The following is a 57671-nucleotide window of genomic DNA, read 5'->3' on the forward strand; positions in this document are numbered from 1 at the left end:
CGTAACCAACTCTCGGAGGACGAAACCTCCCAATCCCTCTTAAACATTGAAAATACAGGCTTTATTGAGTTTTGTCGCTGATGTAAAAAAGAGACAAAACATTATAGAGACAAAACTGTTCGGAATAAAAAAGAGACGAAATGGTTTTGTCTTTTTTTCATAAGACAGCCTACCATATAATACTCCTTTAGGCCATAGGCCGGAAAGGAGAAAAATGGAAACTGTAAGAGAAAATCAGTTGGAGGAGAGGAGGCTGAAGTATGCTGTTTTTACTGTCAGGAACTGCATAGAGAATGGTGAGAGCTTTGACAGATCATTCATTGTACTCAAGAACGAGTATGGGATAATCGAACGGTTCACCAGACTGCAGGATTATGCAGGTATTTACACATACCGGACATACAAGCCGCTTCAGTCCAACCCGGAGCCAAAGCTCTACTACATATGTAAGATGCTGAATTACATACTGGTAGAGAATGGAGGCAGATTTGGGATCAGGCATGTCTTTGACATCACAAAGGATATGATGCAGGAGTTTTTTGACTATTATGCCATGTCTGCCAATTCAGATGGTACGTATCATTCAGAGGGGACGGTGGAGAGGTGCATTTCCTGCTGTACTTTTTTCATGGATGCGATATCTCGTAGGTACGGTGGCTTTGTTAAAGTCACAAAGGAAGAGCTTTATTATGAAACAACGATAAGGCTCCACACAGGAAAACTCAAAGTAAGAAAAATCCCCAAGTTTCAGGCAACCGGGCTGTTTGATGAGAGTGACGGACCGTTCAGGGATATGCCCGCAAAAGTAATGGAACAGCTTCTGCCGATGGCATTTAAGTATGCGCCTGATATTGCTTTTGGTATTGCTCTCCAGGCCTTTGCCGGTCTCAGAGCCGGAGAGGTGTGCAATGTCAGGCAGGAATCCAGCAAGTACGGAGCAGGGCTTCTCTTTGAAGAAGCAGGTGGTGCAGTCAGGAGAATCAGGATTGATCTGAAACACGAATACAGGCTCAGAAATGATGGTGCTGAGGTTGGAAAGATCAAAAAAGAACGTTTTCAGCAGGTATACCCTGATTTCATAAAGGCTTTTATGAGAGCCTATGAACTGCATAAGGCATATCTGAAGACGGTAGATTATGAAGCGGATTTTGCACCTATGTTCGTCAATTCCAATGGTCTTGCCATGTCATATGAGACCTACAGGCGCAAGTTCAAGGTGCTTATCAATGACCATCTTCGTACATGGCTTATAAGCAGTACGGATCCTGATTTCAGACGTTACGGGCAGCTCTTATACGAGAACAGTCTTAGCACTCATTCGCTCAGACACTGGTATACTGTACAGCTGGTTCTCAGAGGATGCGAAGTTGCAGAAGTCCAGTTCTGGCGCGGAGACAAGAATCCGGAAAGTGCTTTTACATATCTTCAGAACAAGGGCGACCTCGTAAGAGAACTGGAGATAACATCGGAAAAGCTCATATCATCACTTCTGGAGATCGGAGGTGAGATGTATGGGCTCGAATAATAAGTATGCGCTTTACAGAGAAGTTATAAATACTGCAAAGGAGTGCTGTTCGCTTTACAGGGATACCATTCCCGGCAGAGATAGTCTTCTCGAATTTATGGATATGAACGGATGGTTCGGCATGACGCCTGAGTTCAGAGATGGGGATGTCTGGGTGGATTCTATGAGTCAGTTCAGACCCCAGCTAATCTTGTGGCTTAAAGCGTATAAGAAGAGCAGGGAAGAAAAAATAGGACTGATGCTTGATGCATACAAGGAGACTTATCCGGATACATGCGGACGTCTCAATGCATTTTTTGAAGCAAATCAGCTTTCGGGGACTCCTTCAGCATACAAGATGACGGATTTTATACTGTCTTCAATTACCAGGGACATGATCCTGTATTCGCAGGAAGAACTTGACGCGATTATAGAAGCCGGAAATAAAGAGATGGATCTGACTGTTATGAAACTCCTGAATTCATTCCTTGACTTTTCTTATGAAGGAAATCCAATCAGTCACTGGAGTTATACATTTGAGTCACGTCAGACAGTACCACAGAACAGGGCAGCGTATACTTTGAATCAGTTTGCGGCTATTTCATATGCTGTGTTCGACCAGCGTTATTGGGATGTGCATGATCTCATAGCAAAGGCATGTTCAAGGAGAAGATTTGCTGACTTATGGCTGTTTACAGCGATGCATTTTATGGGAGCAGTGAGGAAAGGAGATTTTTCCAGGCTTCCGATACCATCACTGCCTTACGACGGTGATGAGGTCAGACGGAAGATTCTGGCAGGTGAGTATACTGCCCAGGAAGCACAGGATGTAACAGATGACCTTATCTTCAGGATAAGAATGCGGCCGAAGAGACCGCATAAAAGCAGTAAACACAGGAGTATTGCTGATCTTAAGATCCAGATTCCATTCAGTCTTCGGGAAACACTTGGCATTATCCTGTCAGTTTCGCTTTCTTACAGAGAAGAAGGAGATCCTTTTGTGGGAACAGAAAGCGATCCAAGGGATGTAACGGATTTCTTTGGAAAAGAGCTGGCTGAAGCTGTGAATGGAAAAATACTGTCAAGAAGAGCTAATAAGTCATATCTTCAGGGAATTGATGCAGAAGGGAACAATGAACCGGGAAGACCAAAGGGATATATGCTTGCATCCCTGGCAAGGAGCCATAAGTGCAGTATCGGAGGCTTATCTGATGTCACACAGGTATATCTGAAAGATGCTGCATTTACAGGATATACTCCGGAATTCATATTGATGGAGATGTATGAAAGGGGCATTTTTGGCTTTATTCCTGTACTCCTTTTGAAAATGTATGCAGGAGAGGACTTTAAGAGGATCGGTGTTACAGATCAGACAAGGCTTATAAAAGAGATTGGGCTTTCTGCGTTTCAGCTTGAAGAGATAACAGAGACGGTTACACGGTCTTATAGCAGGGCAGGAGAGGTTGTTGCGGCAGTCATGGAAGGAAAGGACAGGAATCATATCGGGAAAGTGATCCAGCGTATCGCTGCAGGCGCAGCTCCTGCGAAAAGCGATAAATTCCTGTGCCTGATGACAGCTGCCGACCTTGGATGCCCGGAGCGCTCCAGAAGCGGATGTTTTGGGTGCAGATATGAAATATATACCAAAACATCCATGCAGATGCTTATGAATAACTATGCGAAGCTGTGTGAAAGAATGAAATCCGCAGCGCCTGAGGAAAAGAACCGCATCAGAAACATCTTAAAAGAAGGTGTGCTTTCGGGGATATCTGAAATGATGTCAAGCGTTCAGATGCTTTATCCCGATGCGGATATGGAGCCTATATATCAGATAGCAGAAAGGGGACTGAAAAATGCAGATAGCGATAACGGAAGAAAATAGGGATGGATTTTCCAAAACCCTGAAGCTGGTAAGCCTTGATAAGAAGACCATCAAAGCGGCAAGGGCGAACTTTGGGCGCTTCAGGATAAATGGGGTGATACGTGGGGGCATCTATGACTCGGATGTATGGACATTGTCAGATGATCTCCATGTCAGTGAACTGGCATTTTCCATGGATGAAGACGTGTATGATCGGCATGCCGGAGCATGGCTCGGATGCAGCTTTGAGGTATACAGGGAATCAGTAAAGGCATATATAGCATTGAATCTTGGGGTTCTGGCAAGATCCACACTTTTGACAATGACAACACTTTACAGGCGGCTTACAGAAATGGACTATGGGGACGTTCTGGAACTGCCTGCTGAGGACATACCATATGTGCTGGAACTGATAAAAATGATGCCAGGCGGAAGCCCGCTTCGTGATGAAGTGATTGAAAGTCTTGAAAGAGAGCGCTTGCGTATTGCATCGACAGAAAGGCGGACGCTTGCTGAATTTAAGTATTATCTCCGTTTTGACAGAGAGCTTGGGAAATATTGGAGGGGCTGTCCGGAGGAGAGAAAAATATATTTCTTTCCGATGTATCTGTGGTGGGAGGTTACTGCAATTCTGCCGCTTCGGGTAACCGAATTCCTTCTGACACCGTATGACTGCATAGAAGAAAAGAACGGAAGATTCTATCTTACGATACGCAGGACAAAGATGAAAAAGGGCAGACACAGAGTTTCATACAAGGTTCCCTCGGATTATGAAAAAATGCAGTATGAGATCCCGGAGAGAATCTATAACGATATCAGATGGTATCAGGGGATTCATGATGATGCAGAGGCACATGGCTATAGGAGACCTGAACTTGATACGCTGTTTCTTACGTCTGCAAATCCCTTAAGCGGATATTTCTGCTATGGTATGGCCAGACTCAGGCTCAGAAGCCTGTGCGCAGAGGTCATGAATGATGAGGACTATCCGATCCATCTTGGAGATACGAGACATCTTGCCATGATCAACCTGATCCTTTCAGGCGGTTCACCGGTGATCTGCAAAGAACTGGCAGGGCATGAAAGCATAGATATGAGTTCTCATTACTACGGAAATCTATCGGGAATTGTAGAAAGCATTATATACGAGAAATATAACGGATGGGGTGATGACACAGAGTTCTCCGGGTCTGAGAAGTATTATGCGACGCTCCCGGATAAGACGATACCCGTAGAGGGAGGATGGTGCGATTCGGAAAGCATGATTTCGGGCAGCGTCAGGGATTGCTTTAAAGACTTCGATGGAGAGGACGTTATAGGAAGCTGTATGGGCTGCAGACATTTTTATCCCGAGAAGCAGGGAATTAAGCTCAGGATCATAAATGAGCGGAAAAAGGCAGTTGATGCAGACTGTGAATATCTGATGCAGATGATAGAGCTTGTCAGAAAGGGACAGGGCTATCAGGAAGATATTGCTTCTGCTATGTTGAAGCTCCATGCAGATGCAGAACTTTATGGAGATCTTCTTAAACGCAAATACAAGGGAGGATACAGGTAATGGGCAGACCCAGGAAAACAGAGACAGCTGAACTTATCAGGATAGTTGAGGAATACTTTGAAAATGAGGTTAATGGAAATCCCAGGAAACTCATGTATAACAAGATTGCGGATTACGCATCAGGGAAAGGGATTGATGCAGAGGGTTATCATTTTCGCAGAGATCCGGATGTCAAAAGAAGGATCGAGGAATTAAAGGAAAGCCTTTCGAATTCACTGGAAGATAAAGGGATCGTCTATTATAAGAGCCTTGATGTTGATGGAATTATAAGACAGTGCACAACTCTTGGAGAGCTGAAGCAGCATCTGAGAGATATAGATGCCTACTGGAAGAAGTCGTATCTCGAACTTGCGGATATGTCGAAATCATACAGCAGGATGGTCAAGGAAAGGCAGAGCGAACGCGATGAAGTGGCAAGGTGCAGGGATGAGCTTAAGGAGGCAAGAGACCAGCTTGCCGATATCAAAAAAGAGCTTGGAAGAGAGAAGCAGCAGAATGTCTGGCTCAGGCGCTTCATAAGAGAGAATGTATATCCGGAAGTGGTAAATAAGCTCCTTAGAGATCATAACATCAAGGTTGATGAAAAGGAAGATAAGATCATCAGACCCGAAGCATTTAAGAAGCTCCTTGAGTCTGCAAGACCGCAGGCATTCGATGGGGTGCAGGAAGAGATAAAAAAGCCTGCAACAAGGCTTACGAATATCATGAAAGAGCTGGAAGGGCAGGTGGACTCCATTGAGTAAGCTGATACAGGGAGTAAATGACCTGAAAACGCTTGACCCCGTTCTCGCATCGGAGTGGGATTATGAAAAGAATGATGGACTGACACCTGACATGGTGATGCCGGGATCCGGCAAAAGAGCGTGGTGGAAATGCAGTCTTGGCCACAGCTGGCAGGTCGTTATTAATACAAGGGCTGTCAGAGGGTATGGGTGCCCGTATTGCGAAGGAAGAAAGGCATGGCCGGGCTTTAATGACCTTGCAACGACAATGCCGGAGGTTGCGGCTGAATGGGACTTCGAAAGAAATGGTGACCTGAAGCCGGATGACGTATTGAGCGGAAGCGATAAACGAGTCTGGTGGATCTGCAAACGGGGGCATCATTGGAAAACTGCTGTATATCAGAGAAAGGAAGGACATGGATGTCCTGAGTGTGCAAATCTGACAATGCTTGTCCGTAAGGGAGTAAATGACCTTGCATCTGTCAGACCGGATCTTGCACAGGAATGGGATCATGATAAGAATACGTTTGAACCGGATGAGCTTTCATACGCCTCCGGTCAGGTGGTATGGTGGAAATGCAGTCTTGGTCATACATGGCAAAGGTCGATAAATGCCAGAATGTTCAGAGGTCAGGGATGCCCGTATTGTGCAGGACAGAAGGTCTGGCAGGGTTTTAATGATCTGGCAACTACAATGCCGGAAGTAGCAGCTGAATGGGACTATGACAGAAATGATGATCTTACACCAAAGGATGTGACTGCAGGCAGAGATCTTAAGGTCTGGTGGAGGTGCAGTAAGGGCCACAGCTGGAATGCATATGTATATGCCAGAAAAGCCGGAAGCGGATGCCCTGTATGCGCAGGTAATATCCTGATTCCCGGTGTCAATGACCTTGCAGGTGTAAGACCCGATCTTCTTGCTGAGTGGGATTATGAGCAAAATAGTGATAAGTCTCCTGAACAGGTCGCAGCCGGAAGCTCAAAGGTTGCATGGTGGAAATGCAGTAGAGGTCATTCATGGAAGGCTGCGATATCAAGCCGTGTGAGAGGAAATGGATGCCCTGTATGTGCAGGGAAAAAGGTTGTTATTGGAGTAAACGACCTTGTAACAGTAAATCCCTCACTGGCAGATGAGTGGGACATACAAAAGAATGAATTCAGTCCTGTGCAGATAACGTCAGGCTCATCAAGGCGTGTCTGGTGGAGATGTTCTAAGGGCCACAGCTGGAAGGCTTCAGTTGCAGCAAGGGATAGAAGCAAGACAGGCTGCCCCTATTGTGCAGGAAAAGAGATACTTCCGGGATTTAATGACTTGAAGACTTTGTATCCTGAAGTTATACAGGAAAGATGGGATTATGACAGGAATAAAGATATAATGCCGTCTCAGATAGCTTCGAATTCAGGATTAAAGGTATGGTGGCATTGTGAAAAAGGTCATGTCTGGGATTCAAGACCCGGAGATGTCATAAGAAACGGCTGCCCTGTATGCAGCAATAGACGTGCAATGGCAGGCTGCAACGATCTTCTGAGCATACATCCTGATATCGCAGAGGAATGGGACTATGAGGCAAATGAAGGTCTCAGACCTGAAGATGTCACATATATGACAGGCAGAGTATGTAACTGGAAATGCAGAAAAGGGCACTCATATAAGCTGAGCGTCTACAGCAGGCATAAAGGGGTAGGATGTCCTTATTGCGGTGGAAGGAAGGCGCTGGGCGGCTTTAATGATCTTGCTACTGTGTCGCCGGAACTTGTAAAAGAATGGGATTTTGAAAGAAATCAGGATATAAGCCCCAAGGAGATCCTGCCATTCAGCAATCGCAAGATATGGTGGAAGTGCAGTAACGGCCATCATTACAGGAGCAACCTTAACGCCAGGAATAAAGGGCATGGATGTCCGTATTGCTACGGACTGTTGCCTTCAAGGACGAGACTCGTTCCATGAAACACAAAAAGTATTGCAAATTGTCTTACATTATAGGATAATTGAATCAGAGGTAGACATATGGATTTTGAGTGGGACGAGGAAAAAGAACAGAAAAACATAATCAAGCATGGAATTGATTTTTCAACAGCAGCACTTGTATTTGGTGATGATGACAGGATCGAATTCTATGACGAAGAACACAGCCTTTATGAAGACAGATATATTACCATTGGGTTGGTCGATGATGTGCTGACAGTCGTATACACCATGAGGACTGATACATATCGCATCATATCTGCCAGATTAGCCACAAGGGCGGAACAGGAGGAATACTATGGCAATTAAGAAGGTCAACATTGATGTTAAAAAGAAACCAACAAAAAAACAGACGGAGATGATAAAGGCAGCAAAAAATCTGCCGGTGACCTTTGATGAGGATTCTCCGGAACTGACGCCTGACCAGCTTAAGCGTTTTCGCAGGATTTCCGAGGAAAAGAATGAGGATCGCAGAAAAGGAACGGTCACGTTAAGACTTACACCCAGAGCGCTTCGTAAGGCAAAATCTCTTGGCAAAGGGTATACCAGTGTCCTTTCCAGAATACTGGAGGATGCGTTGGATGATCCCCAGGTCATAGAGAGTCATTTGTAATCAATGAGCGGATTGTCAGGAAGAACATTCCTGGTGATCCGCTTTAATAAACACTGAAGATACATGATAAGTAAATATAGTTTTTGTTAATGAAGGACTGCAAAATATAGCAGTCCTTTTTGTATGGAGGTAAATATGAAGAGGATAAGAGCACCTACCGGCGAATCCCGCTGCATACGAATGGAATCTATGAGATTTCAATGTTAAGGGGAATGTGGCATGACAACTGAATACTGGAATGAGTTCCATAAAAGCGCACCCGGCGCAGATGGTCGGCAAACTATGAGCACCGGATGCAGGGAGTCCAAAGACTCGTACAAATTATAACACGGGAAAGGGACAGATATGGAAACTCAAAGAAACTGCGAGACCCAAATAATTCATTTGAGAATAAGGAGGATGGCCAAAAACGCAGTTAGAAAGGGTGGAATTTTGAGACAAAATTCGGCTCTTTTTATATTTGGGTTTCGTACAAAAATACAAAAAACGACAAAAAAACAGCAATCTGCGTTTTTGGTTTCTAATAACATGGATTTTTTCAATACAGCAATAACACAGCTTTCAACCGTAGTTTCCGCACTGGGCGCCGGTCTCGGGGCATGGGGAGTCATAAACCTGCTTGAAGGCTATGGAAACGACAATCCTGGTGCAAAATCACAGGGAATGAAGCAGCTTATGGCCGGAGGAGGTGTCGTACTCCTTGGAATTAAGCTGATTCCGGAGCTTGCGAAGGTGCTCATTGTCTGATGTACCGGATTTCAGAACGGTTACATTATACCATGGAAAAGGGCTGGGCGACCGGCCCTTTTCCAGAATAATGAATAAACAGGAAAGGAAGATGAAATGAATCCATTAGACTGGATAGAAGATTTCTTCATAAACATGTTCAATGGCGCAAGTGAATCGAATCTGTCATCGCTGATGACTACGATGAATGACCGCGTACAGAACGTGACAACAGATGTATCAACTTCTCCGGACGCGTGGAACACTTCAATCTTTACCATTATCCAGACCATCTCGGATGATGTCATGGTGCCTATTGCAGCAATCATAGTAACGCTTGTCATGTGCTATGAGATCATCCAGATGATCATAGATAAGAACAACTTCTCTGACGGCGATGAGACTGCCATGTTCTTCAAGTGGATATTCAAGGCTGTTGTATCCATATATTTCGTAACGCACTGCTTTGACATCACAATGGCTATATTCGATGTGGGATGTCATGTGGTGGAGGAAGCGGGTAACCTGCTGACCGGAACCATTGACCTGACTACCACACAGGATTCATTGCTGTCCATATTTGATTCAGAAAAAGACAACCTGACAGTATCACAGGCTTTTACCATCATGATAGAAACGACCATTATACGGCTGCTGTTCAATGTAATGGCGATCATAGTGACATGCGTATGTTATTACAGGATGATCACGATTTACCTGTATGTGTCCGTATCACCGGTAACCTTTGCAACACTTGGTAACAGAGAGATGGGGCAGCTAGGAAAACACTACATTAAGTCGCTTCTGGGACTGGCATTCCAGGGATTTTTCATCATCGTATGTTTTGCTATATACGTCTCTATGATGGGAAGTTTCTCACCAAGTACAGACCTGTCCACAGCATTATGGGGAGCAGTTGGAATCACGGTGGTTCTGTGTGCAACGCTTCTTAGTTCAGGACGTATTTCAGAATCAATATTTGGAGCATAAGGGGAAGGAGGAAAAGAGATTGAACAACACACATTTCAGTATCCCTGTGCCGAAAGACCTTCGTGCAGTTAAGACTACAGTCTTCGCAAATCTGACACTCAGACAACTCATCTGTATCGGTATAGGAGCAGGCTTTGGAATACCGACATATTTTCTTTCAAGGGACTATATCGGCTATGACAATGCTGCGCTTGCTATGGTTGCTGTCATGCTGCCGATGTTCTTTTTCGGAGTATATGAAAAGAACGGATGCACCCTGGAAGAGATATGGAGGAGGAAGCTCAGGCACAGATACTGGACACCGAAGATAAGGAAAATGGCAAGGGCAACGGAGCCCGTAATTCAGAATACAAAGGAGCAGAAACTTGAAAGATATAAAGCAGAAGAGAGGAGAAGCAGGAAAGAAGAACGTCCGGAACATTCCAAAGAAGACGAAGCTGTCTTTCGCAGAGCAGTTAAAGCTGTCCATCATGAAAATGAACAGGATACCAAGGACAGCGCAGGACACAGTTCCGTACAGGAAGATGTTCGAAGACGGTATCTGTCAGGTTACCAGGAACTATTACACAAAAACAGTCAGGTTCGAGGATACCAACTATGAGATGGTTTCTGATGGCGTTAAAAAGTCGATATTTGATGGGCTTTGTGATTTCTATAATTACTTTGATCCGTCTGCCACAGTGCAGATGTCATATGTGAATCAGCAGAGTACATTTGCTGATACTATGAAGGCTATCGAGGTAGATGATCAGGATGACCAGTTCAACGACATCCGAGATGAATACAGGCAGATGCTGAGAAAGCAACTGACCAAGGGCAATAACGGACTTGAGAAATTCAAGTATGTGACATTCGGCATTGAATCTGACAACATCCGCACAGCTCGTATCAAACTGAACCGTATGGAAACCGGTATTATGCAAAACCTCCGCCTGATGGGAGTGGAGTCACATTCCCTTGATGGAAAAGAGAGACTGAAGGTAATGCATGGCATTATGAATCCGGGGACAGATGGCAGACCATTTACTTTCTCATATGACAATATTAGGGAGAGTGGAGGCAGTACCAAGGACTATATCGTGCCGATGCGCTTTGACTTTTCTGAGAACGACAGCTTCAGGATGGATAAGACCTGGTGCAGTGTGTCTGTGATAGATATCACCTGCGCAGAGATGTTGGATGACTTCATGAGTAAGTTCCTGCATCTGGATAGGAATCTTATATTCACCATGTTTGTGCATCCGGTCAATCAGAAGGAGGCTATAAAATCCATAAAAGGTTCGCTTTCTGATATCCAGAAAAAGAAGATCGATGAGCAGAAAAAAGCAGTACGAGCCGGGTATGATATGGATCTGATTCCTTCCGATATCAATACATACGGAGAATCAGCCCAGAGCACGCTTAATGACCTGATGCGCCAGAATGAAAAAATGTTCAGGCTCACTCTGATCGTCATGAATTTTGAGGACAGTAAGGATAAGCTGGATTCTTCCATAGAAGCAACCAATGGTGTGATACAGCTAGGCAACTGCACTATGAGAAGGCTTGAAGATATGCAGGAACAGGGCTTTGTATCGAGTCTGCCGCTGGGACTTAATCTGACCGAAGAGTACAGGCAGCTCCCTACAGTCAATACAGCAATCCTGATTCCGTTTACTACCAGAGAGCTTTTCATAAAGGGAAGCTCTTCTTTGTATTACGGACTTAACAGTATCAGTAACAACATGATTCTGGCAGACAGGAAGAGGCTGATCAATCCTAACGGTCTGATACTCGGTGTCCCTGGTGCAGGTAAGTCTTTTTCTGCGAAAAGGGAGATACTTGGAGTGTTTCTACAGACGGATGACGATATCGTAGTTACAGATCCTGAAGGAGAGTATTATCCTCTGATCAACGCACTGGATGGTCAGGTCATACATATATCATCCAGTTCTAACGACTATATCAATCCTATGGATGTGAACCTGGATGTCGTGCGGAATCCTGAGAAATACAAGACCGGTGACGCAGATACAGAAGAAGACATAGGGACGATCGTAAAAGATAAGTCCGCATTTATCATGTCCTTCTGTGAGATCATCATGAACAAGCCTGGCGGCATGGAACTGGACGGCGGTGAACGAAACTTCATAGACCGCTGTGTTAAGCAGATATATGAAAAGTTCCTGTATAACAATCCTACGGAAGAGACTATGCCGACATTGGAAGATCTGTATAACGTAATGATGCAGGAGAGCGAGCATAACGAAAAAGGCAGGAACATAGCAGAATGTCTGGAGATGTATGTACATGGTTCTCAGAATATTTTCAACCACAGGACCAACATCAACCTGAATAACCGTACAGTCTGCTTTGATATCAAGAAGCTCAATACTACGCTTCGTAAGCTTGGTATGTTCATCATTCAGAACATGGTCTGGACGAGAGTATCTCAGAACCGTAATGCCAAGCGCTTCACCAGGTATTATATTGATGAGTTCCATCTCCTTTTGAATCAGCCACAGACGGCCAGCTATTCACTTGAGATCTGGAAGCGTTTCAGAAAGTGGGGAGGCATACCGACAGGCATAACCCAGAATATATCCGACCTTCTGTCATCACCGCAGACCAAGAATATCTTCAATAACAGCCCGTTCATCTACCTACTGAAGCAGTCAGAGCAGGATGTGGAGCTGCTTGCGGAGTATATCGGTTTGTCAGATACAGAGAAGGATTATCTTGTAGCAGCTGACATGGGCTGCGGTATTGTGAAGTTCGGAGATACGATCATCAGCTTTGCAGACCACTATCCGACAGATACCATTACCTATAAACTGCTGACAACCAAGCCTACAGAATAAAAAGAAATATACACCACTGGTGTAGGAGGAGGGAACTTGCGAAATGTGAGTAAAAGTTCGGTAAGTCAGAACAGAATAAAATCATTCAGTTCAGAAGGTGGAGCAGGTAACAGTGCTTCGCCTTCTTCCGTTCAGAGCTTTGGACAGGGTGGGTATTCTGGGAGACTCAAAAAGGTGAGTGAGACTGATAACAATCAGCCTTCTATCAGTGAGAGCACATCCAATGGCTCAAAAAGTTCTCACCTGACAAGAGTGCAGGATAACATCAATGAGTCGAGAACAAGTAGCAACAGCAGTTCAAGGCAGAGCAGTTATTATACACCGCAGCAGTCTGATAGCAAGGTGCAGAAAACAGCTCAACAGAATTCTGGTGGTAAGCACTCCTCCAGACTGAGAGTGGTGAATGAGAATGTAATGTCTGAAAGAAAGCAGATGTTGCATGAAAGCAGCACTGATGTAAGTACAATTGATATCAGTACTAGAGTTGCGAATAATAATGATCGTTCTGTAAAAGGCTTTGAAAAAGTCAGGTCTGTCCGTGGTTATGACAATAAGCTTCAGAAGGTGACAGTCGATGGTAATGGCAAGATCATACATGAAACTGTAGCTGGCAGTAAGGAAAAACTGATAGGCGAGCAGAGCAATATCATTAAAGCAACTCAACCGGCTGCAGAACGGATGAATAAAGTTAAGATCGACCATTATATGAGAGATGCAACCGGAGCACTTATAACTATTGCGGGCAAAGTAAACAGCCAGATAGCTCAGAACCAACAGTCAGGAGAATCGATTCAAAGTGACGAGATAAAGCAGGAAACAGCCATTGTCAAAAGCACTGCCGAGAAGGTCCTATCCAGAGAACCAAAGGTAAATGATAAGAAATTAAAATCTATTATAGAAGCCAATGCAAAATCTGGTGATAAAGCGGAAGGGAAGCTTAGTAAGCTTCTGAAACACAAAGACAGGTTGAAGAACCAGGAAGATCTTACCGTTAAGGCAAAAGGCAATACGAAGTTTCAGAAGGTGACAGGGTTTGATAAGAAGAATCCTAAGTCATCAAAGGACTTTCAGAAGCAGCTCTATCGTAAGAAATATGCCAGAAGCTTTATGAAAAAGCGTTATGGCAAGGCAGCAAGTGCAGCGAATAAAAAGGCAGCTTCCAATACAAGTTCCATGATGAAATCAATGAAGGAAGCTATTCTGAAAGCTCTGAAGAAATCCGGTACTTTGAAATGGTTTCTGGCAGCCGGTCTTGTAGCCATGATTGGAATTATCCTTATCATGGGACTTGTCATGCAGATGGCTATGATCGGTTCAGACTCTGAGGAAGAGATTGTTACATGGCAGTCAGAACCTACGGAGATAGACAAAGCTGCAAGCAATTATTCCAGGATGGAATGTGACCTTCAGGATCAGATTGATAGTGTCCCAACCGATTTCCATGGGTTCGACGAATACAACTATGACATCGGCGAGATACAGCATGATCCGTTCGTCCTGTTATGTTATCTGTCTGCGAAATACGGTAGTTTCACAGCAGATGCAGTACAGCCGGAGCTTGAATCACTGTTTGCGGAATGCTATCAGTTTTCTGCTGTTTCAAGGACTGAGACAAGATACCGTGATAAGACGGATGCTGATGGAAATGTCATCTACGATGAGGATGGTAATGTAGAGCAGGAGTCTTATGAAGTAAAAATCCTTGATGTCACAGTAACAAGTACTCCTCTGACAGAAGTTGTTGAGGGACGTATGAATGCTGAGGAAAAAGGCTTTTATGACGTGTATATGGCTACAAAGGGCAACCTGCAGCAATTCTCATCGCCGCTTGAACTCGATTGGTATTCTACAATCCTTTATAACTACGGATATCAGAAGAATCCAGTAACAGGTGTCGTTGAATTTCATAATGGCATTGATATATCCGTGGCTGAAGGAACTAAAGTACAGTCTGTCCGTAATGGAACCGTAGTTGAGACCGGATATGCAGAGGGCTTTGGTAATTATATCTCAATATCAAGCTCTGATGGATACGTTCACAAGTATGGACATCTTAGTGAAATCAAGGTAAGTGCTGGTCAGTCGGTAGCTACAGGACAGACTATAGGAAAGACCGGAAGCACTTCCAGTATCTTCGGAAGTGAGCTGTATGTGGAGCTAATGTATAACGGCAAGTACATGAACCCGCTTTTTTATATGCAGAACGGAACTGATTATACCGCAAGGGATAATACAGGAAAGGGAAGCGGAGTGAATGTCGGGGATGGTACACCGCCTGAGTCATACAGCGATGCTACAGTACAGAGACTCATGGATGAAGCTGAGAAATATCTTGGAACAGACTATCATCTTCCTGGAGAGCCGCCGGATTCTTTTGACTGCGGATGCTTTGTTACATGGGTATTTACCAAGAGCGGTGTTAAGAGTATGGCTTCAACATCTGCGCAGGGTATCTATAATCAGTGCACGCCGATATCACCTGATGAAGCCAAGGCAGGAGACCTGATATTTTTCCAAGGGACGTATAACAACGGCAGGACTGTCACCCATGTGGGAATATACTGCGGTAACGGAGTAATGATTCATGCAGGTGATCCGGTAAAGTATTCAAACATTAACACGACGTACTGGCAGCAACATTTCTATTCGTTTGGCAGGTTATCATGAATCTGCCGTATCAGAAATTTAAAAACAGTAACCAGCGCAGCTAAGGAGCAAAACCATAGCTGCGCTTATTTTTTTACAAGGGAGGAATTGAAAATGAACAAGGTAGTAAGAACAGCAGCAATCGTTGAGGGAGGTGGATTTGTGTGAAACTTGACAGGCTTATTGAACGCCGGGATAAGAACCGGGCAGAGATTGCAAGATTGCGTGAATTGGACAGGAAGTATTCGGAAAGCGTAGAAAATGCACAGGATGCAGAAATGGTCAAGGTGATCCATCAGCATAAGATTTCCATGCAGGAACTAAAGAATCTGATAAGTGGAAAAATGACTGCTGAAGAAAAGGCAGAGGAAATAAGGTCACAGGAACAAACTACACCACTGGTGCAGGACAAAAAGAATAAGAATTTCTGGGAGGATACAGATGAAGATAACTGAAACACTTAAGAAGGTAAAAGAGAAAGTAGGTAAGAAGCAGGCAGCTATGGCAGTTGCGGCACTTGTTACGGTGAGCGTAGTAGCTGTTTCTGTCGTGACTGGAAAAGGCAATACAAAAACCGTTGATGATGTTGCGGGAAGCATTAGCACAGAAGCGAATTCAAATGTATCACAAAACATTACTCATGACGTGCTGACCAAGACAGATACAGATGAGGCAAAAGATAGCGACACCGGCGCAGAAACGGAGGCAGTAACAGATGATGAAAAGAATAATACTGATAACACTCAGGCTGATGATGCCGATAGTGCTTCATCCGATTCTTCTGTCGGGCGTGATGTGGTACTGAATATCGTATCACCTGATGGCTGGTATTCAGACAGTGCGGAAGTGAAGTTTGAAGTAAAGAACTACACAGGAGATGAGGCGTTCCGCATTATGAATGCCAGAGCCAGAATAGGCTCGGAAGGCACATATGTTGATGTGCTTGAACCTATGGCAATCGAGATTACTGAGAATTGCAGTGTATATCTGGAGATCACAGATGAACAGGGAAATCTCTATACCAAGAGCAAGTCTATTATCTGCTTTGATAAGACTCTGCCTACACTCAGAGCCGGTGTTAGCAATGGCGTATTATCCGTAAAGGCATCGGACACAGAATCAGGTGTGAAGGCTATCTATGTGAATAACACAATCTATGACGAATTGTCAGGCGGCGGAGTTGATATCCAGCTACAGCAGTTCGACTCATATTATAAAAAGTTTGTCATTACAGCAGAGGATTATGCCGGCAATATCTCTTCAGAGTATTCCGTGAACAATCCATATTATGATGACCCGGATAACTCAAATGATGATGACATGAAGAACTCACTTCCTGTATCTGCAGAGACTTCCGGTCCGACATATGCTAGAGGAACGGTGACGCAGCATTCAAGCGAGTACGTTGACGTAGATGGAGCACACAGTATTCCGGGTACAGATTCCGTAGATCCTGATAAGGATGATGACAGCACACCTGATGCTTCAAGCTCATCATCGGACTTAAATGCTCAGAAGAAAGAGTCTATGGCAAAGGCAGATGCAGTTGAAGCTGCTGAGACAGGAAAGACTACAGATGGTACACCATCAACTGGCGATGGTTCAGGAAGCAGTTCATATAATGCGTCAAATAGTAATACCAGCGGAGAAGAGGGAAAAGAGTTCTATACCATCGAGACCAGATCAGGCAAGACTTTTTACATGGTCATTGATAAGAGCAAGACAGATGACAATGCATATCTGCTTACAGAAGCCAGCGAAGATGATCTTATGAACTTTACCGGTCAGGATGCGCAGACACTGAATCAGGACAGCGCAGTTGTTTCCACAGCTCTTCCAAGTGAAACAAAGCTGCCAGAGACAACAGAGGTGGAAAAGACAGAAACAGAGGAAGAGGAACCGGAGGCTGAACCTGAGAAAAAGAACAGCACTGGCAACTATATCATGATCCTACTGGTATTCATAGGCATTATCGGTGGCGGTTTCTACTTCAAGGTATGGAAGCCTCAGCATGATAACCCGGAGTTCGGGGATGATGGTGATGAAGATGGCTCTGAAGCAGACGATGATTTCGGGGACGACAACACATAAATAAAGGGGGATGGATTGATGGATTCAGAAAACAGAAATAACACAGCCGCAGATAACGGTGAAGGGGGCATCGGAAGATGCCCTCACTGTGGAGGCGAAGTACTCTACGGCAAGTATGGTGCATACTGCGATAACAAATGTGGTCTTGCACTTGGAAAGTATTACGGTCAGACCTTTACTGAAGATCAGATAAGAGACCTGCTTGCAGGAAAACAGGTTCTCATGTCTAACCAGAAAGGAAAGAACGGAAAGACCTTTGATGTCCTTATCAGTATCGAGGGCGAAGAGGAGTTTTCCTACGAAAAGGACGGACAGACCTTTGTGGGGTATGGGCTTACCTATACCAAGGAATTTGTTAAGAAGCCCAAAGGTCAGGGAAGTATAAGCAGCAGTAACAGTACAGGAACTGCTGCGGACAGTAATGCCGCAGATAATGATGGCTTTGAGCCTGTGGGAGACGAAGAGCTCCCGTTCAGGTAATTAGCCATAATTGGCAGGGGAAGCCAATAGGATTTCTTGAAACAAGTGAACAGAATTATTAACCATGAGCCAGGTATAAGAGCGGAAACAGCATTATACCTGTTTTTTTACAATGAAAAGGAGAATACACAATATGGAATTAAAAGAATTTGCACAGGATATGAAAACTGCTATTCAGGAGAGACTTGGCGAGGGATACGATGTCAAGGTAACAGAAGTAATGAAGAACAATGATACGATGCTTACAGGTATCACAATTCAGAGGGAAGGAGAAAACGTTGCTCCGTCCATGTATATCAACGATACTTTCGAGCGTGTTGAGAGGGGAGAGGTCAGTTTTGATGATGCTGTGAACAGACTTGTTGATATGTATGATTCACATAAGCGTCCTGAGATCAACGTGGATTTCTTCAAGGACTATGACAATGTGAAGGATCATCTGAAGATCTGCATGATCAATACTGATGCTAACAGCAAGCTCCTGGAGGATACACCTCATCTTGACTATGGCGATCTGTCCGGAATAGTCCGTTTTGAGTTTCCAAACGATGAATTAAGAGGCGGAACCATTATGATCAAGGAGCAGCACCTTGAGGCATGGGGGATTGATGCGAATACTCTTCTTCAGGATGCAATGGTATGTGAGAGCAACAGAGATTACCGTGCAATCTCAATGAATGCGATGCTTGAGGAGATGATGGGAGAAGCCGCACCGGAAGAGACTGCGGGCGGCATGTTTGTCATTACCAATGAAGAAAAGATGAACGGTGCATCCGCTATCATGAACGATCAGCTTCTTGGTGACCTTGCGGAAAAGAATCACAGTCAGTACCTGGCAGTGCTCCCATCATCTGTGCATGAAATTATCGCAGTTCCTGTCCCGACAAAGGATGAGGCAATTGCCATGAAGGATATAGTGCAGTCGGTTAATTCCACGGAACTTGCGCAGGAGGATATACTCTCTGGGAATGTTTATATCTATGATGCGGAATCCAGAGAGATGACTATCGCAGGCGAGCAGGAGCCTATGAAGGTGGTAATGCCTGAGAAGAAGGAAGCAGAGAGAACCCAGGTGGCTGATAAGGCAGATAAAGCCAAGGATTCCAACATCCGTAAGTTCTCTTTTGCCAATAAAATTCAGGAGAACAAGGGTGTTGCTGATAAAGCCAATGAAGCCAGACAGGCTGAGAAGGCGATTGATGCCGTTAAAAAGACTGAACCGGCACTTGGATAAGTATAAAAATAGAACGCCATATCCATCTAATTATTCGGGTAAATGCACACACAAACCTAAATTGTGTGTGCATTTACATAAAAACAACCATGGAATTTTTGAGTTTTATTTATAGAAAAAAACTGCTATATTAGAGATATACAGAAGGTGTAGAGGAAATAATTGTGCAGGACAATATATCACTATTTTCGAAAAACAGAGATAAAAAGGTTTTTATTACAGATGTCGCGCTAACCAAGATACCACATATTGAATACAAAAGCTTTGATGACGATAAAAATGAGCTGATGTATAAAATGGCATATACAGTTTTACGTACTGCAAAAGAAGAAAATGATAGTAATGAAGTTGCAATGATCACAAGCTTGAATGCAGATGATCCATTTTATGAAGCTGCGATTGTAAAGGGAGATGAGCATTCAGTCGATATAGCAAGTGATACACTTGCTAATCATATCGTTGTTTCAGGCAATCACCTTGCAGTTGTGATAATGCACAATCATCCGTCAACTCAAACGTTGTCACTGGATGACATTGCATATTGTATATATCATGATTCGGTATCGTTGATAGCTGTTGTTACAAATCAGGGAAGAGTACACTATCTCTATAAAGATGTAAAATATGATTTCAATGAAGCAGATAATCTGTATGTTGAATGTATGAAAGCAGCAAGGATAAGTGAAATTCAGAAGGATGGCAGTTTCAAAGTGGATGTTCGTATGGCAGGATCTATTTATTTGAATAGATGCAGCGAAGCTGGTCTACATTATTCATGAAAGGAGCACGCTACTATGTATGAAGATAAAAGTCTTGGTATTATAGATGACAGAGTTGTATATACAGGACCGAGAGTTCTGATTAAAGCTAATCAGGAAGACAATGTAGATCCGAAAGAGCTTGAAAAATCCAGGCAAAAATCGCTAGAGTTAATTAGGAAGTATGCTCCTGTTAGTGAAGATGAGCGAATGCGTATGTAATAAAATACAACAATATCATCAAATACTATAAAATCAAATAAGAACAGAATCTGAGGGCGGAACAGGCAGCCGCCACCCCTCGAAAGAGGTTAGGAGATGCGAGAACGGTCACCTCGTCTATTCTGTTTCTTGAAACGCCGATAACTGTCAAAGGTTGTTGGCGTTTTATTTTATAGTTTTTGCCGGCAGCGTTTATTATTATGACGTTGCCGGCTTTTTTTGATTAATGAAAGGGGAGGTTACATTGAACAAATATGATTACTACGGTCTTGTTGCTGCCAAGGCAACGGCAGACTTAATTACAAGTCAGGAAAAGTGGGAAGCATTTCTGACTACATCCGGGCGGCTCTATAAGTATTCCTGGGAAGATCAGGTCATGATACATGCACAGAGACCGGATGCATCTGCCTGTGCAACTATAGATATCTGGAACAAGCGCATGAAATGCATGGTGAAAAGGGGGTCCCATGGTATAGCGCTCTTCGACCAGACATCAGACAGGAGAGCACTTCGATACGTCTTTGATGTAAAGGATGTCTTTGCTACAAGAGAAGGTCATCTTCCAGAACTATGGAAGATAACTGATGATAACAAAGCAACTGTCATAACCAAACTGGAACAGAGCTACGGCAAAACAGAGCGTCAGGAAGATTTCGGTGACAAGCTCATAGAGATTGCCCGCAGGATCACGGAAGCTGAAATGCCGCAGGCACTTGAGACAGTAGAAGAGCATATGTCAGGAACAGTTTTCGAGAATCTGCCCATGACAGAACGTGAGGAAAGACTGTCTGCAACGCTTCATTCCAGCATTTCATATATGATCCTGTCCAGATGCGGTCTTGACCCGCAGGATTACCTGGATAACTTCGATTTCTCTTACCTGTCATCCTTTAACAGTCAGCAGGTATTATCAGCTGTCGGTAATGAGATCAACACTCTTTCGCTTCCGGTATTCATAAATATCCGTGATGCTATCAGAGATTTTGACAGGAAAAAAGCTCTTGAAAAGAATGAAGATCTGACACATAATAGTAATAGAGAATTTCACACGTTAATTCGTGAAAGTGATAAAGCAGGAGGTGCAGAACATGGAGATAACATATCATCAGGAAGGGGATTACATGATACCGGACATCATGCTGAACCCGGTGAAGGAACACGAACCTCTGAACCGTTGGGGCAGGATGCGCAGGGATTACCTGAAGAATCACAGGAAAGCGATGTACTCGGATCTGGTACTGTCAGAGAACCTGTGGGAACACTTGGAGACCACGCAGAACGAAGCAGAGGAGATGTTCGACCTGCTGGTAACTCAGATGGCAGAGAAGCAGGAAGTGAACGAGGAGCTGAAAGCGAAAGACCAGATGCGCTGGATAGGATTGATGAACAACATCAGGAACTCAGCGGAGGAGATAGTCAGGACGGAGATTATCTACAGCTAAGCTTCCTCCCGACAACATCACAGCAGCAGGAAGCAGTTAAGAGCATATCGAAAAACAGCGAAGGAGTGGATGATACATCTGCTCCTTCTTTTATGCCCTTATATACCTACATGAATCCTAAGACAGAAGAGCCACCGGAGGAATATATCACTCAGGTTCTGCAGAGAGGAAGCGGATTTGCTAACGGTAAATACCGCATAGAGAAGCTCTATGAAAACGAAGCAATGAAGCCAGCAGACAGAAGAAAAGCAATCCGTGCTGAGTACGGACAGGGCGGTGCATCATGGCCGATGGACGGATACGGACTTCATGGATATGACAGCTTCTCTTCCAAAGGTCTTCATCTGGAATGGAGAGATGTAGAGGGAGAAAAAGACGGCTTCGTATCCTGGACTGAGGTTGAAAAGAAAATCGAAGTTCTGGTGAAAAATGGAACATATATTGAGGATGAGGTACCTGACAGGCAGAAAGAAACAAAACCTGAGAACAGTGTCAATATAATCCCAGATGACAACGGTTATGCAGGGGCAATCGAACCGGATTCAGAATTTATGGTACTTCCGGGCAATGGCATGGCTGATGCTCTTGATGACACAGCCGATAAAACTACGGCTGATTATGTGACAGAGAATGCAGCAACAAGCTCTGAGAATAATATTGATTCAGCGGATAGCACTGTGACAGAGCCTGCACAGCCTCATCAATCCATAAAAGCGCAGAACTTCCGCATCACAGATGATGCTCTGGGACAGGGAACACCTACAGAAAAGGTCAACCGCAACATAGCAGCCATTGAGACTATGGCAAGGGTAGAGGCAGAACATCGTAATGCCACACCTGAAGAACAGCAGATATTATCACAGTACATCGGCTGGGGAGGACTTCCGCAGGTATTCGATGAGACCAATACGCAGTTTGCGAAGCAGCGAGCAAAGCTCCAGAACCTGCTTACACCTGAAGAATATAGTGCAGCAAGGAGCAGCGTTCTCAACGCTCATTTCACACAGCCAATGGTCATCAGGCAGATTTATGAGACTCTTGGCAGATTGGGATTTGATGGAGGCAACATTCTGGAACCATCCTGCGGTGTAGGTAACTTCTTTGGGAGTATGCCAATAGCTATGCAGGAAAGCTCCCGCCTCTATGGCTCAGAACTTGATCCAATCACAGGACGAATAGCAAAACAGCTTTATCCAAAAGCGAATATACAGGTATCAGGATTTGAGAAGACTCAGTTCCCTGATGCCTTTTTTGATGCAGCAGTTGGTAACGTGCCGTTTGGTCAGTATGGAGTGACAGATAAGAAGTATGACAGGAATCATTTCATGATACACGACTATTTCTTTGCCAAGACTATAGATCAGGTGCGCCCCGGAGGCATCATAGCCTTTATCACAAGCAAGGGAACCATGGATAAGAAGAACAGTGCTGCCCGCAAGTATATCGCAGAGCGTTGTGACCTTCTCGGAGCAGTAAGGCTTCCCAATACGGCATTCAAGGCAAATGCAGGTACTGAAGTAACCTCCGACATTATCTTTCTTCAGAAGCGTGACCGTATGGCAGAGCAGCTCCCGGAATGGGTTGATATCGGCAAGGATACTCAGGGCATGGAGATGAACAATTATTTCATCACCCATCCTGAAATGATCGCAGGAGAAATGACCTGGCAGTCCGGTCCTCATGGCATAGAGACAACCTGTAATCCAAAAGCTGGAGAGACTTTGGAAGAGAGCCTGAAGAATGCTTTATCCCATATCGAAGGAACATATGAAGTCATATCCCGTGATGCTGCAGAGGATGAACTGGAAGCAGAACCAATCCCCGCAGATCCTAATGTGAAGAACTTTTCTTATGCCGTGATAGACGATAAGGTCTACTATCGTGAGAACTCAGTTATGACTCCTGTAGACCTGTCTGAGACAGCAGAGCAGCGTATGAAAGGCATGATAGAACTTCGTGATACTACGCAAAAGCTCATAAACATGCAGCTTGAAGAAGTGTCTGACGAAGATATCCGTGCAGTCCAGGCAGAGCTTAACAGACAGTATGATGCTTTTCAGGAGAAGTTCGGTATCATCAGCTCCCAGACCAACAAAAGAGTATTCAATCAGGATTCGTCTTATTGTCTTCTCTGTTCTCTGGAGAAGCTGGATGATGAGGGGCATTTTGCAGGCAAGGCTGATATGTTCACAACAAGGACTGTAAGTCGTGTCCTTCCGGTAACACATGTTGATACCGCAGAGGAAGCTCTGACAGTATCCATGAACGAGAAGGCTGCTGTTGACCTTGACTATATGCAGCAGCTTACAGGAAAAGACATTGATACTCTTGCTGAAGACCTTCAGGGTGTCATTTTCATGGACCCTGAAGATAATAGCTGGAAGACGGCAGATGAATATCTCTCCGGAAATGTCCGTGAGAAACTTGAAAGAGCAGAGCTTGCAGCAGAAAATCATGCAGAGTTCCGTATCAATGTGGAAGCCCTGAAAGGAGTACAGCCTGAACCTCTTGATGCATCAGATATTGATGTCAGACTTGGAGCAACATGGGTAGATGCCAGGTTCATAGATGATTTCATGAGGGACGAGTTTGGAACACCCGGATGGCGAATGGACAGAGGAGAGATCACGACACAGTTTTCTCCTGTGACCGGAACCTGGAATATCAAGGGCAAGAATGCCGATTACAATAACCCGAAGACCACAGAGACCTACGGCACAGACCGTGTAAATGGTTATAAGATTCTGGAGGATTCCCTGAACCTGAAGGATACCCGTATCTATGACGTAGTACATGAGGATGGTAAGGAAAAAAGAGTTCTGAACAGGAAGGAGACCATGCTGGCATCACAAAAACAGGAAGCACTCAAACAGGCTTTCCGTGACTGGATATTCAGAGATCCTGACCGCAGGCAGATCCTTGTGAAAAAATATAATGACATCTTCAACTCACTCCGTCCCAGAGAATATGATGGAAAGAACCTGCGATTTCCAGGAATGACACCATCCATACAGCTTAAGTCACATCAGCTCAATGCAGTTGCACGTATTCTCTATGGCGGAAACACACTGGTAGCTCATGAGGTAGGACTTGGTAAGACCTTCACATCTATAGCGGCTTGCATGGAGTCGAAGCGTCTTGGTCTTTCCCATAAGCCTCTGATAGTAGTTCCTAACCACCTGACAGAGCAGTGGGGTTCTGATTTCCTGAAGCTCTATCCCGGAGCAAATGTACTTGTGGCGACAAAGAAGGACTTTGAACCGGCAAACCGTAAGAAGTTCTGTGCACGTATTGCAACCGGCGAATATGATGCGGTAATTATCGGTCATTCTCAATTTGAGCGCATCCCTCTGTCAAAAGAGAGACAGGCTGCAGCCATGCAGGAGCAGATAGATGAGATCACAGAAGAAATAGCACAGGCAAAGGAAATGCATGGCGAGCGTTATTCCATCAAGGAAATGGAGAAGACCAGAAAGAGCCTTGAAGTACGCCTCGCAAAGTTGAACGACCCGTCAAGAAAAGATGATGTGGTCACATTTGAGCAGCTTGGCTGCGATAAGCTGGTGGTGGATGAAGCGCACCTTTATAAGAACGCATTCCTTTATACCAAGATGATGAATGTGGCAGGCATAGCATCATCAGAATCCCAGAAAGCAGCTGATATGTTCGCCAAGTGCAGGTACATGGATGAGATCACAGGTGGAAGAGGCATTACGTTCCTGACGGGAACACCGGTATCCAATAACCTCTCTGACCTCTATATCATGATGAGATACCTGCAGTTCGGGACATTACAGAAGATGGGGCTTTCCCAGTTCGATGCCTGGGCATCTACTTTCGGTGAGATGCAGACAAGTGTAGAGCTGGCACCTGAAGGGACAGGATATAGGACAAAGACACGTTTTGCCAGGTTCCATAACCTGCCTGAACTCATGCAGATGTTCAGGGAGTGCGCTGACATACAGCTTGCAGACCAGCTTGACCTGGACAGACCGGAGATTGAATATATCAATGTGAAGCTCCAGCCATCAGAACTTCAGAAGGATATGGTAAAGTCTCTGGCTGACAGAGCAGAAGCAGTCCGTAATGGAAATATCGATCCTTCCCAGGACAATATGCTTGCCATTACCAACGACGGCAGAAAGCTTGCTCTTGATCAGCGTCTTATGGACCCGGTACTTCCCGATGATCCTAATTCCAAGAGTAATGCCATAGCAGAGAATGCATTCAGGATATGGCAGGATACTAAGGAGCAGAAGGGGACTCAGCTCATTTTTTCTGACCTTTCGACACCAAAAAATGACGGCTCATTCAATGTATATGACGCTATCAGGGATAAGCTCATAGAGAGGGGAGTACCTAAAGAGGAAATCGCCTATATTCATGATGCCAATACCGATGCAAAGAAGGCCGAGCTATTCGCAAAGGTCAGAAGCGGTAAGGTTAGATTTCTAATGGGTTCAACAGCCAAGATGGGAGCAGGTACAAATGTGCAGACAAGATGCGTAGCTCTCCATGATGCAGACTGCCCATGGAGACCTTCAGATCTGGAACAGAGACATGGTCGTATCAATAGAGCAGGCAACATGAACAAAACTGCAAAGATCTTCCGTTATGTCACAGAACAGACCTTTGATGCATACTCGTATCAGGTGATTGAGAACAAGCAACGCTTTATTTCTCAGATCATGACAGATAAATCGCCTGTCCGTTCTTGTGAGGATATAGATGAGGCTGTACTGGATTATGCAGAGATCAAGGCATTGGCAACAGGCAATCCTGCGATAAAAGAGCGTATGTCTCTCAGCATTGATGTGGCAAAGCTCAAGCTCCTTGCTGCCAATCACCGCAGCTCTATCTATCGCCTGCAGGATAATATCACAAGAGAATACCCGCAGAAGATAGCAGGATTGCAGGAGGCAATCAGGGGACTGAAGGCAGATATAGAGCATTATGAAAAGGCAAGGCCTGTAGCTGAAGCAATTCAGGAAACTATGACCGGTACTGACGGCAAGACAGATGCAAAAGCACCATTCCTTATGACAGTAGATGGCCAGAACTATGATGAGAAGAAGGACGCGGGTGCAGCGATACTGGAAGTAGTACATAAGGTAAAAGAGCCTGGTGTAAAAATTCCGGTTGGCGATTACCTTGGCTACAAGCTATCAGCACAGTTCAATTCCTTTGACCACTGCTATATCCTGACAATCAGCGGAGCTGCTGCACATCGCATCACCATGAGCAATGACCCTAACGGCATCATAACCCGTATCAATAATGCTCTGGAAGCAATGCCTGTAGAACTTGCCAAGGCAGAGGAAGCGCTTGCCAATACTGAGAAGCAGCTTGAAAGTGCCAAGGAAGAGGTGGTAAAGCCCTTCCCACAGGAAGCAGAGCTTCAGCAGAAGATGGCACGTCTTACAGAACTGGATGCCATGCTCAATATGGATGCACCGCAGGATGAGCAGTCTAAGGGAGAGAATACAGCTGAACAGGTGCAGTCGGTAGAAGCAGCTAAGGATAAGAACCTCGAAGCATCCGCAGTAAAAGAACCGGTAAGGACTGCAGAATTATCTGCTATAACAGAGCCTGTTAAGGAATCTATAAAAGATTCCCAGACTGAACGCATGGCACAGATAGCAGAGATGCTTCAGAAGCGTAAGGAATATCTGATGAATGCAGAATCCCTGGAGGAGGCCAACTACAATCAGGTAGGGAACGGCATCATTGATAACGAGCCTACTCCCAACAACTATGAGAAGGACACCAACGAAAGCAAGGAAGCTCAGAGGTTCTCATTCAAAGAGAAGATTAGCAGCCTGAAGCATACCGTTGAAGACAGAGAAGCTGAACGTAAGGCGCATCAGCAGGAACATCCTCCGCAGGAGAGTCAACATAACAATCATCAGAGCGATGATATGGACAGAAAAATTTCATAAATTATATGGGCAGGTGGCTTTCGGGCTACCTGTCCTTTTTTCTTTGCAAAATATGAATTCGCAAGAATACACGAAAAAGCATTGAGAAGATACTTGGCTGATGGTACAATTGAAACAGGCGTTTTATTAGTATTTACCTGCATTGCAAGCGTTTTGCAATATACATGGAGGTCACATGGCTATATCTTATAATAAGCTCTGGAAATTACTAATAGATAAGGGTATGTCAAAGGTTGAGCTAAGAAAAAGTATTGATTTAGCACCCAATACTCTTACAAAACTGAACAAAAACGAAGAGGTCGCTATGACAGTTCTGGAAAGGATATGCAAAGAGCTTCATGCAGACTTTGGAGATATTGTCGAATATATAGATGATCAGGAGGAATAATAATGGCGGCAGCAAAAAAGGCAAAAGAAGTTTCAATGGAAGAAGCTTTATGGAAATCAGCAGACAAGCTTAGAGGTTCCGTTGAACCGTCAGAATATAAGCATGTGGTGTTGAGTTTGTTCTTTCTAAAATTTGCAAGCGACAAATTTGAAGAGCAGCGTAAAAAAATCATTGAGGCTGGCAATGAGAAGTTTGTAGACAACATAGCATTCTATACCAAGGATAATGTTTTCTATTTACCTCCTGAGAGCAGATGGTCATATATCCTTGAGAATGCAAAGCAGGATGATATCGCGCTGAAAATTGATACTGCGTTATATACAATTGAGAAGACCAATCCTCAGTTGAAGGGCGCACTTCCGGATAACTATTATTCCAGACTACAGATTGATACTACAAAACTTGCATCCCTTCTGGATGAAATCAATAAGATAGATACCACATCCGATAAGGAAAACGATATCATCGGCAGAATATATGAATATTTCCTTAGTAAATTTGCTATTGCAGAAGGTAAAGGAAAAGGAGAATTCTATACTCCCAAGAGTATAGTAAATCTTATAGCCGAAGCAATTGAGCCTTATGATGGTACGCTGTATGATCCTTGTTGCGGTTCTGGTGGTATGTTTGTTCAGTCAATTAAGTTCGTGGAGGCACATCACGGAAATAAGAAGAAAGTTTCTATATATGGTCAGGAATATACCAATACCACATTTAAGCTTGCAAAGATGAACCTTGCTATAAGAGGCATATCCGCAAATTTGGGAGAACAGGCTGCAAATACATTTTCAAATGACCAACATAAGGATTTGAAGGCTGACTATATAATGGCTAATCCCCCTTTCAACCAGAAAGAATGGAGGGCTGATGACGAACTTCTTGAAGATCCGAGGTGGAAAGGATATGAAGTTCCGCCTACCAGTAATGCAAACTATGGGTGGATATTGAATATTGCATCCAAATTGTCGCAGAACGGGGTCGCAGGTTTTCTTCTTGCTAATGGTGCTCTTTCTGACGATGGTACGGAGTTGAAAATCAGACAGCAGCTTATTGAGAATGACTTGGTAGAAGCCATACTTATTTTGCCAAGGAATCTTTTCTACACAACAGATATCAGTGTGACGCTATGGATTCTGAACAAAAACAAGAAGGCACGTGTTGTTGATCAGAATGGAGAAGAAAAGAGATATAGGGATCGCAGTGGCGAAATACTGTTCATGGATCTCAGGCAGATGGGTTCTCCATATGAAAAGAAATATATCGAACTGACTCAAGAGGACAGGGATAAGGTAACAACTGTATATCATAACTGGCAGACAGAAGGTTATGAAGAAACATATGAGAATGTTCCTGAATTCTGTTATAGCGCATCATTTGACGAAGTAAAAGAAAAAGGTTTCACCCTCGTACCAAGCAGATATATTGAATTTGTAAACCGTGATGAGAACATTGATTTTAATGCTAAGATGACTCAGCTGCAGACGGAGCTTACTGATCTTCTGAAACAGGAGGAAAAGTCCAAGCAGGATTTACTTGGTGTTTTTAAGGAGCTGGGATATGAAATCAAATTATAAGCAACTTGGACAGTTTATCAGACAAGTCGATGTTAGAAATACTGATGGTAAAGAGGATAATCTTCTGGGAGTATCGGTTCAGAAAACGTTTATTCCTTCTATCGCAAATACGGTGGGAACCGACTTTAGTAAATACAAGATCGTTAAAAGCAGGCAGTTTACTTACATTCCAGACACTTCTCGAAGAGGAGATAAGATTGGTATAGCTTTATTAGAGGGCTATGATGAAGGCCTCGTTAGCAATGTATATACGATTTTTGAAATCATTGATACACATCAGTTAATTCCCGAATACTTGATGCTATGGTTTAAACGACCGGAATTTGACAGATATGCAAGATATAAGTCTCATGGAAGTGTAAGAGAAATCTTTGACTGGGACGAGATGTGTAAAGTTGAGCTTCCAGTTCCGTCATATGAGGAGCAACTTAAGATTGTAAATAATTACAAAGCTATTTCAGATAGAATTGAGATAAAGCAAAAGATAAATGATAATTTAGCGGCTTGATATCATTGAAAGCATATATTCAAGTATATGCCGCAATCTAACAATTTCACTATTATTATCAGTGCGCATGGACTCAATTGGCTCAATGAATCTTCGTAGTTTGTTCATAGTTTCAACATTTGGAAGATCGATCGGCAATTCCATTTGCTTGGTTATTCCGATGTAGGCTCTGGTACTTCCCGCACCCGACCATGCCGAAAGAATTGATTGAAATTTGTTTGATTCAAAATAATATCTCAAGTAACCGTTATATAAATTCTTTTTTGTACGATAGTATGTTACTTGCGGCGTAAGGATCGCTAACGGATAATTATTTGGCAAAATAGCAGTACGGCCTATAGTAGCTTTATGTGTTAAAAGAACATCTCCTGGATGCGAAAAACCTTTGCGTAAGCTGTTTGCTTGAGTTTCAGAAATAAAAGCGCAGTTTTCATAATCAACAGTTCCATCCACCAAGTTGTTCGCCATTAAAAATGGTACACCCTCAGATACATAATCAGAGGCTTTGGGATGTATTTCGCCATGATTACCATCCATGGGCGGGTCCAGTAATCCTTGATTTACCAATTCTGAAACCGTTACACTTTGCCATTGTTCAGGATTTTTTAAAAACTCTGTTTGAATAAAACTAACCGCCTGTTGTTCTAAATTATCATTTAGCATAACCCTCTGCAGTGGCGAGGGTAAACAATAGAACCGCCGCTGGGTGTCGTTCTCTTGAATATAAAAAAGGAGAGAAACGGCATGAAAGAAGAATTGATTACTGAAATTGAGCAACAAATGCTAGGAGTGCTGGATAACAGCCAAATGATGCAACTGAGAATAGTTCTCAACACATGTCTTCAAGGATATGAGGTAATGGAGACAGGCGAGATATCGGAGGAGGCGGTAGACTACATAGAGCTGTTCCTATCGGCTAAACGTATAGAAGGACGATCCGATAAGACCTTGGCTTATTATCGGAGCACCGTTGAGAAACTTGTAGTAAAAATTGGCAAGGCAGTAAACCGTATAACAACCGATGATCTTCGGAAATACCTTGCAGATTATCAGGAGGAAAAGAAGTCCAGCAAGGTTACAATTGATAATATTCGGAGGATTTTATCCACATTTTTCGGCTGGTTGGAGGATGAGGATTATATTATAAAAAGTCCTGTTAGACGCATTCATAAGGTCAAAACAGGTAAAACAATAAAAGAAACATATACGGATGAAGAACTGGAACTGATGCGTGATAGTTGCGCGGAGGACAGGGATCTGGCAATCATAGATATGCTGACATCGACCGGAATGCGTATCGGTGAAATGGTTTTGCTTAATCGAGACGATGTGAATTTTACCGAGCGTGAGTGTACAGTGCTTGGCAAGGGTGATAAAGAGCGGATTGTATATTTTGATGCACGTACAAAGATGCATTTGCAGAATTATCTAAATGGTAGGGATGATAATGATCCGGCATTATTTGTTTCGTTGAATTCGCCTCATAGCAGAATGAGTATCGGCGGTATCGAGGTACGGCTTCGGAAAATTGGCAATGGGTTAGGAATACAAAAGGTACATCCGCATAAGTTCCGCAGAACACTCGCCACGATGGCGATTGATAAGGGAATGCCAATAGAACAGCTACAGCATATGCTTGGACATCAAAGAATAGATACAACGCTTCAGTATGCGATGGTTAAGGAAAGCAATGTGAAATTGGCACATAAGAAATATATAGGATAGGGTGAAGATATGGGTAATTATGAACCACTTGGAAAGCACATCCGATTAGTAGATATACGGAATACAGATTCAATAACAGATCGGGTGCTTGGTATCAACATTGATAAGTTTTTCATGCCATCCGTAGCCAATGTTATAGGTACGGACTTAAGTAAATATAAGCTCTTATGCAAAGGTGTTTTTGCGTGCAATCCTATGCATGTAGGTCGAGATGAAAGGCTTCCCGTTGCGTTATATACGGAAGATGAGCCGGCTATTGTATCTCCAGCATACTTTATGTTTGAAATTGTTGATGTTGATATTCTTGATCCGAACTATCTTATGATGTGGTTTAGACGACCGGAGTTTGACAGGTTATGCTGGCTTAAAACAGATGGAAGTGTTCGAGGTGGTATTGCTTGGGATGATATATGTCGTTTAGAGGTGCCGGTCATCCCGATTGAAGATCAGCGCCATATTGTGAATAACTATAATACTATTTCGGAAAGGATAAGGTTAAAGCAGAAGATAAATGATAATTTAGATAATCAAGCCAAAGCCATTTATTGCCAAATGCTTAATTCGGAGCATTCCGCCTGTTGGAAGTTAGGAACACTCGGGGAGCTATTGACTGTAAAATATGGCAAAGATCATAAACATCTTTCAGATGGTAATGTTCCTTTGTATGGCTCTGGTGGCATTATGCGCTATGTTGAAAAAGCCTTATACAACAAAGTATCCGTATTAATTCCAAGAAAGGGATCTCTCAATAATATTCTTTATGTCAGCGATCCCTTTTGGTCTGTAGATACTATGTTTTATACAGAGCTTAAACAACCTTTTTATGCTAAATATGTTTATTACTTTCTTCGAAGTAAAGATTTTGCTGGATTGGATACTGGTTCGGCAGTTCCAAGCACATCATCAGAAATGCTTAATAGTATGCCCATTGTAATCCCAGATGATGAACAGCTAAAGCAGTTTGATGTATATTTGCACCCCTTGTTTGATCGGATGAAACAAAATAATAAAGAGGTTGCAACATTAAAATCTTTACAAGAGATATTGCTTGAAACTATATCAAGCCGCTAAATTATCATTTACCTGACGGAGTGGAGCATGAATAATATGACTGTAAAACAGCATTATGTTCCACAGTTTTATTTGAAACATTTTGCTAATAAAGATGGCTTTCTACAGGTTTTCAATATCGAAAAAGGAAAGACTTTTAGCGCAAGACCGGAAGATATATGCTTCAAAAACAACCTGTACGAAACGAAGTGGCAAAACGAGAATGAGAGGCTTGGTAAATATGTTCTCCATAACCAAATAGAAAAATACTTTGCATCACGTGAAGCTTTATATGCTGCTCTACAGACAAAGATTATTGCACTTTGTAATGATACTTCCAATAAAGAAGCCTTGATTCTCCGAGGTGAAGAAGTGGATTTACTGCGAGAATTCTATGCTAATATGCTTCTTCGAAATCCATATACTATGGAAAAACTTGGATTTGACGGTTCTTTAGATGATGTTTATGAGAACGAAGAAATACAGATATATAGATATCTTGTTGAACAATTGGGATTAGGTGATTTTGATTCTATATTACAGGCATCTTATAAGAAGGGCGTATTAACAGATGATTTCCAGGAGTCATATGTTAATGGTGTAGCAAATGATCTAAAAGGATTGTCATTTTGCTTCCTGCATTCTCACGAGACAGGTTTTTTGACTACAGATTTTCCAGTATCTTTTGGAATGGATTTGTCTATTGAAGGAAGCAATAAGCTATCAGCATATTTCCCGATTGCGCCAAATCTTGTAGTTCTGTTCGGAAATTATACTGATTTGAGACGGAGAAAAAACAAGATAGCTGAGATTGATGCTGATATTGTTTACGATTTTAACAAAGACTTTTTAAACGCAAATAAGGGAAGATATAAGTTTGTATTCGCTCATTCTACAGAAATATTAGATAAGTGTATCGGGTAGGAGGTGGTCGCTATGGCAAAATTCAATGAACATGCGCTTGAAATGTCCATAATGAAGCTCTTTGAAGAAAAGGGTTATGAATATGTGCCTGGTGAGAATATCATACGAAATTTATCAGAGGTTCTAATCCTTGATGATTTGAAAAAATATCTTTCAGATAGGTATGATACGGAGGGTATTACTTCAAGTGAGATTGACGGAATTGTCATGTCATTAAAAGCAAACTCTGGTACTTTATATGAAGTCAATAAGACTATCTTTACTATGATTCAGGATGGCTTTGTCTTGAACAGAGAGGATAGAAGTCAAAAGGACATATATATTGAACTGCTGGATTATGATCACCCGGAAAAAAACATTTTCAAGATAGTTAATCAGTTTGAGATAGAGGGTTATAATTACCAGACTCGTATTCCGGACGGAATAGTATTTGTTAATGGAATTCCGCTTGTTGTGCTGGAATTTAAGACAGCAATACAGGAAACAACAACCATCATGGATGCCTACACGCAACTTACAGTGCGCTATCAGAGAGATATACCTGATTTATTCAGATATAATGCGTTTGTGGTAATTTGCGATGGTGCTAACAGTAAGTATGGCTCTTTGTTTAGCCCGTATGATTTCTTCTATGCATGGAGAAAAGTTAATGATGATGATCCTGAGATGGATGGAATCAATTCATTATATACAATGATTGACGGCTTATTTGAGAAGAACCGTTTGCTTGATATTGTAAAAAACTTTGTCTATTTCCCGGATTCATCGGATTCTAATCTAAAGGTTGTATGCAGGTATCCTCAGTATTTCGCAACAACCAATCTTTATAACAATATAAAAAAGCATATGAAACCACAAGGTGACGGAAAGGGTGGCACTTATTTCGGCACGACCGGCTGTGGTAAGAGTTATACTATGCTTTTTTTGTCACGTATGCTCATGAAGAGCAAATTCTTTGGAAGCCCCACTATATTGTTGATAACAGATAGGACAGACCTTGATGATCAGCTGGCTAAACAGTTTGTTTCATCAAAAAGATATATTGGCGATAACCAGGTAATAAGCATTGATTCCAGGGAGGAACTTCGAAAAGAGCTGCAAGGCAAGCCGAGTGGCGGAGTGTATCTGACAACTATTCAGAAGTTTACAGAAGACACGCAGCTGCTAACTGATAGATCGAATGTTATCTGCATATCTGATGAGGCACACCGGTCACAGGTGAATCTGGATATGAAGATGCGAGTGACAGAGAGTGGTGTTAGCAAGACATATGGTTTCGCAAAATACCTTCATGATTCATTGCCAAATGCAACTTATGTAGGTTTTACAGGAACTCCGATTGATGCAACATTGGAAGTCTTTGGAGATATAGTAGGTCATCCATATACGATGACAGAGGCAGTAAAAGATGGCATTACTGTAAACCTTGTGTATGAGGGGAGAGCGGCGAAGGTTACACTGAACGATCAGAAGATGCAAGAAATCGAAGATTATTATGACAAGTGCGCTGAATTAGGATCTTCTGAGGAGCAGATTGAGGAGAGTAAAAAGGCGGTAGCTAAGTTGGATGCCATAATCGGTGATCCAAACAGACTGGATTTAGTAGCAAAGGATTTTGTAATTCATTATGAGAACAGAGTTGAAGAAGGCGCATCGGTAGCAGGAAAAGCTTTGTTTGTATGTGCAAATAGGTTCATAGCCTATGATATGTATAGGCGCATTATTGCTTTGCGCCCGGAGTGGGCAGTAAAAAAGCAATGCGCTGATGGTGTTGAGTTGCCAGAAGATGAACTGCAAAAGCTAAAACCAATAGAAAAAATCTGCATGGTTATGACGCGGAATAAGGATGATGAGAAAGATCTTTATGACATGCTCGGGACAAAAGAGTACAGGAAGGAACTCGACAGACAGTTTAAGGATATACATTCCAATTTTAAAATAGCTATTGTCGTGGATATGTGGCTTACAGGCTTTGATGTACCTCCGCTTGATACGATTTATATTGATAAGCCAATCCAGCAGCATACTCTGATTCAGACCATATCACGTGTAAACCGTGTATATGAAGGGAAAGAGAAAGGGTTAATCGTTGACTATATCGGCATTAAAAAGAATATGAACATAGCCCTAAAGAAGTATACGAACTTTGAGAAGGAAGAGCTGGAGGGCATTGAGCAGGCTATTACGATAGTAAAAGATCAGTTGGAAGTGCTTGATCAAATGTTTTATAACTTTAAAAGTGAGCCTTTCTTTAGCGGAGATCCCCTGGAACAACTCAATTGTCTGAATAGAGCTGTTGAATATGTTCAGATGACAGAAGAACTTGAACAACGTTTCATGGCTGGTGTTAAGAGACTGAAGCAGGCTTTCAATCTGTGTAGTACCAGTGAGGAATTCTCTGAGAAAGATGTTGAAAAGGTTCATTTTTATCAAGCTGTTCGTTCTATTCTATATAAGCTGACAAAGGGTGAAGCACCTGATGCTGCAAGCATGAATGCTAAGGTCAGGAATATGCTAGAAGATGCGATACAGTCTGATGGCATAGAAGAACTGTTTGAGACAGGAACACGGGTTGATTATGAACTGTTCAGCGATGAGTATATGGCGCGTATTGAAATGATACAATTGCCAAATACCAGAATTAAGGCACTTCAGCGATTGTTGACATTTGCTATAGAAGAATTTAAGCGTGTCAATAAAATTAAGAGCTTGGAATTTTCTGAGCGCATGAAAAACGTTGTTGAACTTTATAATAACCGGAGAAGAGACGAGGCGTTCGCAAATGAGGTTCTGGACGATGTGGCGAACCAGCTTGCAGATCTGCTGCATGAACTGAAAAATGAGCAGCAATCATTCAAGGATAAAGGTATAGATTATGAGGAAAAGGCCTTTTATGACATCCTTTTGGCTGTTTCTAAGAAGTATGAGTTTGATTATCCTGAAGATAAGATGATTGCCTTATCCAAGGAGATAAAGAATGTAGTAGATGATAAGGCGAAATACAAAGATTTTGCTACCAGAGACGATATAAAGGCAGAGTTACAGGTTGATTTGATCTTGCTTCTCGACAAATATGATTATCCTCCGGTAACTATTGATGATGTCTATAAGGAAGTACTGGAACAGGCAGAGAACTTTAAGAAGTACGCACAATAAGGAGCGTGAGCTATGTCAAAGTTAAACATTGATCAGCAGACTATCAAAGAGCTGTTTTCGAACAAAAAATCGGATTTTCTGATACCTGACTATCAGAGACCGTATGCATGGGAAGAAACAGAATGTCAGACATTATGGGATGATATTTTTACTTTTGCATTTCCAGAAAATGATTACAGCCTTTTTAAGAGTGACGAGGATGAATACTTTCTTGGACCGATTGTTACGTTTAAAAATGCTGACGGAAAGCTTGAAATTATTGATGGACAGCAGAGACTTACAACTCTGATGCTGATGCTCCGCGCCTTTTATTCAAAGTTTGGCAACATGAAAGATACGAATTCCATAAGTACAAGCGATGATATTGCCAAGTGTATATGGAAGACCGATGAATTTGGTAATCCTGATAAGAACAAGCTAAAAATAGATTCTGAAGTTTCATCCGATGATGATAAAGAAGAATTCTTATCTATTCTAAAAAGCGGCGAGACTGTTGCTGAGCAGAAAAGCAGGTATGCCAAAACTTATCGCTTCTTTCAGGATAAGATAAATGAATTCCTTCAGACTTTTCCTACATATTTTGCATATCTTCCTACAAGAATACTGAACAACTGCATTTTACTTCCTATAGAGGCAGAGTCACAGGATACAGCACTCAGAATATTCTCTACTTTGAACGATAGAGGTAAGCCGCTGTCCGATACCGATATTTTCAAGGCGCAGTTTTATAAATTCTACTCAGACATGGGAAGAAAAGACGAATTCATTCAAAGGTGGAAAGATCTGGAGACAAAATGCGAGGACATTTTTGCGGCGCCGTCAGGCTCTCCTATGGATGAATTGTTTACGAGATATATGTATTTTGAAAGAGCTAAGCAGGGTAATAAGCAGACGACTACCGAAGCTCTCAGAAAATTTTATGAGAAAGACAAGTATGCAATACTCAAAAGGGAAGAGACGTTATCTGATCTTGAGGACTTAGTTGATTTCTGGAAGTGCATTGTGACACAGGATGATACAGCTTTCTCTGATAGAGTATTAAGGAGACTTGCTGTTCTGAATTATGCTCCTAATGGAATGTGGACATATCTCGTGTCAGTATATTTTATGAAAAACAAGAATTCGGAAAAACTTCTTGATGAAAATGATTTTTATGTTTTCCTTGATAGAATTACAGCGTTTATATGGACATATGCGGTCATGAGACCAGGAGTAAATGCTCTGAGAACCCCTACATATCCAGCCATGATTGATATAGTAAATGGTAGAACTGTGACTTTTTCAGATTTTTTGTTCTCTCCAGATGCAGTCAGAAAAATGCTGGAGAATTATGAATTTACAAATCAGAGACCAATTACCAAATCGATGCTGGCATGGTGGGCATACAGCGACGATAAACAATCGCTGATTTCTCTTGATACTACCCTCGAAATTGAGCATATATTCTCTAGACAACGTCAGATAAATGAAAAGACTCTTAAGGACAAAAATAATTTGGAGTCGCTCGGTAATAAGGCACTCCTTGAAAAAGGAATAAATATAAGAGCATCAGATTACAGATTTGCTGACAAGAGGAAGTATTATCTTGGATTTACCAATGATAAAGGTAAAGAAAAGGCTGGAACAAAAGTGTTTGAACTTAACAATATGGCTCAGTCCAAAGACGATTTTCAGGAGACAGATATTATATCTCGCAAAGAGGAAATCTTAAACGGATTCTTACGTTATCTGGATAAGAATCATTTGCTGACCTCGCAGGATTGATGATGTGGAGAAGCTGGAATATAAGCGTATGTAGGAAATAATGAGGATTATTATGGAAGTATCAAAGCATGATTGGAAATTGTATAGAGATAAAGTTCCTGAGTGGCAGGAAGGCTACATGGCGAGGCTAAACGCAGAATATATACAGATTCTTCAAAGAACTGACCACGATGCATCTGATAATTTCTGGGAATTGGAAGAACGGCTCAATAAGGATAAAAAGAACCCGGGAGTCACCATGGAACTTCGTAAAAGTGAAGTTTTCTGGGATATTGCAAGACTAATAAACGATGGCGTAATTACAACTGACGACCTGGAAGATTTTGGCGATGAGCTGAAGAAAGCAGTAAAGTTGATTTTAAACAGATGATAAGGCCTGGGAACGCTTTCAGATGTCATCTATAAAAAAGGAAAGTAACAAATGCAGGATAAAAACGCTTTTAGGAGAAAAGATATTGAATAACGCAGAACTTGCAGATAAAGTGCACACATCCATGCATAATCAGGTCAGTAAACGCGGATATGCTGCACCGGTGGATGTGCTGATGGATATCGGAGCACTGGATAAAAAGGAATATGAGAACTGGCGCAATGGGAAGGTGAGGTTTTTGGAAGCCGTCTGTACCATGAATCTTGGAAAGCTTTCTACTGCGCTTCATGAAATGATGTCATATGCAAGCAAAGCTCATCTTAAGCCTTCACATACTGCATATATGTTCTGGGGCAAGGGAAAGAAACACGAGCTCAGGTTCAGTAAGAGCGGAAGGTCTGAGATAGAGAAGCAGTATTCTACTCATTATGTCTTGGATAAAAGCAGCTGATAATCCGCAGCAGATGTTGGAAGAGCTGTAAAGCTGGAGGTTGTTATGGGCAGATTAAAGGAATTACGGAAATATGTGGATGGCAAACTTAATGAAATGCCGGATGCGGATAAGAGAAATAGTGCGATTGCTCACCTTTACGGGGTATCACTTGCTGCAACGATGATAGCAAAGAAGCGCGGGCTTGATCCGGAGATTGCTTCCATGGCTGCTATGCTCCATGATCTGTATGCATATGAGAGCGGCAGTTATGACGACCATGCCCATAAGGGAGCAGATCTGGCAAGAGATGTTTTGCAGGAGTTAGGGCTTACAACAGATGAGGAGACAGATATTATCTGTTCTGCCATATACCATCATGATGACAAGTTGGCAGTAGATTCCGCTATGGATGAGTGCCTGAAAGATGCAGATGTGATCCACCATTGCATGAATGATCTGTCGAAGGAAGTCAAAGACAAGGAAAAGGCAAGATTTGAGAACCTTTGCAAAGAGTTTGGGATGGATTAATGATGAAACTGTTATTAGCAGGACAGATATCGCTTATCATATGCTGTATTTTTTATCTGATATGGTGGAGAGCAGGATTCTATCCCGGAGTTACAGTAAGCAGGCTGACTGGCAAGGTGGGGATACTATTTTACCTGACAGCAGTATTTGGATTACCTGGTGTATATCTGTCTATTCGTGGAATAAACAGCATAGAGACTGAACATGACCTGATATCAGGTTTCGTGGTAGTAGGTGGTGGAGCCGCTTTGTACGTTATCCTTCTTATCGGAAGCTCGGCAATCCTGCATAGACAGGTTACTACTGAACTTTTGCTGATTGTCTGCTGGACTATGCTTGAAGTGATGGCTGTACAGAAAGTCTTTTCTGCAGGAATGATTGGGTGGATACAACTTGTTGTAATGTTTATCATCATAGCTGTGGCTGCTGTGCTAAGTCTGGTATTCTATCTGACTTATTACAATGTAGAGCCAATGCGAGGGTTCGTCTATGGGATGATTCCGCTTATCACAGAGGCACTTACCATGGCAGTATTTGTAGCTATGTTGAGAGTGAGGTAGCACAATGTTTCTGGCGGCTTATGAAAAAGCACAGATAGAAAGCATTAGTGATGTAAAGAGAAGGTTGGAAGAATGTTTCTGATAATGGGAATTGAAGATGGCAGCAAAGAACTGGGCTTTGATCAGCTGATCATATGTAAGTGTTGCGGCAGATACGGTCATATGCACGTCTATATGTATTACACCTACTTCATGCTCTTCTTCATACCCATCTTCAAGTGGAATAAGCGGTATGTTGCAGTGATGGACTGTTGTGGTGCTTCCTGCGAATTGGATTCGGAGACTGGAAAAGCCATTGCGAACGGTAGCATCACATATCTTGATCCTGACAGGATGAATTTTTCCGGAGGGGGTCATAGCAGTAGTTACGGATACGGCAGCACACATAAAGTCTGCAGGAATTGCGGATATTCGACAGATGAGGATTTTGAATTCTGCCCTAAGTGTGGCAGACGTTTTGACTGATACTGGGAGGAGCGCATAATGGAAAAGCTGACAATAGAAGAAGCCAGGAGGCTTAACGATACGATGGTCACAGAAGAACACCTGAAACTCCATGCTGCAAATGTGGCTGCATGCATGGGCGCTATGGCACAGCACTTTTGCGAGGATAAGGAACACTGGGAAGCAGTTGGATACCTTCATGATTACGATTATGAGAAATATCCTGAAGAACACTTGGCACATACCAAGGAACCACTCAAAGCAGCAGGAGTTCCTGAAGGCGATATCAGAGCAATCATGAGTCATGGATATGGTATTTGCACTGATGTAGAGCCAGTTTCTGATATGGAAAAGAGTCTTTTCACAGTTGATGAGCTGAGTGGAATCATTCAGGCTGCAGCTCGTATGAGACCAAATGGTATCACAGATATGGAAGTAAAGAGCTTTATGAAGAAGTGGAAGGATAAGCGTTTCGCAGCTAAGTGTGACCGTCCACTTATCCTCAAGGGATGTGAGATGCTTGGCATGGATATAAAGGATGTGTCAGAGATATGCATCACTGGAATGAAGGAACACGCAGAAGAACTTCAGCTGACAGGAACAGGAGAATGAGCAGGACAAGTGAATAATCTCATTTTACAAGGTTTTCAGATTAACTGGAATAAAATAGACCCAAGAAGCTACCTGCGAAATATAGAGGCAATCAATGGTCTTGATCAATTTGAATTTAATGCGCCGGTAACTTTTTTGGTTGGTGAGAACGGAACCGGGAAGTCTACGCTGATAGAAGCTATAGCAGTTGCATATGGTTTTAACCCGGAAGGTGGAACGAGGAATTACAGCTTTTCTACATATGATGATTATTCCGAACTGCATAGTGCTATTCGTTTGATGCGTGGCTTTAATAAGCCTGGATGGGGATACTTCCTTAGAGCAGAGAGCTTTTATAATGTCGCAACTAAAGAAGAGGAATATGCCAGAGAAGGTGGAGTATTAAGCGATGAGCTTCATTACAAGTCTCATGGAGAATCATTTCTGACTATTGCACAGGAACATTTTAAATCTCAGGGTTTTTATATCCTTGATGAGCCGGAGGCAGCGCTTTCACCGCAGCGACAGCTCACTCTTTTGCTGGAGATATATAATTGTGCCAGAGAGGATTCACAGTTTATTATAGTATCGCATTCGCCGATATTACTGGGACTTCCCGGAGCTGATATCTTTTCTATGGATGACGGTCTGATACATAAGTGTGAATACGAGGATACAGACAGTTATCAGATAACGAAGCTCTTCATCAATGACCGGGAGGCGTTACTGCATAGATTGTTACAGGAATAGAAAGAGTTGCATTTGACAAGTGTATGGAGAGAAGAGCACGAAGAGGCAAGCGAAGCTGCGGGCGCAGCGTATAATATGATGCTTTATAGAGAGTTTGAGGATTAGCAATGGCAATTTGGAATCCATGGCATGGATGCCACAAGATTAGTCCCGGATGCGCAAATTGCTATGTTTACAGACGGGATGAGAGCATTGGCAAAGATGCCAGTATTGTAACCAAAACAGGAGATTATAATCTGCCTCTGAAAAAGAATAGGCAGGGTGAATATAAACTGACAAGAGCAGACGGCGTTGTTTTTGCTTGCATGACTTCAGATTTTTTCCTTGATGAAGCTGATGAATGGCGGCAGTCATGCTGGGATATGATCAGGGAGAGACAGGATTTGGATTTCCATATCATAACCAAGAGGATTGATCGCTTTGATGTATGTAAACCTGCTGATTGGGGCGATGGCTGGGACAACGTGACCATTTGCTCTACCTGTGAGAACCAGGATAGGGCAGAGTATCGTCTTCCGATTTTATTGGAACTTCCGATAAAGCACCGCGAGATGATCTCTGAGCCGATGCTTGAAGAGATAAATATTGAGAAGTACCTGGAAACGGGACTTATAGAGCATGTGACCTGCGGAGGTGAGTCTGGGTCAAAGGCAAGACCTTGTGATTTCAGATGGATACAGGAAGTCAGACGGCAGTGCATCAGGCAGGGCGTTCCTTTTACCTTTAAACAGACTGGTGCTGTTTTTATAAAAGATGGCAAGACCTACCATATAGACCGTAAGGACCAGATACCTCAGGCTCATAAATCTGGCTACAGCTATTATCCCGGAATGGGAACGGCTGATGCGATAGCTTATCATTTGCCGGACAGGAAGGATTTGTTTGAAGGACTTTCACGGTCAAAGTTTAGAAGTAGATTTCATCTGAGTGATAGCGACAGGGAATACATCAAGGAAAAAGGAATAGATACAATCAGAAGCCATGCTGCAGATTTTGTTCAAAAGCGCCTGGCACCAGAGAATCCTGAAAATGATGGTAAGCAGACACCGATGAAAGGACATCCGGTATTTCTGGCACAACATGCCTGTGCTTGCTGCTGCAGGGGATGCCTTGAAAAGTGGCATCATATTCCTGCAGGTAAAGTGCTAAACGATGAGGAGCAGGCTTACATTGTAGATGTACTGATGGAGTGGATTCAAAGCGGCATTTGATTAAGGAGTACTGATGAATATACAGATTTTTGGAACAAAGAAAAGCTCTGATACCAGGAAAGCTGAGCGCTTTTTTAAGGAACGCGGTATCAAGTTTCAGAGTATTGACATGAAAGAGAAGGGGCTTTCCAAAGGGGAGTTCCAGTCAGTGATGCAGGCTGTAGGTGGTCTTGATCAGATGATTGATACGGATTCAAAAGATAAAGACCTGCTGGCGTTGATTAAGTATATTGCTGATGAAGATAAAGCTGATAAGGTATTCGAGAATCAAAGCATTCTGAAACTCCCGATTGTCAGAAACGGAAAACAGGCAACGGTTGGCTATCAGCCGGATGTCTGGAAGAAATGGGAGTGATGGATGGAATCTTTAAGACAAGATGTCTTCGACTATGTGAAGAAGAAATATAAGAGTAAAATCGAATATCTCTGGAAACGGTATCCTGATTATGCTGTCTTCAGGCATGACGACAACCAAAAATGGTATGGGATTGTCATGAATGTAAGCAGGGATAAGTTAGGGCTTAGTGGCACGGATGTTGTCGATGTCTTGAATGTGAAGCTGGATGATCTGATGTATCGGGATATACTGCTACAGCAGGAAGGCATCTTGCCAGGATATCATATCAGTCGCGGAAATTGGATTTCTATCCTTCTTGATGGGACGGTGAGCTTTGAGCAGATATGCGATCTGATCGATACCGGTTATGAAGTGACGGCTTCAGCCAAGAAAAAACAGAAAATCCGTCCTGCAAAGGATTGGATTATTCCTGCGAATCCAAAGTATTACGATATCGAGCATGCTTTTGATGATACAGATCTGATTGAGTGGAAGCAGGGAAGTGGTATAAGAGCCGGAGATACAGTTTATATGTATGTGGCTGCACCGGTTTCAGCAATCCTTTATAAGTGTAAGGTTACTGAGACGGATATCCCTTATCAGTACCAGGATAACAATCTGACCATTAAGGCTTTGATGAAGATAAAGCTCCTGAAGAGATATAAGCCTGATAAGTTCACTTTTGATGTGCTAAAAGAAAAGTACGGAATCTATGCAATACGTGGGCCAAGGAGTGCACCAAACAGCTTGGCGGCAGCATTGAAATAATGTGATGATAAAAAGAGGAGCAATGACTATGAAAATACTTATGATCAATGGTAGTCCGCATCTTAACGGATGTATTGGTACAGCACTGGGTATGGTAGCGGAGGAACTGAATAAGCAGGGCATTGAGACAGAAACTATTCATGTCGGCAATAAGGATATCAGAGGCTGTATAGGCTGTGGAACCTGTGAATCAAAAGGTCAGTGTGTCTTTGATGATCTTGTTAATGAAACATTACCAAAGCTTGCGGAGTGTGATGGTATGGTAGTCGGATCACCGGTTTATTACGCGTCTGCAAATGGAACATTGGTATCATTCCTAGACAGGCTTTTTTATGCAAATCACGCAGACCTTACCATGAAGGTAGGTGCATCAGTTGTTTCTGCAAGACGTGGCGGAACTACAGCTACCTTTGATGAGCTTAACAAGTATTTTACTATCAGCTCCATGCCTGTTGTTTCAAGCCAGTACTGGAACATGGTGCATGGCAATTCCAAAGAGGATGTCCTTGCCGACGAGGAAGGCTGCCAGATAATGAGAACTTTGGGTAAGAACATGGCATTCATGATAAAGAGCATCGCCCTGGGAAAGGAAAAGTTCGGTCTTCCTGAGAAGGAAGAGCATGTCTGGACGAATTTCATACGATGAATTACAGACAGATAAGGCGTGAGGATGATGCTGCCATAGCTGGAATAATCCGTGATAATCTAAAGCAGTACAATTTGGATGTTCCGGGGACGGTTTATTTTGACAAGAACCTTGATCATATCAGTGACTTTTATCTTGCAGATTCTGAGAAGAGATATTACTTCATAGCCATAGAAGGTGAAAAGGTGTGCGGCGGTATAGGCCTTGCAGAGGTGGACTTTTTTGAAGATTGTGCAGAGCTTCAGAAATTGTATCTTTCAGATGAAGCTAAAGGACAAGGCTTTGGTTATGAACTGATAGCCATGATTGAGGACAAGGCGAGGCAGCTCGGATATAAGAGAATGTATCTTGAGACACATACGAATCTTGAAGCTGCAATACATATCTATGAAAAAGCTGGATACAGGCAGATCCCAAGACCTGAAGCAGTAGTGCACGGAGGCATGGACAGATTTTATATAAAAGATTTGTTATAGAGTTCTGCGGGAGGATGTGCTGATGAAGTTGTTTTTTAAAAAGAAATCAGAACAGACCAGTTATGATAAGGAAAATCAAATACCTGTACTTCACTGCAGCATCTGTAATGGAGAGCAAGTTGCAGGATTCAAGGATATTCATACCGGCAAGTTTGAAGAGGTATGCTTGATCAGGAATGACGCTGAGTTGCAGGCTTTTAAAGATAAATATGGGATTACGGAGATTACTAAGGAGTATTAGGGGGCTTATGTTTGAAATTGAAGTAAAGGTCGAACAGGAATCAGATTTATACAATCACTTTGATAGCAGGGAACTTATGCCAAGTGATGATCTGATTGCATATATAAGCAATCGACTGGAAGAGCGCCCATTAGGAGAAAAGATAGCGCTTTCTTTTACTGGAGCTGAAATCGACAAAGAAAAGTTCAAAAGAGCAATGGATGATTTTCGGAAAATACAGACTCGGAAGCTTGTAAAGGAAAGACAAAGGGCACTGGCAAACAGTATACGTTTGCTAATAACTGGAATTATATTTGTCATTGCCGGAATTACACTGGCAGGAGTTATGAATGAGGTCGTGGCTGCAGTAGTTTCCACGATTGGTTCATTTTCTATATGGGAAGCAGCTAACAAATGGCTCCAGGTATTGCCAGCACTTCGCATGAAATCTCATGTTTACGAAGTGCTTAGTGATTATACATTACATTGAGAGAATTTGAGTGGGTATTTACTATGGGACAGGCGATAGGCGAAACAATATTTGAAGTTCTATATTTGATATTTGCGGTAGTTACCGGGATTCAACTTATTTACGGAGGCAAGGAGAGCAGGTTGCCGGGATATGCAGCACTTATTCTTGGTTGCGGTGATGCCTTTCATCTTGTACCAAGGATGTATGCCCTTTGGACAGACGGAACGGCAAATCATCCGGTATCGCTGGGGATAGGGACACTGATCACAAGTATCACGATGACGGTTTTCTATGTGCTTCTCTATCTGTATCTGAAGAAGGTACCTTGTAGAGAGACGGGAAAGGCATTGGATATCTGTGTTTATATCCTTGCTGCTTTGAGGATTATCCTTTGTCTGTTTCCGCAGAATAGATGGACATCGCCGGATGCGCCTCTTTCGTGGGGAATCATCCGAAATGTGCCGTTCGTGATCCTTGGAATAGTTGTGATAGTCTATGCGTTCAAATGGTGTAGGAAGGATGCGTTAAAGCTCTTGTGGCTGGCAATCATCTTAAGCTTTACATTTTATATTCCCGTGGTGCTGTTTGCTGACAGTATACCGGCAATCGGAGCACTCATGCTGCCTAAGACTGTTATGTATATATGGATTATTATTATGCTCAGAAAAGAATGTAGAAAAAAGGTTACTGATGGTGTTATTCACCGTTGAAAAAACTCATAAGCAAAATGCAGAAAGGAAGGTATTATCTATGGCAAAGAAAAACTTAGGTTCACAGGGAATTGTTTTTCCGGGTGCAGTACTGCTCATCGGAACCTACGATGCGGATGGAAATCCGGATGTCATGAACGCTGCATGGGGTGGACAGTGCGGACCAAAGCACATCGCAATGAATCTCTCTCCCCACAAGACTACAGAGAACCTTGAGCTGAAGAAGGCTTTTACTATTGCATTCGGCACAAAGGAGACGCTTGTGGCATCTGACTATGTTGGCATGGTATCTGCAAAGAATGAGCCTGACAAGGTGAAGAAAGCAGGATTTACCGTAACAAAGGGAGAAAATGTCGATGCTCCTGTCATTAATGAGATGCCGCTTAGCCTTGAGTGCAAGGTTGTGAGCATGGGAAATGATCCTGCTACCAATGAGTGCAGAGTTGTTGGAGAAATCGTGAATGTCATTGCGGATGAGTCTGTGCTTACAGATGGAAAGGTAGACTTTGGTAAGGTATCTCCGATTCTCTTTGATGGAGTTTCAGCAGGTTATTGGAGCATCGGTGAAAGAGTTGGCAATGCATTCAGTGATGGCGCTGCATTAAAGTGAAGGAGGGACTTATCATGATCAATGTCATTATTACGAAGTTCAACGTAAACAGTGAGGCATTTGAGGCTTATTCAAATGTGAAAGCAGATCCGATGACAAACAGCCTCACAATCTCGCAGTCGGCACTCATTGAGAAAACAGGAACTCACATTGAGCTGAAGGAAAGATTTGACACTGGCGTAAATACCGGAAATGACGCTTTTGCAGGCGGACTGATTGGAAGTCTCTTTGGAATCCTTACAGGACCACTCGGAGTCCTTTTCTGGGGCGGCTTTGGCGCACTCGCTGGATCAGCAATTGATGCGGACGATGCAGTGACAGAGATGTCTCTTGGTGAAGAAGTCATTGGCAAGATGAGCGAAGACGGCATGTATCTTATGACTATTGCTGATGAGAATGATCAGACAATGTATGATTCAAAGATAGGAAAGTTTGACTGCGTGACAACACGTTTTGATGCTGCTGAAGTGCAGGCTGAGATTGACCATGCACGTGAGGTAGAAGCCAGTCTGAAGAAGCAGGCAAAGAAAGAACTGCGTGATAAGCAGAAAGCAGATTTCAAGGCAAAAGCAGAAGCCAAGAGAGCGGAGATAAAAGCTAAGTTCGATGCTTTTAAGGAGAAGAATAATCTCTAAGCATGAAGAACTAATAAAACCGGAAGGATATCTTATCGTATTTGATAAGTGATCCTTCCGGTTTTTGATTGATAAGTGCTGATAGGATTTAATTTACGGACTCATAAGCTGCCTGAAACCGCTGAATACAGTCACGCAGATTTCAGACATCTCTTCCTTGCTTTCCTGCATTCCGTCCTTGAACCATTTGAGGAGTACATCCTGGAATGCGGCTTCTGCAGCTACAAGATAGTATTTTTGCTCGGTGGTCTTTGCAGGATAGAACTTCTCCAGAAAAGATTTTCCCTCAAATAAGGTATCTACAGATATATTAGCCTTTAATAGAAGATCAATCATTTTCTTTTCTTTCTCAATCAGATCAAAGCATCCCAGAAACCATTTGTGCAGATCCTCTCCGGACATTACACTGTCAAATATTACCGAGACCCTTTCTATGAGATTTTCTTTTATATCAGAGAGGATTTCTTCTTTTGATGAATAATTTCTATAAAATGCAGTTCTTGAAACACCGGAGCGGCGCACAAGATCCGTGATTGTGATCTTGTCAAAGCTTTTTTCTCCCATCAGATAGATTAAGGCCATCTGAAAGCATTCTCGCGTCATCTTTTTTGATTCTTCATTATTTAGTCTGAGAATATCACGCTTGGCAAGCTCGGAAAGTTCATTGTTTTCCATACAAAAATCCCTCGTTTTATTTCGGTGTTACACATTTGCTGAAATTTGTACAGTCCGTTGTATATTTGTTGACGCTCAAATTATACGGCGTTACACTTGTAATGTCAACACATATATTTTGACTGTTCAGTTGTAGACATGAATTTTTGCGAGGAATGAGTATGGAAGGACTATCAAGGGATTTTTATGAACTTATGATGATTGCGGCAATAGCATCCTTTACAGGGTATGTTGTTGAGAATGTTTGGCTTTTATGTACCAAACACTATATTGATAACCGCAACATGTTCTTGCCATTTCTGATAGGATACGGGATGACGTTTCTTGCTTTTTACACATTATTTGGGACACCGTCTGATCCTCATTTTCTTATGTATCGCCTTAATCTGCAAAACTCAAGCTTTTGGTATACCGTGATAGCCTTCTTTGCAGTATGTATCGGAGAGATAGCTCTGGGCGAGTCATTCTATATAGTCATGGGCTTTGATTACTGGAATTATGAGTGGGTACCGATGCACATAACAAAGTATACGTCAGTTCCCACCAGTATCGGCTTTGCCGTTCTGATAACCTGGTTTATGGATACTGTCTATCCGGTGCTTGCCACTTACACTGCAGAGATGGATTATGAGATGCTTAAAAATGTCAGTATCATCCTGACGATTGCAATGATAGTAGATTATTTTATCTCTTTCTCACTCATGGCCAGGAAGAGAACATTCAATGTAGTCTGGCGTTTCAGCACGAAGGAAGGGCTGGCATTGTCAGAACATTTAGCATAAATAAGTAACATTGAAGGTAACTGTTAAGGACAGACCGAAGCACTTGCTGCTGAGGGCGTACCAAAGCAGTAACGGAGCCAGCATTTTTCGAACTCTAATGCGAAGCTTCGCAAAATGCGTATCTGTTCAGCGAAGCGTTCTGAACAGATGATATTGGAGGAAGAGATATGGGAGAATTATTTCAGACTTTTTCACACAAGGCACAAAGAGAAGCTATAGGGATGATGATTGATTCCGTTCTTAAAAAGACACCTGAAAAAAGGCGGGAATTCTATCTGAGAATTGCGGAAATGGCGAAGTTTTTCTTTGGCAGTGAATTTACCGATGAGCAATATGAAAATGTAAAAGCGGTGATCAAGGGAGATAAAAGCCGCTGGATGCAGTATATTGACCGCGTCATCACAGAGACCGATCCGCATATCGCAAAGACAACTCTTTTGAATCTGGGTTATGAAGCCTTTCTTCGTGGAACAAAAACAATCCGTAGTAATCGTGAAAAATACGGCTGCAATATTCCATGGCTTATCCTCTTTGATCCCACCAGTGCATGCAACATGCATTGTAAGGGATGCTGGTCAGGAACCTACGGACGTAAGTACACCCTCAGCTATGAGGAGATGGACAAGATCGTTACACAGGGAAAAGAGCTGGGGGTATATCTTTATATGATGACAGGTGGAGAACCACTTGTTCGGAAAGCTGATGTCTTGAAACTTGCAAAAGAGCACAGGGATGTACAGTTTGCCCTCTATACTAACTCAACTCTTATTGATGAGGAGCTTTGCGAAGAGGTTCAAAAAGTCGGAAATATCATGTTCTTACTCTCTATTGAAGGGACACCCGAGACTAATGACAGCCGTCGCGGGGAAGGCCACTATGCTGCTGTTCTTAAGGCTATGGATCTACTCCGTGAGCATGGTATCTTATTCGGAACATCCATCTGCTATACAAGAGAGAATGTAGAGGCAGTGACAAGTGATGAGTTTTACAGCCTGCTGATGGAAAAGGGAGCAAGGTTTGGATTCTATTTCCACTATATGCCTGTTGGCAACTCAGCAGTTCCTGAGTTGATGCCGACTGTAGAACAGAGACAGTACATGATAGACAGAATCAGATATATACGAAGTGAGGAGAGCGGCATAGAATTCTTCCCTATGGACTTCCAGAATGATGGCAAATATGTTGGAGGATGCATAGCAGGAGGAAGGAATTACTTCCATATCAATTCTGCCGGGGATGCAGAACCTTGTGTCTTTATCCATTATTCAAATGCAAATATCAAGGACAGCTCTATTCTGGAGATTCTTCAGAGCCCGCTGTTCATGGCATACCACAAAGGCCAGCCTTTCAACAAAGATCATTTGAGACCATGTCCTATGCTGGAAAACCCTGACTGCCTGAGAGAAATGGTAAAGGAGAGCAAAGCCGTAAGTACAGACCTTGAATCTCCGGAAGAGGTGGAGCATCTCTGCGGGAAGTGTGATGATTACGCTGAAAGCTGGGGAAACTATCTTGAGGAAGAAAGAACTCCGGCCAGAGTCTCATAAGGATCAGGATCGGGTGGCTGAAAGTCATAACGCAATATTACCGGTATTCAGGATACATTTGAATACCGGTGTTTTTATAAATAGCTCACTTACTGTATCTTTTGATATACTTGAAAGAAAAGATATGCCTTTTCAGTCGGTGAAAAGCTGAGAGAGGCTGTCAGAAGGAGAAACCGCTCTGAGTGAAAGCTTTATGAAGGGGAAGAGCAATATGAGTAATATCATTGATTATGTTAAGGAATATGGCAAATATGACTTTGGTAAGAAGCATTTTTCAGAGACAGATGCCCTACTGTTAAGTCAGGTGGCATACATCAAATTCAAGGGATTTGTTCCGGGATCTGATGATGAAGCAGGCTCAGTAACATTGTCTGATCTTGATATTGATAATAATCTGCCTAAACTGCTGGATGAATACTGGTACAAGAAACAAAATGAAGAACTTTTAAGGGTAATGCTTTCTTCTGTCAGATTCCATGACATGAGGATCAATTATCATACCGATGTCTTGGATGAAAGCAACGAGGAACAGTTCTCTGCAACGACATTTATTTTGAATGAAGGAACTGTATATGTAGCATTCAGAGGGACTGATGCCTCGCTTGTCGGATGGAAGGAGGATTTTAATCTTGCTTATTCACATCCTATCGCCGCACAGAAATCTTCCGTTGCGTATCTGGAAAAAATAGCCGCATGCACAAAAGCGGATCTGTATGTAGGCGGACATTCAAAAGGCGGTAATCTGGCTGTTTATTCTGCCATGTATTGCAGTGATGATGTCAGAAACAGAATAAAGAAAGTATACAGCTTTGATGGACCGGGTTTCAGACCGGAGATCAAGAAGGAAAGCCATTATGCAGAAATCTCATCCAGGGTTTCAAAATATATTCCTGCTTCATCAATAGTTGGTATCATCATGGAGGACGAGAACAGCTATAATGTGGTCGATGCATCAGGAATGGGCACATTCCAGCATAATACCTACAATTGGAAGATAAATGGCGACAGGATTGCACGGAAAAAGGGAAGAAAAGCCCATTATCTCCTGATGGATGATGCACTTAATACATGGATATTAGGGCTTACGCAGGATGAACTTCATGCTTTTACCGATACGCTGTACGATGTCGTGAATGCATCAGGAGCATCGAGTCTGTATGATCTTAGAGATGACTGGACAGCAGATATGAAAAAGATTGCTCAGGCAGTAAATAATCTTGATGATGACACAAAGAAAAATATATATAAGATCGTTAGACTGCTGTTTGATACGGTTCATAACCAGATGAAAGATAAAGCCATAGCAAGCTATTTATCCGGAGTCGATGAAGTCAGGAATTATTTTACTTTGAAATCCTGATAAAGCGTCAATGCATACCATACATCATGACAGTTCATATATTTACAGCAAAGGAGTATAGATTATTATGAATGAGGTATTTCCGACTGTTCCTGAGATGATCAAAAAGGCATCTAAGGTGTGGAATCCAATTCTCAGTGCCAAGGATGAAAAGAGAGCTGAGAAGTTTCTGTCTTTTTTGCATGATCAGACAGCTCCTTTTGAGGAGATGAGAACCTACTATGAGTGTGCAATACTTGAAGTGACAACAAAATTCAGAGTTCTGGATAAGCAGCTGTCACTGAAATATGATGAAAATCCGATTGAGGAGATTAAGTCAAGGGTAAAGGATAATGAAAGCCTTGCCAGGAAAGTTATTCGAAAAGGGATTCCATGGGATCCTGCGGAGATAGAAAAGAATATAGATGACATTGCAGGAGTCCGTATAATATGCTCTTTTCAGGAAGATATCTACAGGCTCGAAGAGAGTTTTCTTAAACAGGATGATGTTACATTGATAGAGAGGAAGGACTATATAAAGGAGCCGAAAGAGTCAGGCTATCGGAGCCTTCATCTGATCGTATCTGTTCCGATATTTCTGGAAAACGAAAAGAGAGATGTTAAGGTTGAGGTACAGTTCAGGACACTTGCCATGGATTTCTGGGCTTCGCTTGAGCATAAACTTCGTTACAAGAAGAATCTTTCGGAAGAGGAACTTGAAGTCTTGTCAAATGAACTGGATGAATGCGCTGAGCAGTCTCATGCGCTGGATCTCAGGATGGAAAGAGTCAGGAAGTCGATCCGAAACGGAATAGTTGATATAAAATAAAGGAGCTTTCTAAAATGAGAAATAAGAAAGGACTGATGGTTGCGGGAGCACTTCTCGGATCATCAGCTGCATTATATTACAATTATAAGAAAAAACAGGAGCTTGAATATTCAAGACTTAGTGAAATAAAGGAATCCACTGCCAGCGATATGATTACTCCGGGGTGCCTTGTCCTTGAGGGAGGATCATTGAGGGGTCTGTATACAGCCGGAGTGTTGGATTGTCTGATTGATAATGATCTGAATTTTCAGACTACGATCGGGATTTCTGCAGGAGCCATGATGGGAGCGAATTATCATGCAGGTCATAGAGGCAGAGCAGGAAGATTTAATCTGGAATATCGTAATAATATTCATTATGTTGGCTTAGGCGCTGAGATAGAAAACCAAAGTCCTTTTAATTTTGATTTTGCCTTTGATGATAAGAATTTCAATCATCCTTTTGATAAGGACAGACTTTACAGCGAGAAAAGGAACTTTTATGCAGGTGCTACCGATGTTGAAACCGGCGAAGCGGTCTATTTTAATGCCAGAGAATGTGATGATATTTTTTCTGCCATAAGGGCATCGGCATCGCTTCCTGTAGCATCCAAAATTGTTGAAGTAGACGGGCATAAGTGCCTGGACGGAGGATGTGCAGATCCGATACCTGTCAAATGGGCAATAGATAAGGGCTTTGATAAAATAATAGTAGTGAGAACCAGAGAAAGGACTTTCCGCAAGGATGTTGATGATCAAAGGGAGAGCATTGTCGTAGAACAAAGATACAAAAAATATCCGGAATATGTCGAGAAGATGAAGAAACAGCACAGTCATTATAATGAACAGTGCGATCTTGTAGATAAGCTTGAGAATGAAGGAAGAGTATTTGTTTTGGCTCCGCAGGAACCTGTGAATGTAGGACGGTTGGAGGGAGATCTTGAAAAACTGGGAGATCTTTACTTTGAAGGCTATGACGAAACGAATGCTTTAATAGGGAAGCTGAAAGAGTATCTGGCAATTTAGGCTTGCATATTGGGCAATGCTGATTGTCGGAGCATCATGCCTGATAAGCCTTCTTGTGACTGTAATTGGTCTCAGGATCAGCAACAAGACGAACCATCCGGCAGAGGCAGCTCCCTCTGGTACTCTGAATACAGATGTACATAATCAGCCTGATCAGGGAGGGGAAAAGAATTGATACGGATAATTTCCGACAGTACCTGTGATTTGTCGAAAGAATTAAAGGATCGCTTTAATATCAGCATACTGCCATTGCATGTAATTGCGGACAAGGATCATCTGGATGGCATAGACATCAGCCCTGATGAACTATATAAGTGGGCTGATGCCAATCATACTACACCAAAGACTGCTGCACCTGCTGTTTATGATGCTACCGAAATGTTTAAACGTATCATAGATGCCGGAGATGAGATCATAGCTTTTTCGATATCATCATCCATGTCGTCTTCTTATAACAACATGCGGCTGGCAGCGTCAGAACTTGGTGCAGAGGACAAAATTTCAGTCATTGACTCTGCAAACCTTTCTACAGGAGTAGGACTTCTGGTACTGCATGCTGCAAAGCTTGCATCTGAGGGGATTTCAAGAGATCAGATAGTAGAAAAGATAAATGATATGATACCATATGTAAGGGCAAGCTTTGTGGTGGATACACTGACCTATCTGTACAGAGGCGGAAGATGCTCCGGAGTGGCAGCACTTGCCGGAGGTATGTTGAAGCTGCATCCATGTATCAAGGTGAGTAATGGGGCGATGCAAGTCGGTAAAAAGTACCGTGGCAAATATCAAAAAATCGTTCTAAACTATGTCAAAGACCTTGAACCAGCTCTTTTAAATGCCAGGGATGACTTTGTATTTATCACGCATTCCGGAATAAGTGAAGAGGTGATATTTGATGTGAAAACATATCTGCAGGAGCTTGGTGTTTTCAAAGAGATATTCATAACAAGGGCGGGGAGTGTAATTTCAAGCCATTGTGGATATGGAACACTTGGTGTTCTGTTTATTGAGAAAAAACGGTGAGCATTGATTTAATGATGGAATGAAACTGAAATAATTAAGACCGCCTGAAGGAAATGTTGATTTCTTTTGGGCGGTTTTATAGTGCAGAAATAATGGCGGCATCACGCATTGAGGAATATAATAAAAAGTAATTTGAACCATACAAAAATGAGAGGGAGGGACTTATCATGACTTACGAAGAAGTAGTAGCAGAAGCAAAGAAAATCGTTGCAAAGGGTGATGCCAGCGAGTTCAAGGAGCATCTTGCAATCCAGTACAACGTGACTGGTGAAGGCGAAGGTGCTTTCTACATGGAACTGAAGGACGGACAGATATTTGTTGAGCCCTATGATTACAACGACAGAGACATTCTGGTAACAGCAGATGCGCAGACTATTCTGGATATGATGTCCGGAAAGCTGGATGTTGTTCATGCATATCTGACACACAAGATATCAGCAGAAGGTGATCTTGGTAAGGCTGACCTTCTTAAGAAGCTTATAGCCAGTGGAAAGAAGGCTGAGAAGGCTGCAGTTAAGAGCGCAAAGAAAACAGAGAAGACAGCTGCGAAGACTGTAAAGAAAGCAACTAAGTCTACAAAGGCAGGAAAGAAATGAGTGAAATAGACGCAATTAAGAAAAGACACTCCGTCAGGAATTATGAGGACGTTAAGATAGAGCAGTCCAAAGTGGATAAGCTGAATGCTCTTATTGCGGAGTGCAATAAGGAAGGCAATCTCCATATCCAGTTCCTGGAGGATGCAGGTAAGACGTTTAATAAGCTGCTGAATAAGTTCATGGGACTGGGTAGCGCACCCAGCGTTATTGCCTGTATCGGACCGGATGATGATACGCTTGATGAGCGTATCGGTTATTACGGTGAGAGGATTGTTTTGACTGCGCAAGAGTTGGGACTTAATACCTGCTGGGCTGGTACTTACAACTCATCCAATGTGAAAGCAGAGATATCTGACGGTGAGAGACTTGCAATAGTGATTGCTATCGGCTACGGACAAGACGGTGGCAAGCCTCATAAGTCAAAGTCCATGGAAGATGTAATATCAGTCAAGGGGGACAGACCATACTGGTTCAACAGCGGTGTTGAAATGGCACTTCTTGCACCTACAGCCATCAACCAGCAGAAGTTCGAGATCAGACTGAATGAGGACAACAGTGTAGAGTTTGTAGATAAAGGCGGTATCCTCAGTAAGATTGACCTTGGCATTGTGAAGTATCACTTTGAAGTCGGTAAGAAATATGCAATGGAAAATCACTGATAGCGTAATCGGTATGGGAGGATGTTTTGCAGAAGATCCGGTGCGTGGTTGAAAGAATTACATATCAGAACCCGGAAAACGGATACTCTGTACTTAAGTGCCGGGTCAAGAATTATGATGACCTTGTTCCTGTGATAGGGAATCTGATAGATGCAAATGTTGGTTCAGTCCTCTTGTGTGAAGGGGACTGGAAAGTAGATTCTAAATATGGCAGGCAGTTCGTAGCACAGAACTGGGAAGAAACGCTCCCTGCAACTGTCTATGGAATGGAGAAGTATCTTGGCTCAGGACTGATCAAAGGCGTTGGTCCGAAATTTGCCAAGAAAATTGTTCAGAAATATGGCGTTGATACATTTTCAGTCATAGAGGATAACGTTGAAGTTCTGATAGAAATAGAGGGCATCGGCAGGAAAAGAGTCCAGATGATAGCCGAGTCCTGGGAGAGACAAAAAGAGGTCAAGAACATCATGCTCTTTTTGCAGGAGCATCAGGTAACGACCTCTTTTGCAGCCAAGATATACAAGCAGTACGGAAATGACAGTATCTCTGTCATGAAGGAAAATCCATACAGGCTGGCGGACGATATCTGGGGCATAGGCTTTAAGACTGCTGACCAGATTGCAACGAAGCTCGGCTTCGGAAAAGAGTCTTATGTCAGACTCAGAAGCGGTCTGATGTACACGCTTTCTGAGCTGTCAAACGAAGGTCATGTCTATGCTGAAAAGGAGCAGCTCATAGATACTGCGGCAAAACTCCTTGAAGCATCACCTGAGAC

At 42.7% G+C, this 57671-nt stretch carries 56 protein-coding genes and 1 pseudogene (1 of these 57 running past the window's edge); 55 read left to right on the forward strand and 2 right to left on the reverse strand.

Annotation, left to right across the window (positions count from 1 at the left end):
* The first annotated feature begins 214 nt into the window (after nt 1-214).
* The 23 genes from BLR42_RS12070 to BLR42_RS12180 all read left to right on the forward strand — a co-directional run bounded on the left by BLR42_RS12070 (nt 215) and on the right by BLR42_RS12180 (nt 30062).
* Nucleotides 215-1525 carry a site-specific integrase gene (locus BLR42_RS12070; protein ID WP_091866479.1) on the forward strand — a complete coding sequence of 437 codons (1311 nt, stop codon included), beginning with the start codon at nt 215-217 and terminating at the stop codon, nt 1523-1525.
* Nucleotides 1512-3386: a hypothetical protein gene (locus tag BLR42_RS12075; RefSeq protein ID WP_091866477.1), complete on the forward strand. Its 1875-nt coding sequence runs from the start codon at nt 1512-1514 to the stop codon at nt 3384-3386. Before BLR42_RS12070 ends, BLR42_RS12075 begins: the two co-directional genes overlap by 14 nt.
* Nucleotides 3358-4923 (forward strand): site-specific integrase, encoded by a 1566-nt coding sequence (locus BLR42_RS12080; protein ID WP_091866473.1) that lies wholly within the window; start codon nt 3358-3360, stop codon nt 4921-4923. The genes BLR42_RS12075 and BLR42_RS12080 overlap by 29 nt, the downstream gene beginning before the upstream one ends.
* Nucleotides 4923-5666: a hypothetical protein gene (locus BLR42_RS12085; RefSeq protein WP_091866471.1), complete on the forward strand. Its 744-nt coding sequence runs from the start codon at nt 4923-4925 to the stop codon at nt 5664-5666. The genes BLR42_RS12080 and BLR42_RS12085 overlap by 1 nt, the downstream gene beginning before the upstream one ends.
* On the forward strand, nt 5659-7593 hold the full coding sequence (locus tag BLR42_RS12090; RefSeq protein WP_091866469.1) for a zinc-ribbon domain-containing protein: 1935 nt from the start codon (nt 5659-5661) through the stop codon (nt 7591-7593). The genes BLR42_RS12085 and BLR42_RS12090 overlap by 8 nt, the downstream gene beginning before the upstream one ends.
* A gap of 60 nt (nt 7594-7653) precedes the next feature.
* A complete protein-coding gene (locus BLR42_RS12095) occupies nt 7654-7920 on the forward strand; it encodes a BrnT family toxin (protein ID WP_091866467.1) in 267 nt (88 codons plus the stop codon).
* Nucleotides 7910-8224 (forward strand): BrnA antitoxin family protein, encoded by a 315-nt coding sequence (locus tag BLR42_RS12100; RefSeq protein ID WP_091866464.1) that lies wholly within the window; start codon nt 7910-7912, stop codon nt 8222-8224. The genes BLR42_RS12095 and BLR42_RS12100 overlap by 11 nt, the downstream gene beginning before the upstream one ends.
* Before the next feature lie 528 nt (nt 8225-8752).
* Nucleotides 8753-8971 (forward strand): Maff2 family mobile element protein, encoded by a 219-nt coding sequence (locus BLR42_RS12105; RefSeq protein WP_091869540.1) that lies wholly within the window; start codon nt 8753-8755, stop codon nt 8969-8971.
* Nucleotides 8972-9067: 96 nt separating this feature from the next.
* Nucleotides 9068-9940, forward strand: coding sequence for a VirB6/TrbL-like conjugal transfer protein, CD1112 family (locus BLR42_RS22350; protein ID WP_139165150.1), 873 nt, complete (start codon nt 9068-9070; stop codon nt 9938-9940).
* Nucleotides 9941-9959: 19 nt separating this feature from the next.
* Nucleotides 9960-10541 carry a PrgI family protein gene (locus BLR42_RS23555; RefSeq protein ID WP_242879306.1) on the forward strand — a complete coding sequence of 194 codons (582 nt, stop codon included), beginning with the start codon at nt 9960-9962 and terminating at the stop codon, nt 10539-10541.
* Nucleotides 10426-12780: a VirB4-like conjugal transfer ATPase, CD1110 family gene (locus tag BLR42_RS12120; RefSeq protein WP_242879308.1), complete on the forward strand. Its 2355-nt coding sequence runs from the start codon at nt 10426-10428 to the stop codon at nt 12778-12780. Before BLR42_RS23555 ends, BLR42_RS12120 begins: the two co-directional genes overlap by 116 nt.
* Before the next feature lie 45 nt (nt 12781-12825).
* Nucleotides 12826-15447, forward strand: a complete 2622-nt coding sequence (locus tag BLR42_RS12125; RefSeq protein ID WP_139165151.1) for a CD1108 family mobile element protein — start codon at nt 12826-12828, stop codon at nt 15445-15447.
* A 143-nt stretch (nt 15448-15590) separates the two neighbouring features.
* On the forward strand, nt 15591-15881 hold the full coding sequence (locus tag BLR42_RS12130; protein WP_091869392.1) for a hypothetical protein: 291 nt from the start codon (nt 15591-15593) through the stop codon (nt 15879-15881).
* Nucleotides 15868-17517: a CD1107 family mobile element protein gene (locus BLR42_RS12135; protein WP_091869395.1), complete on the forward strand. Its 1650-nt coding sequence runs from the start codon at nt 15868-15870 to the stop codon at nt 17515-17517. The genes BLR42_RS12130 and BLR42_RS12135 overlap by 14 nt, the downstream gene beginning before the upstream one ends.
* An 18-nt stretch (nt 17518-17535) precedes the next feature.
* Nucleotides 17536-17997, forward strand: coding sequence for a topoisomerase C-terminal repeat-containing protein (locus BLR42_RS12140; protein ID WP_091869398.1), 462 nt, complete (start codon nt 17536-17538; stop codon nt 17995-17997).
* 133 nt (nt 17998-18130) lie between these two features.
* Nucleotides 18131-19231 carry a DUF5688 family protein gene (locus BLR42_RS12145; protein ID WP_091869401.1) on the forward strand — a complete coding sequence of 367 codons (1101 nt, stop codon included), beginning with the start codon at nt 18131-18133 and terminating at the stop codon, nt 19229-19231.
* A gap of 164 nt (nt 19232-19395) precedes the next feature.
* The gene (locus tag BLR42_RS12150) at nt 19396-20010 is read left to right on the forward strand and encodes a hypothetical protein (RefSeq protein WP_091869404.1); all 615 of its coding nucleotides are present in this window, start codon (nt 19396-19398) and stop codon (nt 20008-20010) included.
* Nucleotides 20011-20025: 15 nt separating this feature from the next.
* Nucleotides 20026-20211: a hypothetical protein gene (locus BLR42_RS12155; RefSeq protein ID WP_091869407.1), complete on the forward strand. Its 186-nt coding sequence runs from the start codon at nt 20026-20028 to the stop codon at nt 20209-20211.
* Nucleotides 20212-21347: 1136 nt separating this feature from the next.
* Entirely contained in the window at nt 21348-21653 is a 306-nt protein-coding gene (locus tag BLR42_RS24075) for a TnpV protein (RefSeq protein WP_242879309.1), read from the forward strand.
* 2996 nt (nt 21654-24649) lie between these two features.
* Nucleotides 24650-27592 carry an SNF2-related protein gene (locus BLR42_RS24080; protein ID WP_334292770.1) on the forward strand — a complete coding sequence of 981 codons (2943 nt, stop codon included), beginning with the start codon at nt 24650-24652 and terminating at the stop codon, nt 27590-27592.
* Between the two features lie 175 nt (nt 27593-27767).
* Nucleotides 27768-27980, forward strand: coding sequence for a helix-turn-helix domain-containing protein (locus BLR42_RS12170; RefSeq protein WP_091869414.1), 213 nt, complete (start codon nt 27768-27770; stop codon nt 27978-27980).
* Between the two features lie 2 nt (nt 27981-27982).
* A complete protein-coding gene (locus BLR42_RS12175; RefSeq protein WP_091869416.1) occupies nt 27983-29554 on the forward strand; it encodes a type I restriction-modification system subunit M in 1572 nt (523 codons plus the stop codon).
* A complete protein-coding gene (locus BLR42_RS12180) occupies nt 29538-30062 on the forward strand; it encodes a restriction endonuclease subunit S (protein WP_091869420.1) in 525 nt (174 codons plus the stop codon). The genes BLR42_RS12175 and BLR42_RS12180 overlap by 17 nt, the downstream gene beginning before the upstream one ends.
* Here the strand turns inward: BLR42_RS12180 and BLR42_RS12185 are convergent.
* A complete protein-coding gene (locus BLR42_RS12185) occupies nt 30051-30725 on the reverse strand; it encodes a restriction endonuclease subunit S domain-containing protein (RefSeq protein WP_091869423.1) in 675 nt (224 codons plus the stop codon). The genes BLR42_RS12180 and BLR42_RS12185 overlap by 12 nt on opposite strands.
* 81 nt (nt 30726-30806) lie before the next feature.
* Between BLR42_RS12185 and xerA the strand changes: the two genes are divergently transcribed.
* From xerA to BLR42_RS12295, 23 genes and pseudogenes are all read left to right on the forward strand, one after another.
* Nucleotides 30807-31787, forward strand: coding sequence for a site-specific tyrosine recombinase/integron integrase (xerA, locus tag BLR42_RS12190; protein WP_091869426.1), 981 nt, complete (start codon nt 30807-30809; stop codon nt 31785-31787).
* A 9-nt stretch (nt 31788-31796) separates the two neighbouring features.
* Entirely contained in the window at nt 31797-32858 is a 1062-nt protein-coding gene (locus tag BLR42_RS12195; protein ID WP_091869429.1) for a restriction endonuclease subunit S, read from the forward strand.
* 27 nt (nt 32859-32885) lie between these two features.
* Entirely contained in the window at nt 32886-33761 is an 876-nt protein-coding gene (locus tag BLR42_RS12200) for a DUF4238 domain-containing protein (protein ID WP_091869432.1), read from the forward strand.
* A gap of 12 nt (nt 33762-33773) precedes the next feature.
* Nucleotides 33774-36917 (forward strand): type I restriction endonuclease subunit R, encoded by a 3144-nt coding sequence (locus BLR42_RS12205; RefSeq protein WP_091869435.1) that lies wholly within the window; start codon nt 33774-33776, stop codon nt 36915-36917.
* Nucleotides 36918-36929: 12 nt separating this feature from the next.
* Nucleotides 36930-38681, forward strand: a complete 1752-nt coding sequence (locus BLR42_RS12210; protein ID WP_091869438.1) for a DUF262 domain-containing protein — start codon at nt 36930-36932, stop codon at nt 38679-38681.
* A gap of 52 nt (nt 38682-38733) precedes the next feature.
* Nucleotides 38734-39051, forward strand: a complete 318-nt coding sequence (locus BLR42_RS12215) for a multidrug transporter (RefSeq protein WP_091869441.1) — start codon at nt 38734-38736, stop codon at nt 39049-39051.
* A gap of 85 nt (nt 39052-39136) precedes the next feature.
* Entirely contained in the window at nt 39137-39502 is a 366-nt protein-coding gene (locus tag BLR42_RS12220) for a hypothetical protein (RefSeq protein WP_091869546.1), read from the forward strand.
* A gap of 45 nt (nt 39503-39547) precedes the next feature.
* Nucleotides 39548-40012: an HD domain-containing protein gene (locus BLR42_RS12225; protein ID WP_091869444.1), complete on the forward strand. Its 465-nt coding sequence runs from the start codon at nt 39548-39550 to the stop codon at nt 40010-40012.
* Between the two features lie 2 nt (nt 40013-40014).
* Entirely contained in the window at nt 40015-40572 is a 558-nt protein-coding gene (locus BLR42_RS12230) for a hypothetical protein (protein ID WP_139165152.1), read from the forward strand.
* 72 nt (nt 40573-40644) lie between these two features.
* On the forward strand, nt 40645-41037 hold the full coding sequence (locus BLR42_RS12235; RefSeq protein ID WP_091869450.1) for a zinc ribbon domain-containing protein: 393 nt from the start codon (nt 40645-40647) through the stop codon (nt 41035-41037).
* Nucleotides 41038-41055: 18 nt separating this feature from the next.
* Nucleotides 41056-41628: a hypothetical protein gene (locus tag BLR42_RS12240; protein ID WP_091869453.1), complete on the forward strand. Its 573-nt coding sequence runs from the start codon at nt 41056-41058 to the stop codon at nt 41626-41628.
* Between the two features lie 9 nt (nt 41629-41637).
* Nucleotides 41638-42357: an AAA family ATPase gene (locus BLR42_RS12245; protein ID WP_091869456.1), complete on the forward strand. Its 720-nt coding sequence runs from the start codon at nt 41638-41640 to the stop codon at nt 42355-42357.
* Between the two features lie 107 nt (nt 42358-42464).
* Nucleotides 42465-43178, forward strand: a pseudogene (locus BLR42_RS24085) (DUF5131 family protein); the annotation flags it as partial.
* Nucleotides 43179-43187: 9 nt separating this feature from the next.
* On the forward strand, nt 43188-43568 hold the full coding sequence (locus tag BLR42_RS24090) for a DUF4186 domain-containing protein (RefSeq protein WP_170832753.1): 381 nt from the start codon (nt 43188-43190) through the stop codon (nt 43566-43568).
* Between the two features lie 13 nt (nt 43569-43581).
* The gene (locus BLR42_RS12255) at nt 43582-43923 is read left to right on the forward strand and encodes an arsenate reductase family protein (RefSeq protein WP_091869462.1); all 342 of its coding nucleotides are present in this window, start codon (nt 43582-43584) and stop codon (nt 43921-43923) included.
* A gap of 3 nt (nt 43924-43926) precedes the next feature.
* Entirely contained in the window at nt 43927-44673 is a 747-nt protein-coding gene (locus tag BLR42_RS12260) for an MmcQ/YjbR family DNA-binding protein (protein WP_091869465.1), read from the forward strand.
* A gap of 28 nt (nt 44674-44701) precedes the next feature.
* A complete protein-coding gene (locus BLR42_RS12265) occupies nt 44702-45319 on the forward strand; it encodes a flavodoxin family protein (protein WP_091869468.1) in 618 nt (205 codons plus the stop codon).
* The gene (locus BLR42_RS12270; protein ID WP_091869471.1) at nt 45316-45795 is read left to right on the forward strand and encodes a GNAT family N-acetyltransferase; all 480 of its coding nucleotides are present in this window, start codon (nt 45316-45318) and stop codon (nt 45793-45795) included. The genes BLR42_RS12265 and BLR42_RS12270 overlap by 4 nt, the downstream gene beginning before the upstream one ends.
* A 22-nt stretch (nt 45796-45817) precedes the next feature.
* The gene (locus tag BLR42_RS12275; protein ID WP_091869474.1) at nt 45818-46036 is read left to right on the forward strand and encodes an aspartate dehydrogenase; all 219 of its coding nucleotides are present in this window, start codon (nt 45818-45820) and stop codon (nt 46034-46036) included.
* 7 nt (nt 46037-46043) lie between these two features.
* Nucleotides 46044-46505, forward strand: coding sequence for a hypothetical protein (locus BLR42_RS12280; RefSeq protein WP_091869479.1), 462 nt, complete (start codon nt 46044-46046; stop codon nt 46503-46505).
* 23 nt (nt 46506-46528) lie between these two features.
* Nucleotides 46529-47197, forward strand: a complete 669-nt coding sequence (locus BLR42_RS12285; RefSeq protein WP_091869482.1) for a hypothetical protein — start codon at nt 46529-46531, stop codon at nt 47195-47197.
* Between the two features lie 40 nt (nt 47198-47237).
* Nucleotides 47238-47807, forward strand: coding sequence for a flavin reductase family protein (locus BLR42_RS12290; RefSeq protein WP_091869486.1), 570 nt, complete (start codon nt 47238-47240; stop codon nt 47805-47807).
* 14 nt (nt 47808-47821) lie between these two features.
* On the forward strand, nt 47822-48442 hold the full coding sequence (locus tag BLR42_RS12295; RefSeq protein WP_091869488.1) for a cell envelope integrity TolA family protein: 621 nt from the start codon (nt 47822-47824) through the stop codon (nt 48440-48442).
* A gap of 93 nt (nt 48443-48535) precedes the next feature.
* Here the strand turns inward: BLR42_RS12295 and BLR42_RS12300 are convergent, their stop codons facing one another.
* Nucleotides 48536-49117: a TetR/AcrR family transcriptional regulator gene (locus tag BLR42_RS12300; RefSeq protein WP_091869490.1), complete on the reverse strand. Its 582-nt coding sequence runs from the start codon at nt 49115-49117 to the stop codon at nt 48536-48538.
* 161 nt (nt 49118-49278) lie between these two features.
* On the opposite strand from BLR42_RS12300, the gene BLR42_RS12305 reads away from it, so the two are divergent.
* The 9 genes from BLR42_RS12305 to BLR42_RS12345 form a co-directional block, all read left to right on the forward strand.
* On the forward strand, nt 49279-49899 hold the full coding sequence (locus BLR42_RS12305; RefSeq protein ID WP_170832750.1) for a putative ABC transporter permease: 621 nt from the start codon (nt 49279-49281) through the stop codon (nt 49897-49899).
* 167 nt (nt 49900-50066) lie between these two features.
* Nucleotides 50067-51446, forward strand: a complete 1380-nt coding sequence (locus BLR42_RS12310; RefSeq protein ID WP_091869496.1) for a radical SAM/SPASM domain-containing protein — start codon at nt 50067-50069, stop codon at nt 51444-51446.
* A 211-nt stretch (nt 51447-51657) separates the two neighbouring features.
* Nucleotides 51658-52806 (forward strand): Mbeg1-like protein, encoded by a 1149-nt coding sequence (locus tag BLR42_RS12315; RefSeq protein WP_170832751.1) that lies wholly within the window; start codon nt 51658-51660, stop codon nt 52804-52806.
* A 97-nt stretch (nt 52807-52903) separates the two neighbouring features.
* Nucleotides 52904-53614 carry a GTP pyrophosphokinase gene (locus tag BLR42_RS12320; RefSeq protein ID WP_091869549.1) on the forward strand — a complete coding sequence of 237 codons (711 nt, stop codon included), beginning with the start codon at nt 52904-52906 and terminating at the stop codon, nt 53612-53614.
* Nucleotides 53615-53628: 14 nt separating this feature from the next.
* Complete coding sequence (locus BLR42_RS12325) at nt 53629-54618, forward strand: patatin-like phospholipase family protein (RefSeq protein ID WP_091869501.1); 990 nt, start codon at nt 53629-53631, stop codon at nt 54616-54618.
* A 171-nt stretch (nt 54619-54789) separates the two neighbouring features.
* Complete coding sequence (locus BLR42_RS12330) at nt 54790-55641, forward strand: DegV family protein (protein WP_091869503.1); 852 nt, start codon at nt 54790-54792, stop codon at nt 55639-55641.
* Nucleotides 55642-55808: 167 nt separating this feature from the next.
* On the forward strand, nt 55809-56237 hold the full coding sequence (locus tag BLR42_RS12335; protein WP_091869506.1) for an SCP2 sterol-binding domain-containing protein: 429 nt from the start codon (nt 55809-55811) through the stop codon (nt 56235-56237).
* Entirely contained in the window at nt 56234-56896 is a 663-nt protein-coding gene (locus BLR42_RS12340) for a nitroreductase family protein (protein WP_091869508.1), read from the forward strand. Before BLR42_RS12335 ends, BLR42_RS12340 begins: the two co-directional genes overlap by 4 nt.
* Nucleotides 56897-56922: 26 nt before the next feature.
* On the forward strand, nt 56923-57671 hold the beginning of the coding sequence (locus BLR42_RS12345; RefSeq protein ID WP_091869511.1) for an SF1B family DNA helicase RecD2. Its footprint extends 1498 nt past the window's final position; the window shows 749 of its 2247 coding nt (coding positions 1-749); its start codon is at nt 56923-56925; the stop codon falls past the right edge of the window.

The organism is Butyrivibrio sp. INlla16, assembly GCF_900104155.1.
Taxonomy (GTDB): domain Bacteria; phylum Bacillota; class Clostridia; order Lachnospirales; family Lachnospiraceae; genus Butyrivibrio.

What these genes read in the sequence shown, in the direction of transcription:
- BLR42_RS12310 (WP_091869496.1), top strand. Translation starts at nt 50,067, where the DNA reads ATGGGAGAATTATTTCAGACTTTTTCACACAAGGCACAAAGAGAAGCT.
- BLR42_RS12240 (WP_091869453.1), top strand. Translation starts at nt 41,056, where the DNA reads ATGGAAAAGCTGACAATAGAAGAAGCCAGGAGGCTTAACGATACGATG.
- BLR42_RS12155 (WP_091869407.1), top strand. Translation starts at nt 20,026, where the DNA reads ATGTATGAAGATAAAAGTCTTGGTATTATAGATGACAGAGTTGTATAT.
- BLR42_RS12095 (WP_091866467.1), top strand. Translation starts at nt 7,654, where the DNA reads ATGGATTTTGAGTGGGACGAGGAAAAAGAACAGAAAAACATAATCAAG.
- BLR42_RS12290 (WP_091869486.1), top strand. Translation starts at nt 47,238, where the DNA reads ATGGCAAAGAAAAACTTAGGTTCACAGGGAATTGTTTTTCCGGGTGCA.
- BLR42_RS24080 (WP_334292770.1), top strand. Translation starts at nt 24,650, where the DNA reads ATGACACCATCCATACAGCTTAAGTCACATCAGCTCAATGCAGTTGCA.
- BLR42_RS12070 (WP_091866479.1), top strand. Translation starts at nt 215, where the DNA reads ATGGAAACTGTAAGAGAAAATCAGTTGGAGGAGAGGAGGCTGAAGTAT.
- BLR42_RS12280 (WP_091869479.1), top strand. Translation starts at nt 46,044, where the DNA reads ATGTTTGAAATTGAAGTAAAGGTCGAACAGGAATCAGATTTATACAAT.
- xerA (WP_091869426.1), top strand. Translation starts at nt 30,807, where the DNA reads ATGAAAGAAGAATTGATTACTGAAATTGAGCAACAAATGCTAGGAGTG.
- BLR42_RS12225 (WP_091869444.1), top strand. Translation starts at nt 39,548, where the DNA reads ATGGGCAGATTAAAGGAATTACGGAAATATGTGGATGGCAAACTTAAT.
- BLR42_RS12320 (WP_091869549.1), top strand. Translation starts at nt 52,904, where the DNA reads ATGATCAAAAAGGCATCTAAGGTGTGGAATCCAATTCTCAGTGCCAAG.
- BLR42_RS12135 (WP_091869395.1), top strand. Translation starts at nt 15,868, where the DNA reads ATGAAGATAACTGAAACACTTAAGAAGGTAAAAGAGAAAGTAGGTAAG.
- BLR42_RS12185 (WP_091869423.1), bottom strand. Translation starts at nt 30,725, where the DNA reads ATGCTAAATGATAATTTAGAACAACAGGCGGTTAGTTTTATTCAAACA.
- BLR42_RS22350 (WP_139165150.1), top strand. Translation starts at nt 9,068, where the DNA reads ATGAATCCATTAGACTGGATAGAAGATTTCTTCATAAACATGTTCAAT.
- BLR42_RS12305 (WP_170832750.1), top strand. Translation starts at nt 49,279, where the DNA reads ATGGAAGGACTATCAAGGGATTTTTATGAACTTATGATGATTGCGGCA.
- BLR42_RS12255 (WP_091869462.1), top strand. Translation starts at nt 43,582, where the DNA reads ATGAATATACAGATTTTTGGAACAAAGAAAAGCTCTGATACCAGGAAA.
- BLR42_RS12325 (WP_091869501.1), top strand. Translation starts at nt 53,629, where the DNA reads ATGAGAAATAAGAAAGGACTGATGGTTGCGGGAGCACTTCTCGGATCA.
- BLR42_RS12265 (WP_091869468.1), top strand. Translation starts at nt 44,702, where the DNA reads ATGAAAATACTTATGATCAATGGTAGTCCGCATCTTAACGGATGTATT.
- BLR42_RS12295 (WP_091869488.1), top strand. Translation starts at nt 47,822, where the DNA reads ATGATCAATGTCATTATTACGAAGTTCAACGTAAACAGTGAGGCATTT.
- BLR42_RS12315 (WP_170832751.1), top strand. Translation starts at nt 51,658, where the DNA reads ATGAGTAATATCATTGATTATGTTAAGGAATATGGCAAATATGACTTT.
- BLR42_RS12205 (WP_091869435.1), top strand. Translation starts at nt 33,774, where the DNA reads ATGGCAAAATTCAATGAACATGCGCTTGAAATGTCCATAATGAAGCTC.
- BLR42_RS12215 (WP_091869441.1), top strand. Translation starts at nt 38,734, where the DNA reads ATGGAAGTATCAAAGCATGATTGGAAATTGTATAGAGATAAAGTTCCT.
- BLR42_RS12140 (WP_091869398.1), top strand. Translation starts at nt 17,536, where the DNA reads ATGGATTCAGAAAACAGAAATAACACAGCCGCAGATAACGGTGAAGGG.
- BLR42_RS12335 (WP_091869506.1), top strand. Translation starts at nt 55,809, where the DNA reads ATGACTTACGAAGAAGTAGTAGCAGAAGCAAAGAAAATCGTTGCAAAG.
- BLR42_RS12080 (WP_091866473.1), top strand. Translation starts at nt 3,358, where the DNA reads ATGCAGATAGCGATAACGGAAGAAAATAGGGATGGATTTTCCAAAACC.
- BLR42_RS12105 (WP_091869540.1), top strand. Translation starts at nt 8,753, where the DNA reads ATGGATTTTTTCAATACAGCAATAACACAGCTTTCAACCGTAGTTTCC.
- BLR42_RS12340 (WP_091869508.1), top strand. Translation starts at nt 56,234, where the DNA reads ATGAGTGAAATAGACGCAATTAAGAAAAGACACTCCGTCAGGAATTAT.
- BLR42_RS12180 (WP_091869420.1), top strand. Translation starts at nt 29,538, where the DNA reads ATGAAATCAAATTATAAGCAACTTGGACAGTTTATCAGACAAGTCGAT.
- BLR42_RS12200 (WP_091869432.1), top strand. Translation starts at nt 32,886, where the DNA reads ATGAATAATATGACTGTAAAACAGCATTATGTTCCACAGTTTTATTTG.
- BLR42_RS12085 (WP_091866471.1), top strand. Translation starts at nt 4,923, where the DNA reads ATGGGCAGACCCAGGAAAACAGAGACAGCTGAACTTATCAGGATAGTT.
- BLR42_RS12275 (WP_091869474.1), top strand. Translation starts at nt 45,818, where the DNA reads ATGAAGTTGTTTTTTAAAAAGAAATCAGAACAGACCAGTTATGATAAG.
- BLR42_RS24075 (WP_242879309.1), top strand. Translation starts at nt 21,348, where the DNA reads ATGCTGAACCCGGTGAAGGAACACGAACCTCTGAACCGTTGGGGCAGG.
- BLR42_RS12170 (WP_091869414.1), top strand. Translation starts at nt 27,768, where the DNA reads ATGGCTATATCTTATAATAAGCTCTGGAAATTACTAATAGATAAGGGT.
- BLR42_RS24090 (WP_170832753.1), top strand. Translation starts at nt 43,188, where the DNA reads ATGGGAACGGCTGATGCGATAGCTTATCATTTGCCGGACAGGAAGGAT.
- BLR42_RS12100 (WP_091866464.1), top strand. Translation starts at nt 7,910, where the DNA reads ATGGCAATTAAGAAGGTCAACATTGATGTTAAAAAGAAACCAACAAAA.
- BLR42_RS12075 (WP_091866477.1), top strand. Translation starts at nt 1,512, where the DNA reads ATGGGCTCGAATAATAAGTATGCGCTTTACAGAGAAGTTATAAATACT.
- BLR42_RS12270 (WP_091869471.1), top strand. Translation starts at nt 45,316, where the DNA reads ATGAATTACAGACAGATAAGGCGTGAGGATGATGCTGCCATAGCTGGA.
- BLR42_RS12300 (WP_091869490.1), bottom strand. Translation starts at nt 49,117, where the DNA reads ATGGAAAACAATGAACTTTCCGAGCTTGCCAAGCGTGATATTCTCAGA.
- BLR42_RS12210 (WP_091869438.1), top strand. Translation starts at nt 36,930, where the DNA reads ATGTCAAAGTTAAACATTGATCAGCAGACTATCAAAGAGCTGTTTTCG.
- BLR42_RS12195 (WP_091869429.1), top strand. Translation starts at nt 31,797, where the DNA reads ATGGGTAATTATGAACCACTTGGAAAGCACATCCGATTAGTAGATATA.
- BLR42_RS12230 (WP_139165152.1), top strand. Translation starts at nt 40,015, where the DNA reads ATGAAACTGTTATTAGCAGGACAGATATCGCTTATCATATGCTGTATT.
- BLR42_RS12235 (WP_091869450.1), top strand. Translation starts at nt 40,645, where the DNA reads ATGTTTCTGATAATGGGAATTGAAGATGGCAGCAAAGAACTGGGCTTT.
- BLR42_RS12260 (WP_091869465.1), top strand. Translation starts at nt 43,927, where the DNA reads ATGGAATCTTTAAGACAAGATGTCTTCGACTATGTGAAGAAGAAATAT.
- BLR42_RS12175 (WP_091869416.1), top strand. Translation starts at nt 27,983, where the DNA reads ATGGCGGCAGCAAAAAAGGCAAAAGAAGTTTCAATGGAAGAAGCTTTA.
- BLR42_RS12285 (WP_091869482.1), top strand. Translation starts at nt 46,529, where the DNA reads ATGGGACAGGCGATAGGCGAAACAATATTTGAAGTTCTATATTTGATA.
- BLR42_RS12145 (WP_091869401.1), top strand. Translation starts at nt 18,131, where the DNA reads ATGGAATTAAAAGAATTTGCACAGGATATGAAAACTGCTATTCAGGAG.